Genomic DNA, 57217 nt, shown 5'->3' with positions numbered 1-57217 from the left:
GCAAGGGGGATCGGGTGATGCGTGCCACCAGCGGTTCCGGGCAGGTCAGGCGGATGACCCCGTTCAGCTCACGCGCGGAAGACTGCACGACGCTCTGCAGGGCCAGCATCTGCTGCTCAACCTGCTGCGCATGCGGCAACAGTTGCTGGCCGTAAGCGGTCAGCCGGTAGCCGCTGGGGCGCCGCTCGACCAGGGGCTGGCCAATGCGCTGTTCAAGCCGGGTGATGCGCCGCTGCACGGTGGACTGGTCGGTGTTCAGCGCGCGCCCTGCGGCGGTGGTGCTGCCGTGGCGCGCCACGGCCAGGAAATGCTTGAGGTCATCCCAATCGAACATGTGAGCTCCGCGTCGGTGCGGCCCCATTATGCAGTTCTGCGGCTGGCGCCCAACCGGGGCGCTGCCTAAACTGGCCGCATCTTCCCCTCTGCTGAAAGGCCTTGCCATGAACCCACGCCATGAACCCAAACTGCCCGCCCGCCGGGCCTGCCTGGCCTTGCTGCTGGGCGCTGCCTTCTGCGTGTCGGCGGTTCATGCCCAGGCGCCCGGCCTGGCCGCGCCCCAGCTGGTGCTGAAAGAAAACGTGCTGCAGATGCCCAGAGGCGACACGCAGGAAGTCAGGGTGATGACCGCCGCGTTCAAGCCCGGCGACAGGACGGTTTTCCACACCCATCGCTCCCCGGTGACGGTGTACGTGCTCGAAGGCCAGTTCACGCTGGACCTGGAGGGCAGGGCCCCGGTGGTCCTCAGCGCCGGCCAGGCGTTTGTCGAACCGCCCAACGTGAAAATGACGGGCTACAACAAAAGCGCCACCGACCCGCTGCGGGTGGTCATCTTCTACGTGAGCGACCCCAACACGCCGTTTCTGGACGCTGCGCACTGACGGGCCGCAGCCGCGGCGCGCACCGCGGGGCCTGGCGGCGGTGACGGGCTTCGACTTGGGGTGCAGGGGCTTGCGGACGAAATTTGTGCATCAAATTGGCCTCCAGCCCCTGCGTGGCGGGCGCAAGCAGCTATAAAAACAGGAGCAAAAGAGGCAAACTGATTCAATCGCCGGGGCCATGGCCAGCCGAAGCGCAGGCCGGATCTTCCGCAAAAGAAGCTTTCCTGCAGGAGTTTTTTTTCAGCCTGGGGCAAGATGTCGAAAGTCGGGCCAGCCGTTCGTCGTGCAGGTGAGACCATCAACCACCGACCCAAGGACATCTCCATGCAATACCTCTGCCTTGCTTATTACGACCCCGAAAAAATGGACGCCATGGCGCCCGCCGACATGCAGGCGCTTGTGAGCCAGTGCCCGGTCAAAGATGCCGAACTCGCGCAAACCGGTGGCCTGCTTTGGAGCGCCTCGCTCGAAGGGCCCCAGGCCACCTTTGCGCTGCGCCCGCGCGGCGGCAAGCCCGCCGTGACCGACGGGCCTTATGCCGAAGCCAAGGAACTGGTGGGTGGCGTCATCCTCATCGAAGCGCCCAACAAGGAGGAAGCCATACGCATCGCGTCGCTGCATCCCGCAGCCACGCTGGGTGAGCATATTGGCTGGGGCATCGAAGTGCACCCGATCGGCACCTGTTCAGTAAAAAAGTAGCTCAAGCTTCAGCTTGAAGTTGTGGCACCCGGCAAGTTGGCAGCATGTCGTCCCCGGTCCCGTACGAAAATCATCCCGTGAAAGCCATTTCTTTCATATTCGCCTCTAGATTTTTACGCTAGGATTTCCAAGGACTTGTGATCTTCAGTGAATGAACGGCCGACTACAAATCGCTCGTTGTTTAACGAAGGAGAAATTTGCGAGGTCGCAAATATAAGTTGGTAGTCCACTTCGTAACTTGCACACTCGGTGGCAATAATTTCTTGTAGATGGTAAGCGCGAGCTAACTCCATACCACCATCTTCAATGCCGTCCAACATCAAAAATCTTGGGAATCGCATTGCTGGCAACTTAGTAGACGCACTAAGTAGAGCCAAATGAAATATATGCCTTAGGAAAACAGTGGAACTCTCTGAAAACTTTGCTGAGCCGTCTACGATGACCTGATTGTCAATAAAACTAAACTGCACGTGTTCAGCACTCTTAAATTCCTCTTGTCTTTTGAAGTCTTGTTTTAATAACCGGCTAACCGAGTTGGCGACTGTCAACGCAACGTCTCTTTTGGTTCCGTCTTGAGCATAGCGAAGTGATTCAATCAAGCTATCCAACTCTGACAACTTCTGAAGCAGGGCATCGCGTCGAATTTGCAAGTCCTTTATCGCGCCCGCCAACTTCTGATTTTCATAAAGACCTTTGATCTCTTGATCCAAAGACCCCGTTTCTCTCGACGCAGCCTCAATCGCAGTTTCTAGGTCGCTTGACCAACTCTGCGTTGCCTCCAAATACTTTCCTTCCAGACTCCGGAGTTCTTGACGCACGCTAGGAACACTTGTCCGTAGTAGTCGAAGTTCTGATTCCCTCGCATTGATAAGCGCAGTTGACTCGCGTAGCTGAATGCGGAGTTCGTTGCGCATTCTTAGAATTTGCGTTTCGCCCGATGGGTCGTGTAGCGGACTCTTGCACAAAGCACACTGCTCTGAGGCTGCGCTTGGGGGCTTAACTTCCGCTAAGCAGCATGGACAAAAATTGAAGGCCACTGAGCCAAAATAACTCCTGGTTGTTTCTGACTCATCAAGCCGAAGAAGCCTCGATTCAATTTCTTGAACAAAATTGCGCGAGTCTTGAAGTTCAAATTCCAGTCGCGCGATAGCATCTAACGAGGTCGCGAGCCCCTTTTTGGCGCTGTCCAAAGCTGCGCGCAGTGGGCCTTCATCGCTAGTCCTCTTCTTATCGCGTTCAACAGTGCGTTCCACCTTCATACGAGCCAGTTCCGCTAGAAGAAAAGTCCTTCGACGTTCAGCCTCAAGAATTTGCTGCCCAAAGAACTCCATATTGATGTCTTGCTTGGATTTGGCAAGAACGGTAAATATGCTCTTTAGTTCAGAATCCGCTTGAGATATCTCTTTTTCTAATTCTCGTTTCGAGAGCTGAGCCGAATAGAGCTTATCGTTATAAACGCCAGACAAATAATTTCCAACCGTTTCTCTTGTCAAGGCGTTATCGAATGAGTCAATGCGAAAAATTGGACTGTGCAAGGAAGGTTGATCCGCATACATCACACGTAAGAACTGATGCATCGTGAGATTCGATGCCCCATCTCCTTGCGCTTCAGGTAAATCCAGTGCTACCAGCAGGCTCTGAGTAAAGCTAAGTTTATTTTGACTTCGGCGGAAAGGGTATAGCTCCCAGGCGGTGATCGGAGCTCGCATCGCTTCATCTAATGCTCCCCAAAATATATACATGGGTTGTTGCCGGCTGTCGTTAACGTCGCGTCGCAAGGTTACGCGCCGGCCGTTTAACGAAACCTCCACAATTGAGTAATCACAGAGGAGAGCTTCCTTCTTCCAAGGAATATCCTCTGCACCCAAAGTATGAGCTATGAAATCTAGGGTGGTTGTTTTTCCCGAGCTGTTTTGACCACGAAGAATGTTCAACCCTTTGTGAAATGAAATCGCGAGCGTATTGCGACCGTCCTTGAAAACCGCCAGTTCATTCACGATGAGTGTCGGACTAAGCAGCGTCATATCTATACTCCATAAGGCCTGTGCGTTGCTTTAATCCATTCATTCCGGTCAAAGGAATTTGACTCATTCTGGACACAATGTAGTCAGGGACTGAGCCTTCAAGAAAAACCTCTTCCTGCAATTTTTTATCTAGAGCTTCGGGCAGAGGAGTTTCTGTGCGGACAATAATGCCGTTTTCGAGGCTGGTGGGATCTAGAAACCGCGAAGAAGCTAACAGTCGTGCTGCGGCAAGATGGATGGCTTCCATATCTCGGAAAGTTCGCGACACGCTTACCGGGCCGCGATACTCATTTCGTATCTCTTTGGCTGCTTTTTTTATTCCAACCTGCTCTCGCGGTATTTGGATATCAGATACTTCTGCAGGAAAACATAGATAAAAATCCAGTATTCGAAGCTTTGCAAACTCGAGGGTAGGAACCTTTGCCAGGACCTTCAGCATTCTGAAGACGCAATGGTAGGCATCGAATGCAGGATGGTAGATCAGCATTTGTCCCACCTGATGTGACAATTTCCGCCAAGGAAAAATAGCAGTCCCAGCAGGTCGATATACGACAAACCTAAATCGTTGTCTCCGAGCATGACGTGCGCAGGTTGAAGGACTTTGCTGCTGATAAGTTCGTCTACTTCTTCCCGTGTTTTCCCTGCCTCAACTGCGGGCCGTACATTCAGCGTAAATTCCGCGTGGAGTCGGGTAAGGATATGCGTGAGGATGTCTTGAGCTACTGGAGAGGTTTGCCACTTCATGATCATCTTGCTCGCCTGCTCTTTCCACATGGAGGCATCTGCAAGTAGGTCTTGGCGATTGCTCGCGTTCAATTTTTCCTCTAACCCGCGAACATCAGACCCCGTGGTGGTCGCACAGTAGTGCTGCAGCATGTCAGAAATTTGCGCGGTGTATGGTGCGGCTGCATTGGCGTCCCGAAAGATTTCGTAAAGACGCGTGAGAGGCGTTGATGGAGCAGCGAACTGCTCGATCTTGTTCCCACCAATGATGTCGCGGCCAGCCTTGTTCGCGGTCTGCGTGGTCGACATGTTCACATCAGCGTTTGCTGTTGTCTATCTGGTCGCCACCAACGATGTCCCGCCCGGCTTTGTTATTGTTCTGCGTAACCGTACGTGTAGTGTTGGTAGTCTTCGACTTTCGAGTCACTACTACCTTGATAACCAGGCCAACAGCAGCTAATGCAGCAATAACTGCTAACGCCCATTTCCCTAATTCGGTCCAATCCATTTTTTCCTCCCTTGAGCTTTTAAGCGTCCGTGCCCATTAAGCTGTTGTGCTTGCCATTTAAGCATACGCTGGAAAATTAAGGGTTAGTACCAGATGCTGCTTTTCTTTTGTTATTCGGCTTCAGGGCTTGAAATACTCCTGCACCGTCTCCCAAGCCACCGTCTGCAGGTGCTTCGCGATCGCCGGGTCCAGGCCGGCGGTGTACTTCATTCCCACCGGTGAGGCCTTGAACAACGTCGCATACGTGGTGCACGCGGCCAGGTAGCTGCCGGCCACGCTCGGGTGGCGCAGGTCGGCCACGTACAGATTCAGCTCGGGCATCTTGGCAATCGACTTGCCGAAGGCCAGGCCCGCCGGAATGACCAGCGCGTTGTTGTCGTTGCCGGCCTGGGTGTAGGCCTCGGCCAGTTCTGCCGTCATGGACGGCACGTCCTTGTAAGCCCACGACATGAAGAACACCGGCTTGGCGCCGTGTTTGCGCACCGTGTCGGAATGCTTTTTCGCAAATTCATGGAACAGAGGCTTGAGCTGCGGGTGCAGCGGGCACTGGCTGCAGTCCATCATGATGGCGACGTCGAACAGACGGTCCAGCTTGTTGAAGCTGACGGTGTTGTTGGCGCCAAACGAATACGAGCCGACGGCGTTGGGGCGGAAGTAGCTTTCCACGTCGTGCCAGTTCATGCCCGAGCCGCTGATGGTGGCCGAGCTGGCGCGGTGCTTCAAGCCGGGCTGGCCTTCCCGGATCAGTTGCCCCACGTGGTTGTGCAGGCTGTTGTTGTAATAGAAGAAGCTGTTGCCGATGTAGATGGCCGAGGCTGGTTTGTCGCCGCCGTCCGTCACCTTGGGTTTGGTCTGAGCCAGCGCGCCTGTGGCGGCGCCGAACAGGACGGCCAGGCCGAGGGCAGCGGATAGCAGAGGTTTGAAGAGCGGGGTGGGCAAGAGCTGGCGCATGGTTGTCTCCTTGGTTTTTGTGTCTGGCGAGTCTAGTGGACTTGCGGCGCGGCGTCATGCGCTTTTCTGCGCAGGCCCGGCCCGCTGCAGGCAAGGCCCTTCTGGACGGATACTTGGGTCTGGATTCAATAAAAAAGGAGACCCCATGCACCCCGCCATCCGCCGGCAGACGATTGCCGACCTGCTGCACCGCACCGCCAAACGTTACCCGGGCAAAACCGGCCTGATTTGCGGCAACACCCGCTGGACCTTTGCCGAGTTTGACGCGGTGGTGGACCGCCTGGCCGCCGGGCTGGCTGCCCTGGGTGTGGGCCATGCGAGCCGGGTGGCCGTGCTGGCGCGCAACTCGCACGGGTTTGCGGCCATGCGTTTTGCGCTGGCGCGGTTGGGCGCGGTGCTGGTGCCCATCAATTTCATGCTCAAGGCCGAAGAGGTGGCCTTCATCCTGCGCCATGCGGAGGCGCAGATGCTGGCCACCGACTCGGGCCTGGCCGAGCTGGCCCGCAGCGCCGCGGCGCTGGACACTTCTGTCACGCAGTTTGTCTGGCTGCCTTCGGAAGAGACCACGCCGCCCGTGGCAGGCATGGTCTCGTTCGACGAGCTGGCCGCCACCCGGGGCACGCCGCCCGAGGTGGCGCTGGGCAGCACCGACCTGGCGCAGATTGTCTACACCAGCGGCACCGAGTCCATGCCCAAGGGCGCGATGCTCACGCACGACGCGGTGATCTCGCAGTACGCCAGCTGCGCGGTGGACGCCAGCATTGCCCATGGCGACGTGATGCTGCATGCGCTGCCGCTGTACCACTGCGCGCAGCTCGACGTGTTTTTTGGCCCGGCCATCTACGTGGGTGCCACCAGCATCATCACCGCCAAGCCGACGCCGGACAACCTGTTGCCGCTGATGGCGCAGCACCGCATCGCCTCTTTCTTTGCGCCGCCCACGGTGTGGATTGCGCTGCTGCGCTCACCCCTGTTCGACAGCACCGATCTGTCCAGCCTGCGCAAGGGTTATTACGGCGCGTCCATCATGCCGGTGGAGGTGCTGCGCGAGCTGGCGCGGCGCCTGCCCGATGTCGGCTTCTGGAACCTCTACGGCCAGACCGAGATTGCCCCGCTGGCGACCATGCTGGGCCCCGATGACCAGCTGCGCAAGCCCGGCTCCTGCGGGCGTGCCGTGCTCAATGTGGAAACGCGTGTGGTGGACGACGCCATGCACGACGTGGCAACCGGCGAGGTCGGCGAGATCGTGCATCGCTCGCCGCACCTGATGCTGGGCTACTTTCGCGACGAGGAGAAAACAAAGGCCGTCTTCCAGGGCGGCTGGTTCCATTCGGGTGACCTGGCCACCATTGACGACGAAGGTTTCATCACCGTGGTGGACCGCAAGAAAGACATGATCAAGACCGGCGGCGAAAACGTGGCCAGCCGCGAGGTGGAAGAAATGATCTACCGCCTGGGCGCCGTGTCTGAAGTGGCGGTGGTCGGCGTGCCGCACCCCAAGTGGGTGGAGGCCGTGGTGGCGGTGATTGTGGTCAAGGCCGGCCAGACGCTGACCGAGCAACAGGTGCTGGCGCATTGCAGCGAACACATTGCCAACTTCAAGGCGCCCAAGGCGATTGTGTTCACCGACACACTGCCGAAAAACCCCAGCGGCAAGCTGCTGAAGCGGGATTTGCGGGCGCTGTACCAGGACGTGTTTGCCGGCAGCTGACAGGCATAGAGATAGAGATAGAGATACACAGACACATACAGATATGAATCAACGGAGATAAACATGACAACGACCCCCCCCACCCCTAGCCCCACTGGCCTGCAGCTGCAGTCCCTCGTCAAACCCGAAGGCGTGCTGGAGATCGCGCTGGTCAGCGTGCCCACGCCCACACCTGCTGCTGATGAAGTGGTGGTGCGCATTGAGGCCACGCCCATCAACCCGTCCGACATCGGCCTGCTGTTTGGCGCGGGCGACATTCGCACCGCCACGCTGGCGGGCACGGCCAGCCAGCCGGTGGTGACGATGCAGATTCCCCCGGCGGCCATGAAAGCCATGGCTGGCCGCCTGGGCCAGGCCCTGCCCGTGGGCAACGAAGGCGCGGGTGTGGTGGTAGCGGCCGGTAGTTCGCCCGAAGCGCAGGCGCTGCTGGGCAAAACAGTGGCCACACTGGGCGGCGCCATGTACGCGCAATACCGCTGCGTCAAGGCCGATCAATGCCTGCGGCTGCCCGAAGGCACCACGCCGGCCGAGGGCGCCTCTTGTTTTGTGAACCCGCTGACGGCGCTGGGCATGGTCGAGACCATGCGCCGCGAGGGCCACACGGCCCTGGTGCACACGGCCGCGGCGTCCAACCTGGGGCAGATGCTCAACAAGATCTGCCTGAAGGACGGCATTGGGCTGGTGAACATCGTGCGCAAGCCGGAACAGGCGGCGCTGCTGAAGTCGCTGGGCGCGACCTATGTGTGCGACGCCACGGCGCCCACCTTCCTCGAAGACCTGACGCAGGCCCTGGTGGCCACCGGCGCCACGCTGGCCTTTGACGCCACCGGCGGCGGCAAGCTGGCGGGGCAGATTCTCGGCTGCATGGAGGCCGCGCTGAACCGCACGGCCAAAGAGTACAGCCGCTACGGCTCCACCACCCACAAGCAGGTCTACATCTACGGCGGTCTGGACACCGGCCCCACCGAGTTCAACCGCAACTTCGGCATGGCCTGGGGCATGGGCGGCTGGCTCTTGTTCCCCTTTCTGCAGCGCATCGGCCCGGTGGCCGCACAAACCCTGCGCCAGCGGGTGGCCGACGAGCTGAAAACCACCTTTGCCAGCAGCTACTCAAAAGAGATCTCGCTGGCCGAAGCACTGCAACCCGCAGAAATTGCGGTGTACGGCCAGCGGGCCACGGGCACCAAGTACCTGCTCAACCCGAACAAGGGGCTGGCGGGCTGATCGCAAGGCGGCTTGTTCAAGTGATGCATTCCCGTTCGGGCTGAGCCTGTCGAAGCCCTTCGACAGGCTCAGGGCGAACGGTCGAGGTGCGTGACAGGAGCCCTAATCCGGCGGCGCCGGTTTGGCTGAAAAGCGCAGCACGCCGTCGCGCAGCGGCGAGAACTTCAGCGCCAGCAGGTCCAGCAGGTAGTTCTGGTACATGCGCCACGGCCGGCGCAGACCCTGGCGTGCCAGCAGGTGGGCCGAGCGCTGCACATAACCTGAACTCAGGTCGAGAAAGGGTTGCGTCGGCAGCCGGGCGTCGTCATTGACGGGTACACACATGTCCAGCTGGTGCCGTTCCATCTCATGGAGCAGCCGGCAGACATACCGCGCCACCAGCTCGCACTTGAGCGTCCACGATGCATTGGTGTAGCCGAAGGCCACCGCCAGGTTGGGCACGCCGCTGAACATCGCGCCCCGATAGGCGACGGACTGGGCCAGGTCCACCGCCGCACCGTCCACGGTGAGAGCCGCGCCGCCCAGCACCTTGAGCTCCAGGCCGGTGGCGGTGACGATCACGTCCGCCTCAATTTCCTCGCCGGAGGTCAGGCGCAGGCCCGCCGGCGTGAAGCATTCGACTTGCCCGGTCACGATGTCGGCCTTGCCCTCGCGGATGGCGCGGAAGATGTCTGCGTCGGGCGCGATGCACAGGCGCTGGTCCCACGGGTTGTAGCGGGGTGCCAGATGGCGCTGCACGTCGAAGCCGGGGCCCAGCAGGCGCGCGGCCTGCCGCAGGATCAGGCGCCTGACGGCGGCCGGCCTGCGCCGCGAGAACTGGTAGAACGCGCTGGCCAGCGCAATGTTTTTCCAGCGGATCAGGGGGTGCGAGAGCCGGCTGGGCAACCAGCGCCGCAGCAGCGCACCCATGCCGTCGCGCGACGGCAGGGCAACGATATAGCTGGGCGAACGCTGCAGCATGGTTACGTGGGCCGCCGTGGCTGCCATGTCGGGCACCAGCGTCACTGCGGTGGCGCCGCTGCCGATCACCACCACCTTGCGCTTGCGGTAGTCCAGGTCTGACGGCCAGTGCTGCGGATGCACGATGCGACCGCGAAAGTCGTCCCGACCGGGCCAGGGCGGCGTGTGGCCCTGCTCGTAGTTGTAGTAGCCGCTGCAGAAAAACAGGAAACGGCAGGCAAAGTGCACGTCGCGCGCTGGCTCACCGGGGGTGGTGAGGGTGGCGGTGACATGCCACCGCGCCTGCTGCGAATCCCAGGCGGCACGGGTGACGCGGTGGCCGAAGCGGATGTGCCGGTCCAGGCCTTCCGCGCGCGCGGTGGCGGTCACGTACTCCCGGATGGCCGGTCCCGTCGCGAAGCTGGTGTCACTTTCCCAGGGCCGGAAGCTGTAGCCCAGGGTGAACATGTCGGAGTCGGAGCGCACGCCGGGATAGCGGAACAGGTCCCAGGTACCGCCTATGGCCTGCCGGTTTTCGAGGATCACGTAGCTGCGTGCCGCGCACAAGGTCTGGAGATAGTGTGCTGCGGCAATGCCGGACAGCCCGGCGCCCACGACCACCACGTCGAAGAAAGCGGGATCGGTGGGATCAGTGGGGACGGCTTCCATGGGCGCAGTTTAAGTGACGTCGGGAGAGCGCGAGGGCGGGTGCCATGGCCGCAAAGCCCTCGCGTGCACGCCGATAAGACAGCAGCCAGGCGAAAAAAAACCGGCCCTGAAGCCGGTTTTTTTATCAATGGAGAAGCAGAGCTTAGTAGCCGCCGCGGCCGCCGCCACCGCCGTAGCCGCCGCCGCCACCACCACCGTAGCCGCCACCACCGCCGCCGCCGCCTTCGCGACGACCACCACCGCCGCCGCCGAAGCCGCCGGTACGTGGCTCCATCGGACGGGCCTCATTGACGACCATGTCACGGCCATCAACGGACTTGCCGTTCATGCCGCTGATGGCTGCCTGGGCTTCTGCGTCGCTGGACATTTCCACAAAGCCGAAGCCTTTGGAACGGCCGCTGTCGCGGTCCATCATGACTTTGGCGGAAGTGATCGCGCCAAATTCAGAGAAGTGTTGTTGCAGGGAGTCGTCGTTCACCGAGTAGGAGAGGTTGCCGACGTAAAGTTTCTTGCCCATTTTGGGACCTTTCAAAAAAGCTTGCACGTTTGAATCAAATGAGCGAAGCGGGTATGACGGTTCTGGTTAGAAAACCTGTCAGGAAAACAATGGACGCATGTCCGGGGACAGCGTGTTGTTGAGCCGGTATCGACGTGCCACAAGGCAAGCAGGTACATGGCTCAAGTCAAAAATCGGTCAGGGGGAGGAAGAGACCGGGGTGAAGCTCGCCGCTGGGGGAGTTTGACGACCGGGAGGGCCGGTACTACCGGCCAAAATGGTGCGGGTCGGCATGTGAGGTGCCGCGGACCGTGTCAGACTGGCGCTACTGCAAAGGAAAGCTAAATTGCAGTAACACCGGTATTTTACCCCGGTTTTCGGAAACCAGGTCCCGCGATCCCTTTTGGCCTGTGTGACCGGGCATCGCGGTGCCGACCCTGCAGCCCCTGCCAGCCCGGCGTGAGGCTGTTGTTTTCCAGGAAGCGTTTGGCCTTTTTGAGGGGGTGACAGGCCCCCGTACGTTAGCCACGCGCTCGCTTCGTCACCCCACAAAACCTTTGCGAAACTCCCCCGGGCTTGCGCCCGACCATGTGCGAAATGCCCGGCTAAAACTTTTTTCGTTCAGAAACCCTACCGCTGCCGCCACCTGCTTGACCGGCTTGTCGCTGCGGTTCAGCAGGTCTTTGGCGCGTTCGAAGCGCACCTCGTCCTTGAGCTGCTGCAGGTTGGCGCCTTCTTCCTTCAATTGCCGGTGCAGCGTGCGTGCCGAGATGTTCAGCAGCGCCGCCACGCCGTCGGCGTTGTGGGCCTGGTCCGGGTGGGCGGCCAGCGCTTGCCGCACCTGCTGCACCAGCAGCCGGTCGCGGCGGTATTGCAACACCGTCAGCGGCAGCGCGCGCTGCAGCATCTGCTGCAGGGCTTTTTCGTCGCGGCGCAGGGGCAGGGCCAGGTAACGCGCATCGAAGCGGATCTCTGCCTGTGCGGCATCGAAACGTATCGGTCCGGGAAACATGAGCGCATAGGCATCAGCATGCGGCGGTGCGGCAAACGGGAAGCGCGCGCCCTGCAGCGCAATGCGCGAGTCGATGTACCAGCAGGCCAGACCGTGGATGTTGCGCAGCACGTGCACCAGGCAGAACTCGCGCGCGCCTTGTCCGTGCCGGGCCAGGTCGGTGCGCTCCTCGATCGTGATGGCGGCGCTGTCACCGGTGACGACCAGCTTGAGCGTAATGTCGTCGGCCAGCAGGGCGTGGTGGCGGCACCAGCGTTTGAGCGCCACGCCGAGATCGGGTGCACTCAGCGAGGCCCGGGCCAGCATGCCGTAGCTGCCCCAGGGCAGTTTTCGCGAGAAGGCGCCCAGGGCTTCATCGTCAAGCTCCTGCATCGCCGTACCCGACAACACCTCCATCTGGCGCGCGGTGATGCGGGCCGCTGGCTGCTGCAGTCGGGATGGCGTGATCTGTGCCAGTTTCAAGGCGTTGGTCGGGCTGTGGCCGTAAAGTTCGTACGCTGCCACCATCACCCGTGCAAAGGCCATGGGGGTGGCCGCAGCCGGCGGGGCCGGGGTGGCAGGCGAGGGGTGGGCAGGCATGGACCAAGTTTGGCGCATTCTGGCACGATTTGCAACCTGCATGGCGGCCGTCTGGCGGCTTTTGCGCCTAAGCTGCGGTATTGGCGGTAAGGTGTGGTCTGGCGCCTGGTGGGCTTCGATGCCTAGCCAGGCTCAGCCTGTATGGAAGGCCCATGTAATCCGCACCCAATCGCGCCGTACGACTCGAGGAGACACATGCCAGTTCTGGAAACCAAACTCAACGCCCGTTCTGCCGACTTCCAGGCCAATGCCGCCGCCATGCGCGCGCTGGTGGACGACCTGAAGCTGCAGGTGGCCAAGGCCGCTGCTGGCGGCGGTGAAGCGGCTCGGGCCAAACACGTGGCGCGCGGCAAGCTGCCGCCGCGCGAACGGGTGCAGATGCTGCTGGACCCGGGCACACCTTTCCTGGAGCTGGCGCCGCTGGCGGCGCTGGCCATGTACCCCGACCGCGACGGCAGCGACAGCGCCCCATGCGCAGGTGTGATCACCGGCATTGGCCGCGTCAACGGTGTGGACTGCATGATTGTGTGCAACGACGCGACGGTGAAGGGCGGCACCTACTACCCGATGACCGTCAAGAAACACCTGCGGGCGCAGGAAGTGGCGCAGCAAAACCGGCTGCCCTGCATTTACCTGGTCGATTCGGGCGGCGCCAACCTGCCGAACCAGGACGAGGTGTTTCCTGACCGTGACCATTTCGGCCGCATCTTCTACAACCAGGCCAACATGAGCGCGCAGGGTATTGCGCAGATCGCCGTGGTCATGGGCAGCTGCACCGCCGGCGGCGCTTACGTGCCGGCCATGAGTGACGAAACCATCATCGTGAAAGAGCAGGGCACGATTTTCCTGGGCGGTCCGCCGCTGGTGAAAGCCGCCACCGGCGAGATCGTCACCGCCGAAGACCTGGGCGGCGGCGACGTGCACACCCGGCTGTCGGGCGTGGCCGACTACCTGGCACAGAACGATGCGCATGCACTGGCGCTGGCGCGCTCGGCAGTTGCCAACCTGAACGCAAATTTCAATAGAAAAGTGCCTGAAGTCCTTGCCAGTCGTGCGCCACGCGCTCCTGAATATGCAGCAGACGAGGTCTACGGCGTGGTGCCCACCGACACCCGCAAGCCTTACGACGTGCGCGAGATCATTGCCCGCATCGTCGACGGCAGCGAGTTTGACGAGTTCAAGGCGCGTTTTGGCGCCACGCTGGTCACCGGCTTTGCGCACATCGAGGGCATGCCGGTCGGCATCATCGCCAACAACGGCATCCTGTTCAGCGAGTCGGCGCAAAAGGGCGCGCACTTCATCGAGCTGTGTTGCCAGCGCAAGATCCCGCTGGTGTTTCTGCAGAACATCACCGGCTTCATGGTGGGCCGCAAGTACGAGGCCGAGGGTATTGCGCGCCACGGCGCCAAAATGGTGATGGCTGTGGCCACCGCCCAGGTGCCCAAGTTCACCATCATCATTGGCGGCAGCTTCGGCGCCGGCAACTACGGCATGTGCGGCCGCGCCTACAGCCCGCGCTTTCTGTGGATGTGGCCAAACGCGCGCATCTGCGTCATGGGTGGCGAGCAGGCTTCGTCCGTGCTGGCCAGTGTGCGACGCGACGCGATTGAGGCCAAGGGCGGAACGTGGAGCGCCGAGGAAGAAAAAGCCTTCAAGCAGCCGATGCTGGACCAGTTCGAGCACCAGTCGCACCCGTATTACTCCAGCGCCCGGCTGTGGGATGACGGCGTGATCGACCCGGCCGACACGCGCCGCGTGCTGGCACTGGGCCTGCGCGCCAGCCTGAACGCACCGATCCCCGAGCCGAAGTTCGGCGTTTTCCGCATGTAACGGCTCAGAAAGCACGAATGTCCAACGTTTCCGTCTACGACACGCCCGAATACGAATCCCTGCGCGACCAGATCGCCCGCTTCATCGCCAAAGAAGTCGAGCCGCACGCCGCCGCCTGGGAAGAGCAGGGCTTTGTGCCACGCGATGTTCTCAAGCGCATGGGCGCCGCCGGCCTGTTCGGCCTGATGTACGAAGAAAAATATGGCGGCGCCGATAGCGACGCCATGACCAACCTGGTGTTTGCCGAGGCGCTGTCGCAATCGACTTTTGCCGGCTTCATCATCACCGTGCTGGTGCACACTGACATGGCCAGCCCGCATCTGCACCACGCAGGCAATGCGGCGCAAAAAGACAAATACATGAAGAAGGTGATCGCCGGCGAGCTGATCACGGCCGTCGGCATCACCGAGCCGGGCGCCGGCTCGGACGTGGCGGGCATTCGCAGCACCGCAAAACGTGACGGCGATGACTGGGTGCTCAACGGCACCAAGATGTTCATCACCAACGGCGTTCAGGCCGACCTGTACTTCGTCGCGGCCAAGACCGGCCCGGGCAAGCGCGACATCTCGATGTTCATCGTCGAAAAGGGCACGCCGGGCTTCACCGTTGGCCGCGCACTCAAGAAAACCGGCTGGCTGTCGTCGGACACGGCCGAGCTGATTTTCGACAATGTGCGTATCCCTGCCTGGAATTTGCTCGGTGAAGAGGGCAAGGGCTTTTATTCGGTCATGAAAAACTTCCAGACCGAACGCATCGCGCTGGGCGCGATGGCTATCGGCCATTGCCAGCAGGCGCTCAAGCTCACGCTGGACTATGTGCGCCAGCGCCAGGCTTTCGGCGGCCCGCTGTGGGACCAGCAGGTGATTCGCCAGCGCCTGGCCATGCTGGACGCCAAGACGCGCGCCGCGCGCGCCTTCATGTACCACTGCGCCTGGCGCGTGACCCAGGGCCACGACATCGTGCAGGACGTGTCCATGCTGAAGGCGCTGACCGGCGAGCTGGTCAACGAGGTGGTGCAGACCTGCCAGCAGTTCCACGGCGGCATGGGTTTCATCCGCGAAACCGCGATCGAACGCCTGTGGCGCGATGCACGCGTGCTGGCGATCGGCGGCGGCGCCACCGAAGTGATGCTCGAAGAAGTGGCGAAGCGGTACTGAGGAAGAAACCATGAATCACCTGGAACTGGCCTGCGACGGCGGCGTGGCCACCGTCACCCTCAATCGTCCCGACGTTCGCAACGCGTTCAACGACGAAGTCATCGCCGAGATGACCATGTGTTTCCAGAACCTCGGTGCGCGTGATGACGTGCGCTGCATCGTGCTGGCGGCCAGGGGCACGGCCTTCTGTGCCGGGGCCGACCTGAACTGGATGAAGCGCATGGCAACCTATTCGCGCGACGAAAACCTCGCCGATGCGGGAGCGCTGGCCGAAATGCTGCGTGTGATTTACGCCTGCCCGAAACCGACGATCGCCAAAGTACAGGGCGACGTGTATGCGGGCGGTACCGGCCTGGTCGCGGCCTGTGACATCGCGGTGTCGGTGGAAACGGCCGGTTATTGCCTCAGCGAAGTCAAGCTGGGTCTGATCCCTGCGACGATCAGCCCCTATGTGATTCGCGCCATGGGTGCGCGGGCGTCGCACCGCTACTTTCTGACGGCCGAACGTTTCAGTGCCGCGGAAGCCCTGCGCATCGGGTTTGTGCATGAGGTGGTGACAGCGGACCAGCTTGACGGCAAGGTGGCAGAGCTGGTGAAAACGCTGGTCAACGCCGGCCCGCAGGCGGTTCGCCTTTGCAAAAAGCTGGTGCAGGACGTGGCGGAACAGGCCATCACCCCGGCGCTGGTGCAGATGACGGTGGAAGGCATTGCCGACATCCGCGTCAGCCCGGAAGGCCGCGAAGGTGTGCAGTCCTTTCTGCAAAAACGCAAGCCCAACTGGCTGCCGTCGGCCTGAAACCGCGGCGCACCGAACATGAACCTGAATATCCTGCTTCTTGTTGCCGCGCTGCTGGGCGCCTCGCTGGCCCGGGCGCAGTCCGTCGACCTGGATGCCTCGCTCAACGAGACCGTGGTGCTGATACCCAAAAAAGGCCTGTTCAGCATCACGCTGGAGACCACGCTCTACAAGCCCGATGGCGAAGGCCCGTTCCCGGTGGCCGTGATCAACCATGGCAAGGCTTATGGCGACGCCCGTTTTCAGGGTCGGTACCGGCCGGCGACGGCTGCGCGTTACTTTCTACAGCGCGGCTACGTGGTGGTGGTGCCCATGCGGCAGGGTTTCTCGAAATCCGGCGGCAGCTACATAGGCGGCGGATGCAATGTGGAGAGCAATGGCAAGGTGCAGGCCGAGGATGTCAAAGCCGTGCTCGACCATGTGACCGCCCAAGCCTGGGCCGACAAGGACCGCATCGTGGTGCTGGGTCAATCCCATGGCGGCTGGACCACGCTGGCTTTTGGCCCCCTGAACTACCCCGGGGTGAAGGGCCTGGTCAATTTTGCAGGAGGCTTGCGGCAGGAAGGCTGTAACAGCTGGCAGAAGGCCCTGGCTTCGGGCGCGGCGAGTTATGCCGCTCAGACCCGTTTGCCCTCCTTGTGGTTCTACGGGGACAACGACAGTTATTTCACGACAGACACCTATCGAGCCATGTTTGAGCAATACACGGCGGCCGGCGGACAGGCCCGGCTGGTGGCTTTCGGAACCTTTGGCAGCGATGCGCACAGCATGTTCGGATCGCGCGCCGGGCAGCGGATCTGGCAGCCGGAAGTCTCGCGCCTGCTGGCGTCTGTAGGCCTTCCGAGCGAACCCGTGGGCGCCTTTGCAAAATACGACTCAGCGGGACTGATGCATGTGCCACCCAGAACCGGGTTCGCATCACTTGACGACGAAAGCAAACTTCCTCATGTGCGCGACACAGGGCGAGCAGCCTACAAAACCTACCTGACCAAATTTGTCCCGCGCGCTTTCGCCATAGGGACGGATGGCGCTTGGGGCTGGGCCGACGGCGGCGAAGACCCCTTGCGGCGCGCCGTGGACAACTGCCAGCGCAACAGCAAGGCGCAATGCAAACTTTATTCGGTGGACGACTTCGTCGTCTGGCCCTGAGGAGACGCGCATGCAAGCCATGGACACCGCCCAACTGATGGCGCTTGCCGGCGCGCTCGGCTGGGCCAGCGGCGTGCGGCTGTACCTGGTGGTGCTGCTGACCGGTCTGGCCGGCTTCATGGGCTGGATTCAACTGCCGCAAGGTCTGCACCTGCTGGCGCACCCGGTCGTGCTGGGCGCCAGCGGCTTCATGGTGTTTGTCGAATTTTTTGCCGACAAGATTCCGGGGCTGGATTCGTTGTGGGACGTGGTGCACACCCTGATCCGCATCCCCGCCGGCGCGGCGCTGGCGGCTGGCGTGTTTGGTGCCGACAGCGGGCTGATGGCGCTGCTGGCGGCCCTGGCGGGTGGCACGCTGGCGGCCACCAGCCACGCCGCCAAGGCCACCACCCGCGCCGCCATCAACACTTCGCCCGAGCCTTTCAGCAATGTAGGTGCGTCACTGGTGGAAGACAGCCTGGTGCCTGCGGGTTTGTGGCTGGCGATTGCTCACCCCGTGGTGTTTGTGATTGCGCTGGTTCTGGTGTTGGTTCTCAGCGTGTGGCTGATCCGCACCTGCTGGCATTTTCTGCGGCAACTGTTTGCCAGGGTGGCCCGTATCTTCAGCGGCAAACCGGACAGCGGGCCGACCCCGGCCTTCAACCTGAAATCTCCTTTTTCAAAAAAGAACGACTGACATGTTTAAAAAAATACTGATCGCCAACAGGGGTGACCAGCCGCAGGGCGGCGCAGCAGCGAAGCTACATCGCATGGCACGCAAAGCGTGCGCAGGCGATTTCACCGCGGAGAACCAGAATGTTTAAGAAAATACTGATCGCGAACCGCGGTGAAATCGCCTGCCGTGTTGCGGCAACAGCACGCCGCATGGCCATCCAGACCGTGGCCGTGTATTCGGACGCTGACGCTGGCGCCAGACATGTCAGCGCGTGCGACGAGGCCATCCACATCGGTGGCAGCGCACCCAAGGACAGCTACCTGCGCTGGGAAAAGATCATCGCTGCGGCGAAAGCCACCGGCGCGGAAGCGATCCATCCGGGTTACGGCTTCCTCAGCGAAAACGAGGAATTTGCCCAGGCCTGCGGCGACGCCGGCCTGGTCTTCATCGGCCCGCCGGCCTCCGCCATCAAGGCCATGGGCCTGAAAGCCGAGTCCAAACAGCTGATGGAGAAAGCCGGTGTGCCGCTGGTACCCGGTTACCACGGCAGCGACCAGGACCCGGCGTTGCTCAAGCGTGAGGCCGACCGCATTGGTTACCCGGTGCTGATCAAGGCCAGCGCCGGCGGCGGCGGCAAGGGCATGCGTGCAGTCGAGAAGTCGGAAGACTTCGAGGCCGCGCTGGCCTCCTGCAAGCGCGAAGCCATCAACAGCTTCGGCGACGATGCGGTGCTGGTGGAAAAATATGCGCTGCGCCCGCGCCACATCGAGATCCAGGTGTTTGGCGACACCCACGGCAACTATGTCTACCTGTTCGAGCGCGACTGCTCGGTACAGCGCCGGCACCAGAAAGTGCTGGAAGAAGCACCAGCGCCCGGCATGACCGAAGCCATGCGCCGCGAGATGGGCGAGGCCGCAGTGGCTGCGGCGAGGGCGGTCAACTACGTCGGCGCCGGCACAGTGGAGTTCATCGTGGAGCAGCGCCCGGACGGCACGATGAACTTCTTCTTCATGGAAATGAACACCCGCCTGCAGGTGGAGCACCCGGTGACCGAAGCCATCACGGGGCTGGACCTGGTGGAGTGGCAGCTGCGCGTGGCTTCGGGCGAGAAACTGCCGCTGGCGCAGGACCAGCTGCGCATCCACGGCCATGCGATCGAGGCGCGTATCTGCGCCGAAAGTCCTGACAACAACTTCCTGCCCGCCACCGGCACACTGCATGTGTATGGTCTGCCGCCCTCGGTCTCCTTCGAGCGTGGCCTGGTGCGTGTGGATGCCGGCGTGCGCGAAGGGGATGCGATCTCGCCGTATTACGACTCGATGATCGCCAAGCTGATCGTGCATGGTGACAACCGTGAGCAGGCGCTGGCACGTCTGGACGAAGCGCTGGCGCAGTTGCACATCGTGGGCCTGAGCACCAATGTGCAGTTTTTGCGCCATGTGGTGCAAAGCCGCTCGTTTGCCCAGGCCGATCTGGACACCGCGCTGATTCCGCGCGAAGAGGCAGTGCTGTTCAACCAGGAAAAGATTGGGCTGCCCCTGGCAGTCGCCGCCGCCGTGGCACTGAGCCTGCTGGAGGAAAAAGCGCAGGAAACGGACGACCCTTTCAGCAAGCGTGACGGCTGGCGTTCGCACGGGGTGGCGCTGCGGCGCTTTGAATTCGAGTTCCATGGCGAGCCGGCGCAGGCGGCGCTGACCTATTTGCATGATGGCGGGCTGCGCCTGGCGGTCGGCGAGGTGGACGAGGTGCTGGTGTTTGCCGGCAGCGGCGGCGCGGTGGACATTCGTTTTGGCGAGCAGCGGCTCAGTGCACGCCTCTATCGCCGCGGCGAAACCGTGCATGTGTTCGCCCGGCAGGGCGCCACGCAGATCACGGTGATCGACCAGCTTGCGCATGCCGGCGAAGCCCATGGCGAAGCCGGGCGCCTGACCGCACCCATGCCGGGCAAGGTCGTGTCGTTTGCGGTGAAGGCGGGCGACAAGGTGAGCAAGGGCCAGGCGCTGGCGGTGATGGAGGCCATGAAGATGGAGCACACCATTGCCGCGCCGGCCGACGGAGTGGTGCAGGAGGTGTTGTACGCCCCCGGCGACCAGGTCACCGAGGGGGCAGAGCTGCTCAAGATGGTGGCCTAAAGATGATGGCCCCCGCGCTTGTCACTGCGTGTACTTCGCTGCCCCCCGAGGGGGCTGAACTTCGCTTGGGGCGGCCCGGCGCTTCGTTCATGGCCACCGCGCCTGTTGCCGACACAGCACGCACCCGCGGCACAATCACGACATGAGAATTTCCTTTTGTTGTACCGATACCAAGGCCGAGCCCTGGCTGGCCGGTTTGCGCGCCGCCTTTCCGGCCGATCACGTTGAACAGTGGGCGCCGGGCGCTGTGCCGGCGGACTATGCCGTCGTCTGGGCGCCACCCCAGCAGTTTCTCGACGAGCAGTCGCAGCTCAAGGCCCTGTTCAATATCGGGGCGGGTGTGGATGCGCTGATGAAGCTGCGTCTGCCGCCCCAGACGGCCGTGGTGCGGCTGGACGATGCCGGCATGTCGGTGCAGATGGCCGAATACGTGTGCCATGCAGTGATCCGGCATTTCCGCGAGTTCGATGGCTACGAGGCGGATGTCAAACAAGGCACCTGGTCCTACCGCAAACCACGGCTGCGCAGGGATTTCCCGGTCGGCGTCATGGGCCTGGGCGTGCTCGGCGAACGCGTGGCCAGGGCGCTGGCGCAGTTTGACTACCCGGTGCTCGGCTGGAGCCGGTCCGCCAAAGCGATAACAGGCGTGCAGTGTTTCTCGGGGCAGGCCGGGCTGGATGATTTCCTGTCCGGCACGCGCGTGCTGGTGTGCCTGCTGCCGCTGACCCCCGATACGCAGAACATCATGAACCGGCAAACCCTGTCCAGGTTGCGACCCGGCGGCTATGTGGTCAACGTGGCGCGCGGAACGCACCTGGTGGACGAGGATCTGATCGCGCTGCTCGACAGCGGCCATCTGGCTGGCGCCACGCTGGACGTTTTTCGCACCGAACCTTTGCCGCCCGCGCATCCCTTCTGGAAACACCCCCTCATCACTGTCACGCCGCACACCTCGGCCAGGACACTGCGCGAGGAAAGCATTGCGCAGATTGCGGGCAAGATCGCGGCGCTACAGGCGGGGCAGCCGATAACCAGCCTTGCCGGTGTGGTTGACCCAAAAAAAGGATACTGATCCCATGAACCTCCCATCCAAAGTCAAAATCGTCGATGTGGGCCCGCGCGACGGGCTGCAGAACGAAAAAACGCAGGTGCCCGCCGCCGTCAAGATCGAGCTGGTGCACCGTCTGCAGGACGCCGGCCTCACCGAAATCGAGGTCACCAGTTTTGTGTCGCCCAAATGGGTGCCGCAAATGGCCGATGCGGCTGAGGTCATGGCCGGCATCACGCGCAAACCCGGTGTGCGGTATTCGGTGCTGACGCCCAACATGAAGGGTTTTGAGGCCGCCCTGTTGTCCAGACCCGATGAAATCGTGGTGTTTGCCGCTGCCAGCGAGGCCTTCAGCCAGCGCAACATCAACTGCTCGATTGCCGAGAGTATTGAGCGATTCCGTCCTGTGGCCGAAGCGGCGCGCGCGAACAACATTTATGTGCGCGGCGCGATCTCCTGCGCTGTCGGCTGCCCCTACGAAGGCGAGATCGCACCGGAGCGTGTGGCCATGGTGGCGCGCCTGCTGAAGGAAATCGGCGTTCAGCACATCGGTGTGGCCGACACGATTGGGGTGGGCACCCCGGTCAAGGTCGAGCGCGCCATGGAAGCCGCGTTGCAGCACTACGGCGTTGACGACATTTCCGGACACTTTCACGACACCTACGGCCAGGCGCTGGGCAACACCCTGGTCAGCCTGCAGATGGGCATCTGGCAATACGACACCTCGTCGGCCGGCCTGGGCGGCTGCCCGTATGCCAAAGGCGCGACCGGCAACGTGGCGACGGAAGACGTGGTGTACATGCTGCAGGGCATGGGCATAGATACCGGCATCGACCTCGACAAGCTGATTGATGCTGGCAAGTTCATCAGCGACTACCTGGATCGCAAGCCCAACTCGCGCGCCGCCACGGCACTCCTCAACAAGAGGGCAGGCTGATGAGCGCGGCACGCAGCGAACGTGGAGGCCTGTAAAGTGTGTGGTTCCGAATTGAAGGTGTTGCCGGAAGGCGTGCAGCGCGTCGCCGCGGAACTGCAGGCCAAGGGCCACCCGCACATGCCGGTGATGCTGGACGACGCGGCGCGCACCGCGCAGCAGGCGGCCGATGCCCTGGGCATCGCGCTGGGCCAGATCGCCAAAAGCATCATCTTTCGCCGCAAGTCCGACGATGCGGCGGTGCTGGTCATCACCGCCGGCGACCAGCGTGTCGACGAGCGCAAGGTCGAAGCCCTGGTCTGTCCCGATGGCAAACGGCTGGGCCGCGCGGATGCAGAGTTCGTCAAGACCCGCACCGGTTTTTCGATAGGCGGCGTTTCGCCGCTGTCGCATGCGACGCCGCCGGTCACGCTGATCGACCAGAGCCTGTTTCGTTTTGAAGAGGTCTGGGCGGCGGCCGGCCACCCGCATGGCGTGTTCAGACTGAGCCCGCAGGATCTCGTCGCCCTCACCGGCGCGCCCGTGGCCGACGTGGCGGTGGACCCGGTGCAGGAACAGGTTGCGCAACAACGCGCTATTTTTCTGGTAGCAGCCCGCGCCCGTGAAATAAGGGGTGAGACCGAAAACCTTCCTTCGCCTTGCATCTCGGTGTGCCGCATGGACGCGGTCAGCGGCTGGTGTGAGGGGTGCTTTCGCACCCGCGACGAAATTGCCGGCTGGAGCGGGGCGACGGATGCCGGCAAGCGCGCGGTCTGGACCCTGATCGAGCAGCGCATGGCTGCGTTGCAGGCCTGACGGATCCCGTCCTCCCTACCTCCATCCCGGCGCGCGTGCCATGAAACACATCACCTTCTACCTCGACTTCATCTCGCCCTATGCCTGGCTGGCCTTCGAGAAGCTGCCGGAGGCCCTGAAGGGGCTCAGCTACAGCGTGACCTACAAGCCGCTGCTGTTTGCCGGCCTGCTCAAACACCACGGCCAGCTCGGCCCCGCAGAAATCCCCGGCAAACGTGAGTGGACTTACCGCCAGGTGTCGTGGCTGGCCCACCAGCACGGCATCAAGCTGCAACTGCCGGCCAGTCACCCCTTCAACCCGCTGGGCTTGCTGCGCCTGGCCGTGGCCTGCGATGCACACGGCACGCCCAACCGGTATGTTTGCGAAGCCCTGTTCCGCCATGTGTGGCAGACCGGCCTGGAGGCGGCTGATCCGCAGCGGCTCGCTGCACTGGCGGCCTCACTGGCGCCGCAACGTGCCCTCGATGGTGCAGACGTGAAGGCCCAGTTGCAGGCGCACAGCGACGAGGCCATCGCGCAGGGTGTGTTTGGTGTGCCCGCGTTCGCGGTGGACGGCAGGCTGTTCTGGGGTCTGGATGCGCTGCCGATGCTGCGCGCTTTTCTGCTCGGCGACGCCTGGTTTGACGGGACTGACTGGGACGCGGCCAGTCAGCTTGCGACGGGTGCCCTGCGCCCGAAATAGCTGCTTACCCGGCATTCTCCGCATACCGAAAATTCGCCCGGGGGTTTTCCCTTGACTTGTCAGTGGTCGATAAGTTTGGCGCAAGCTCCTGTTGGTTTCGCGTCAGAGCAGGGTCAGTGTCTCCAAAAATAATCTCCACAACCCTCATGTCGGGGGCATTCAATCATTGGAGACAACATCATGGCAACTGCAGCCGCCCCCAGGCCGATGAGCGCCGAGGAGAAGAAAGTCATCTTCGCCTCGTCACTCGGTACTGTTTTCGAGTGGTATGACTTTTACCTCTACGGTTCATTGGCAGCCATCATTGCCAAGCAGTTCTTCAGCGGACTCGATGAAGGCTCGGCCTTCATTTTTGCCCTGCTTGCGTTTGCTGCCGGTTTCATCGTGCGTCCATTCGGCGCGCTGGTGTTCGGGCGTCTCGGCGACATGATTGGTCGCAAATACACCTTTCTGATCACCATCCTGATCATGGGCCTGTCGACCTTCATCGTCGGCCTCCTGCCCAACTACGCGACCATCGGCGTTGCGGCGCCCGTGATCCTGATTGCGCTGCGCATGCTGCAGGGCCTGGCGCTTGGCGGTGAATACGGCGGTGCCGCCGTGTATGTGGCAGAACACTCGCCGCACGGCAAGCGCGGCGCCTATACCTCGTGGATCCAGACCACGGCCACGCTGGGCCTGTTCCTGTCGCTGATGGTGATTCTCGGCACGCGTACAGTGCTCGGCGAGGCGACCTTTGCCGACTGGGGCTGGCGCGTTCCTTTCCTGGTGTCCATCCTGCTGCTGGGTGTTTCCGTCTGGATTCGCCTGAGCATGAACGAGTCGCCGGCCTTCACCAAAATGAAGGCCGAGGGCAAGACCTCCAAGGCACCCCTGTCGGAATCTTTCGGCCAGTGGAAAAACCTGAAGATTGTCATCCTGGCGCTGATCGGCTTGACCGCCGGCCAGGCCGTGGTCTGGTATTCGGGCCAGTTCTATGCACTGTTCTTCCTGACGCAATCGCTCAAGGTGGATGGCGCCACTGCCAACATTTTTGTCGCTGTTTCGCTGCTGATCGGCACGCCTTTCTTCGTTGTGTTCGGCTCCCTGTCAGACAAGATTGGCCGCAAGCCCATCATCCTGGCCGGTTGCCTGCTGGCCGCGCTGACCTACTTCCCGGTGTTTACCGCGCTGACCAAAGCTGCCAACCCTGAGCTTGCTGCCGCGCAGGCCAAAAACAAGGTCGTGGTGACCGCTGACGCCAGCGAATGTTCGTTCCAGTTCAACCCGACCGGCACGGCGAAGTTCACCAGCTCCTGCGACATCGCCAAGCAGGTCCTCGCCGGGGCATCGGTGAGTTATGAGAACGCACCTGGTACCGCTGGCGTACCCGCCACCATCAAGATTGGCGAAACCGTCATCTCCAGCTATTCCTCCAAAGGCCTGCCGGCGGACGAAGCCAAGAAAAAGGACGCGGCTTTCAAGAAGCTGGTTGCCGACGACCTGAAGGCTGCCGGTTACCCGACCAAGGCCGATCCGGCCAAGGTGGACAAGTTCATGGTGATCGCCATTCTGACTTACCTGGTGTTGCTGGTGACCATGGTTTATGGCCCGATCGCAGCCATGCTGGTGGAACTGTTCCCCACGCGCATCCGCTATACCTCCATGAGCCTGCCGTACCACATCGGCAACGGCTGGTTTGGCGGCTTGCTGCCCACCACGGCTTTTGCCATCGTGGCGCAGACCGGCAACATGTACAACGGCTTGTGGTATCCGATCATCATTGCCGGCATGACCGTCGTGATTGGCACCTTGTTCATCAAGGAAACCAAGGACGTCGACATCTATGCTGACGACTGATCGCCGGTAACAACAGCCTGGAGGTTATGTCCGGTGACCGGGCAGCACCACCGAACAAGTTTTCTGAAAACCCCCGCATCGCCGGGGGTTTTTTTTCTGGAGAAATGACATGTGGAAAATTGCACTCGCCTTTGTGGCCTTTGCCGGGCTGGCGATCTTCATCCTGAGCAAGGGCGGAGACATTGACATGGGGGGCGAAAAGCATGGCGCCGAGGCCACGCAGGAAGCCCCGCCGCCGGCATCGGCTGCTTCAGCCGCCGCATCTGCCGCACCCGCCCCTGCGCGGTAGCCCGACCTCTGCACCGGAGCAGCGCCATGATTTATGCCAAGACCGAGGCCGGGCAGCAGGCCTTCAAAGACCGGTCCTTGCTCACGCCGAGACAGCGCTCGGCCTTCATCCTGTTTGACGGCAAACGTTCCCTTCCGCAGGTGCTGGAGGCGACCGCTGGCCTGGGTGTCACATCGACGGAGCTGGTGCAGCTCGTGGAGCTGGGATTTCTCGCGCCCAGCCAGCAGTCAGTCGAAGAGGCTGCAGCAGTGACCGCGCATGCGGCCGCCCTGGTGACCCGCCAGGAGGCCAGCGATGCCGGCAATGACCGCTACAAGAAGGCCTACCCCCTCGCAGCTCAGTTGACGGGTGCGCTGGGGCTCAGGGGGTTCAGGTTGAACCTGGCCGTCGAAGGCGCGGCAGATGTCGAGGCCCTGCTCGCCTTGTTTCCCAAAATCAAGGAGGCCGTCGGGCCCGGCAAGTGCCGTGAGCTGGAACAGGCCCTCAAGGGCTGAGGGCCCCCGGGAGTTTCTAGCGCCTGAATTTCCCGTCCGTGCCGATGATGGACAGATCGGCGAAATCGAGTCCGGTGTGGTCCTCGGTGGAGTAGTTCACTTCCAGCCCGCCGATATCGAACTTGCGTATGCCTTCCAGGGCAGCCTGGATTTTTTCGCGCGTGGGTTTGGCGCCGGCGCGTCGCAAACCTTCGACAAGAACCTTGGCAGCCGCAAAGCCTTCGAGCATGGCCGGACTGATATCGCCCACCCCCTTGGCCTTGGCCATCTCCTGGGCTTCCTTGACCATGCCGTAGGCGATGGAGCGTTCATAAGGAAAGACCTGGGTCACGATCACGCCGCGCGCATTGTCGCCCAGGCTTTTGATGAAGCCGCTCGATGCATTGTTGGACAGTGTCACGATCTGCGCGGCCGAGCCGGCGGCGCGAAAAGCCTTCATGCCGTCGACCACCGCCTGGCCGGATGCCACCATGATGATGGCCTGTGCATTGGACTGGACAAGCTTGGGCACGATCGGCCCGAAGTCGGGCTTGCTGCGGTTGAATTTTTCCAGCAGCGCCGGCTGCAGTTTGGCGGCAGTGAAACCTTTTTGTGCGCCCGCCACGCCGTCGGCGCCGAAGCTGTCGTCGGCATAAACCACGCCGATGCGCGTGATGCCCATCGAGTTCAGGTGGCTGACCGCTTTTTCGGCTTCACGCTGGTAGGTAGCGCGCACGTTGAACACATGTTTCTTGACTGGCTGGTGCAGCACCATCGCGCCGGTGGACGGACCGACCAGCGGTACGCCGTATTTGTCGAGCAGGGGAAGCATGGCTTCGGTGTGGGGCGTGCCACGGGTCAGGAACAGCGCCAGGACATTATTTTCTTCAATCAGCTTGCGGGCGTTTTCGCCGGCCAGCTTGGGATCGAACTTGTCGTCGAGCGAGATGAGTTCAATCTTCTGTCCGTTGACACCCCCCTTGGCGTTGACGGCATCAATATAAAGTTTGGCACCTTCGGTGGTTTCCTTCACGCCAGCGCCCACGGGGCCGGTAAAGCCTGCGGTTTGCCCGATCAGGATTTGTGCCTGGCTGGCGTGGCTCACGGCCGCGAGCAAAAGGGCGGCGCACCAGAAATTCAGCGTTTTCATGTCATATCTCCTTGGGCGGTCGAGTTTACGCTGTCGATGTGATGAATTCCGTGTGGAAACTACGGGCGGGATAACCAGCAGACGGGCGGGCGCACTGGGCCGGCGGGCGGCATAACCCTACGCCGCTGATTCGCACGGGCGCTGCCTAGAATGTTTGACCTACAAGGAAAGCCTCCCACCCATGACCCAGGGAACCATCCGCATTCGCGGCGCGCGACAGCACAACCTCAAAAACATTGATCTGGATATCCGCACGGGGGAAATGACGGTGGTCACCGGCCCCAGTGGGTCCGGCAAGTCCTCGCTGGTGTTTGACACACTGTTTGCCGAAGGCCAGCGCCGTTATGTGGAAACCTTTTCGGCCTATGCACGGCAGTTCCTGGACCGCATGGACAAACCGGCGGTGGACAAGGTCGAAGGGGTGCCACCGGCGATTGCCATCGACCAGACCAATCCGGTGCGCAGTTCGCGATCCACCGTGGGCACGATGACCGAACTCAACGACCATTTAAAACTTTTGTATGCACGCGCGGCGCAGCTATTCGACAAAAAGACCGCGCAGGCGGTGCGCCACGACACGCCGGAGTCGATTTACACGGAACTGATGGGGCGTACGGCAGCAGGTGACCCCAGGGTGGTGATGACTTTCCCGGTGGAACTGCCCGGCAATACCAGCGCCGAGGAAGTGTCGCAGTGGCTGTCGGCCAGCGGTTTCACGCGTGTGCATGCAGAACGCGAGGTGGCGACGCCCGCCGGTCCGCACAAACTGCTGGATGTGGTGGCTGACCGGTTCAGGCTGCATGCTGCTGAAAAGTCGCGTGTGGTGGAGGCCATCGAGCTGGCACTCAAACGCGGCGGCCGCCTCAATGTGTATGTTCAAGCGGCAGAGGAAGGAGGCGCCGAACAGATGTGGCGGTTTTCCACCGGCCTGCATTGCCCCGACAGCGACCTGCGCTACAGCGAGCCGACTCCTTCGCTGTTCTCCTTCAACTCGGCCATGGGCGCCTGCGACACCTGCCGCGGTTTCGGCCGCGTGATCGGTGTCGACTATGGCCTGGTGATCCCAAACGACAAGCTGACCCTCCGATCGGGCGCGATCAAGACCATGCAGACGCCTGCCTGGAAAGAAGCGCAGGACGACCTGATGCGCCATGCCGAGACGGCCGGCATCCCGCGTGACACGCCCTGGTACAAACTCACACCCGAGCAGCAGGCCTGGGTCATCAACGGCTCGCCGAACTGGAACGGGAAGTGGAACCAGCACTGGTTCGGCATCAAGCGCTTTTTTGCCTACCTGGAAAGCAAAGCCTATAAGATGCACATCCGGGTGCTGCTGTCCAAGTACCGCAGTTACACCCCCTGCGAAACCTGCGGCGGCGCACGGCTGAAGCTCGAGGCGCTGCTGTGGCGCCTGGGCTCCAAGGCGGATGCCGATGCGGCGCTGCCGCCGGCCAAACGTTTCATGCCGGTCGGTGTGGACTGGACCCGCGCTCAGCTCGAGGCCCTGCCGGGTCTGAGCCTGCACGACCTGATGCAGCTGCCGATCGACCGGCTGCGCGAATTTTTCAACGGGCTGGCCCCGACCGCACTGCAGGACGGCAGCGCGCCGGATGCCGAGTTCAAAGCGCTCAAGTCGCTGTTCGAGGAAATCCACACCCGGCTCAAATACCTCAGCGACGTTGGCATCGGTTACCTGACGCTGGACCGGCAAAGCCGAACCCTGTCGGGCGGCGAGGTGCAGCGCATCAACCTGACGACGGCGCTGGGCACCTCGCTGGTCAACACCCTGTTTGTGCTGGACGAGCCGTCGATCGGCCTGCACCCGCGCGACATGAACCGCATCACCCAGGCCATGCATCGTCTGCGCGATGCCGGCAACACGCTGGTAGTGGTCGAGCACGACCCTGCCGTGATGATGGCCGCCGACCGCATGATCGACATGGGGCCCGGTCCGGGCGAGAAGGGTGGCCAGATCGTGTTTGACGGCACGCCGGAAGACCTCAAGCACGCTGACACCCTGACGGGCGCCTACCTCGGTTCGCGCAAGCAGGTCGGCATGGGTTTCAAGCGGCCGGTCACCGACAACACGCCGCGCCTGATCCTGGAGGGTGCGCGCGACCATAACCTGAAGAACCTCACGGTGGAATTTCCGCTGCAGCGCCTGGTCTGCGTGACTGGCGTCAGCGGCTCGGGCAAATCGACCTTGATGCAGGACATCCTGGCGCCGGCACTGCTGCGCCAGTTCGGCAAGGCCACGGAAACGCCCGGCCAACACGACCGGCTGATGGGCGCCGACTACCTGACTGATGTGGTGTTTGTCGACCAGTCGCCCATCGGCAAGACCGCGCGTTCCAACCCCGCCAGCTATGTCGGCGCCTGGGACGCGGTGCGCGAACTGTTTGCGCAGGCGCCGCTGGCGCGCCAGCGCAGCTACACCGCGTCCAAGTTCAGCTTCAACAACGGCGACGGGCGCTGCCCGACTTGCGGCGGCTCGGGTTTTGAACATGTGGAGATGCAGTTCCTGAGCGACGTGTACTTGCGCTGCCCCGACTGCGACGGCAAGCGTTACCGGGCCGAGATCCTGGAAGTGACAATTGAACGCAAGGCGATTGGCGACGTACGCGCACGTCTGATGAATGTGTCCGATGTGCTGGACCTGACGGTCAGCGAAGCCTGCGCGCTGTTTGCGCAGGACCGCGAGGTGATACGCGCGCTTCAGCCGATTGTCGATGTGGGCCTGGAATACGTGAAACTGGGCCAGCCGGTGCCGACGCTTTCGGGCGGCGAGGCGCAGCGCCTCAAGCTGGCCGGCTTCCTGGCTGGCGCGTCGAAAACGGCGAGCGCCAGCCGCCAGCCGCTGGCGCTGAAAAACATCAACCGCGGCACACTGTTCCTGTTCGACGAGCCAACCACCGGCCTGCACTTCGACGACATTGCCAAACTCATGCGTGCGCTGCGCAAGCTGCTGGACGTCGGCCACTCGCTGATCATCATCGAGCACAACCTTGACGTGATCCGCTCGGCTGACTGGCTGATCGACCTCGGCCCCGAGGGCGGCGAAGCCGGCGGCCTGCTGGTGGCCCAGGGGACGCCCGAGGAAGTGCGCCAGCACCCGACCTCGCACACCGCGCTGGCACTGCGTGAGTACGAAGCGGCCATGGGCCAGGTGCATGGCGTCGAGGAAGCCCGTGCCAAGGTCTGGACGACAAAACCGGCGTTTTCCAACCTGATCCAGATCGTCAACGCCAAAGAGCACAACCTCAAGAGCCTGTCGGTCAACATTCCTCGCGGCCAGTTCAATGTGGTCACCGGCGTGTCGGGCTCCGGAAAGTCCACGCTGGCGTTCGACATTTTGTTCAACGAGGGTCAGCGGCGGTACCTGGAATCGCTCAACGCCTACGCGCGCAGCATCGTGCAGCCGGCGGGCCGGCCCGAGGTTGATGCGGTTTACGGCATTCCGCCGACGGTGGCGATCGAGCAGCGGCTCTCGCGCGGCGGGCGCAAGTCCACCGTGGGCACGACCACCGAGGTCTGGCACTTCCTGCGACTGCTCTACGTCAAGCTCGGCATCCAGCACTGCACCAAAGACGGGGCGGCGGTGATGCCGCAAAGTGCGGAAAGCATTGCCGCGCAACTGCTCAAGGCGCACCGCGGCCAGCACATCGGGCTGCTGGCGCCGCTGGTGATCAACCGCAAGGGCGTCTACACCGAACTGGCCGACTGGGCGCGGCCACGCGGCTACACCCATTTGCGCGTGGACGGCGAATTTCTGCCGACCACCGGTTTTCCGCGCATCGACCGCTTCAAGGAACACACGGTGGAGCTGCCGATTGCCGACATCCACGTGACTCCCGCCAACGAGGCCGCCTTGCGTCAGGCACTGGCCACGGCGCTGGAGCACGGCAAGGGCGTGGTGCATGTGCTGGCGCCGCTGGACGGACTGCGCGGCGCGATGGTTGCGGGTACATCGACCCGGCAGATCGGCACGCTGCAGGCTTCGTCCACCAAGCGGGCCTGCCCGGTCTGCGCCACTTCGTATCCGGAGCTGGACCCGCGCCTGTTCAGCTACAACAGCAAACACGGCTGGTGCCCGGACTGCGTTGGCACCGGCGTCAGGCTGACGAAGGAGCAACGCAAGGTCTTCGACGATTCGGTGCGTGACGATGACAACAAGGGCCGCGAGCAGAGTTTTGTCGAAGCGGATGTGGATGAGGTGCTGGACGCTGTCTGCCCGACCTGCGCCGGCTCCCGCCTGAACGCGCAGGCGCGCGCGGTGAAGTTTGCGGGGGTGGGCATTGCCGATATCGCCGCGCTGTCGGTCACGGACGTGCGCGCCTGGGTCGAAAAACTGGCACTGCTTGGCCGCGAAGCCGGCATTGCCCGCGACCTGATTCCCGAGATCAGGAGCCGGCTCGAGTTCCTGGAAGACGTGGGCCTGGGTTATCTGACGCTGGACCGCGGCGCCCCGACGCTGTCAGGTGGCGAGGCCCAGCGTATCCGGCTCGCAGCGCAGCTGGGCTCCAACCTGCAGGGCGTCTGTTATGTGCTGGACGAGCCGACCATCGGTCTGCACCCGCGCGACAACCAGATTCTGCTGCGCGCTTTAGGCAAACTCAGCGAACGTGGCAATACCCTGGTGGTGGTTGAGCATGACGAAGACACGATTCGCCGCGCCGACAATATCATCGACATCGGGCCCGGCGCCGGCAAGCGCGGCGGACAGCTCGTGGGGCAGGGCACGGCGGCGCACCTGGCGACCTTGCCCGATTCGCTGACCGGGCGTTACCTGGCCAATCCGCTGATTCACCCGCTGCAGACACGGCGCGAGACGCGCAGCGGGGCTGCACCCGCCGAGGTGTTGGCCCTGCCCGTCGCTGCCGGCGCCAAGCCGGTCGGCAAGCAGAAGGCCGCGGCGCTGAAGGCCCAGGCGCTGAAAGCCGCGGCTGCCAGCGCCAGCGCGCTGCACAATGCCGCGCCGGCGGCAGCCAGTCCTTACACTTCCTGGCTCACCGTGGTCGGGGCCGACCTGCACAACCTCAAGAATGTCTCGGTCAAGGTCCCGCTGTACCGGCTGGTGGCGGTGACCGGGGTCTCGGGTTCGGGCAAATCGACCCTGGCGCGTGATGTGCTGCTGGCCAATGTGCAGGCCGGCGTGGCGCTACGTTCGACCCGCGCGGGGCGTGAAGCGGACGATGCCGGCAAACACCCCGCCTGGACCGGCTGCGAAGCCATCGAGGGGTATGCCGCGGTGGACCGCGTGCTTGAAGTCGACCAGACGCCGATCGGCAAGACGCCGCGCTCCTGCCCGGCCACCTACATCGGTTTCTGGGACACGGTGCGCAAGCTGTTCGCCGACACGCTGGAAGCCAAGGCGCGCGGTTACGGCGCCGGGCGTTTCAGTTTCAACACCGGCGAAGGCCGCTGCCCGACCTGCGAAGGTGCTGGCGTGCGCACCATCGGCATGAGTTTTCTGCCCGACGTGAAGGTGCTCTGCGAGACCTGCCACGGCGCCCGTTTCAACCCCGAAACCCAGGCCGTGACCTGGCGCGGCAAAAACATCGGCGACGTGTTGACTATGGAGGTCGATGAAGCCGTGACGTTTTTTGCCTCCATGCCGGCCATCGCCCACCCCCTGCAACTGCTGAAAGACGTGGGCCTGGGTTACCTGACGCTGGGACAACCGTCGCCAACGCTGTCCGGTGGCGAGGCGCAGCGCATCAAGCTGGTGACCGAGTTGTCCCGGGTTCGCGACGACATCACCCGGCGCGGCCAGAAGGCGCCGCACACGCTGTACGTGCTGGACGAACCGACCGTGGGCCTGCACATGGCCGATGTCGAGAAACTGATCCATGTGTTGCACCGGCTGGTCAATGGTGGGCACAGCGTGGTGGTGATCGAACACGACCTCGATGTGATCGCCGAGGCCGACTGGGTCATCGACCTGGGCCCGGACGGCGGCAACGCTGGCGGCCAGGTGGTCGCGGCCACGACGCCGGAGCAGGTCGTCGGTCTGGGCACGGCAACCGGGAAGGCGCTGGCAGCGGTACTGGCCCGTTAGGGGGAAAGACCCGCAAAACCGTCGGGCTACAGGGCGAGGGCACGAACAAAGAATGTTGCGGCTATAAAATTACCGAACAGTAATATCTTTACTGTTCGTTCCAATTTGACGACAAACCCCATGATCCTGAACTCCCTGAACCGCCGCATGTCCTGTTTTTCGCTCTCGGCCCTGCTGCTGGCCCTCGCCATGCCGGTTGCCGCGCAGAGTGTGGCCTCGCCGACGGACGAGGCAGAAGCCGTTTTTCATCCCTGGGAGGTGCCATCGCCGCGCGGCGCTGAAACCTACTTCACCAATCTGCAGGATGGCGGCACCTATGAAGCACCATTTGTTGCGCGGTTTGGCCTGTCCATGCGCGGGCTGGTGCCTGCGGGCAAAACCGCCGGGCGTGCCGGCCACCACCATTTGCTGGTGAACCAGGACTTGCCGCTCGACTTCAAGAAACCGCTGCCTTTCACAGACCAGTACATCCACTTCGGCAAGGGGCAGATGGAAATGCCTGTCAACCTGCCACCCGGCAAATACCAGTTCCGCTTGCTGCTGGCTGACCAGGGACACATCCCGTATTTTGTGTACAGCAAGCCACTTCATCTGACCGTCAGCAAGCAGAACAAGGTTGTGACAGCGGCGGCAGTGCAGGGGCCGCCACGTGTGGAACTGCTCAGTCCGGCTGACCGTGAAACCGTCAAGGGCCCGTTCCGGGTCCAGTTCCATGCCAGCGGCTACAACGTGTCGCACGCAGCCTCCAAAGTCGCGGACACCGGGCATTTCAGGCTGACCATGGAGCGTGCCGGGCGCAAGCCGGAGGTGCTCAACTTCACCGGCGGACAGACAGAAACCTGGCTCAACCCACCCGCGGGCGACTACATCGCACGGCTGGAAATGGTCAGCAATGCGGCAGATGGCAAGGTGCTCAGCGCGGCCAGGCCATCGGCGCTGTCGGTCGCTGCGCGCTGAATCGGGATTGTTGGTGATGTAGCGCTGCTGGTGGCCGGCCCGGCTTCCAGGCGGCGGATGTTGGCCACGTCCACCGGTTGGGCGGCCCCGGACATCCGCCCCGAGAGCAGGTCGACGTCAGATGGCGAGATACTGGTGACGCAACTCGACGTTGTCGATCACCTCGCGCGCGGAGCCGTCAAAAACAATTTCCCCCATGTCCAGGATCAGGGCGCGATCCGACAGGTGCAGGGCAGCAATGGCGTTTTGTTCGACGATCACGATGGTAAAGCCCAGCGCCTTGACTTCCTCAAGGATTTTTTCGATCTCGTGCACGATGACAGGGGCCAGACCTTCGTAGGGCTCGTCGAGCAGCAGCAGTTTCACGTCGCGCGCCAGCGCGCGCGCCACGGCCAGCATTTGCTGCTCCCCGCCTGACAGCGTCACCGCTTCCTGCTTGCGACGCTCCGCCAGTCGCGGAAAATGACCGTAGATCCGCTCAAGTGACCATCCCACGGGCTTTTCGATCTGCGCCAGTTGAAGGTTTTCCTCTACCGTCAGGCCGGCGATGATGCGACGGTCCTCCGGCACCAGACCCACGCCCAGTCGCGCGGCCTGCCAGGCGCTCTTGAGGTGCAGGGGTTGTCCGGCGAGCCAGATCTCGCCACTGTTGAGTTGTGGGTCGTCGAGCCGCGCGATGGCGCGCATGGTGGATGTCTTGCCGGCGCCATTGCGGCCGAGCAGGGCGACGATTTCACCTTCGGCGATATCAAAGCTCACGCCCTGCACGACATAACTCTGGCCGTAATAGGCATGAATATTTCGGCACGAAAAATAAGCCGGGGGCGCGTTTGCCGCACGAACTGCTTCATGCCGGGACGCTAGGGTGGTTTCAATCACAGATGGGCTCCTCCGAGGTAGGCTTCCTGCACACGCGGATCGCCCTTGATGGCGGCCGGCTCGCCCTCGGCGATAACCGTGCCCTGTGCCATCACGCTGATACGGCTGGCCAGTGAGAACACGACATGCATGTCGTGCTCGATGATGATTTTCGTGACACGGCCGGCGCCGATGCGATGCAGAAGATCGATTGTGTTGTTGGTGTCGGCGCGTGACATGCCGGCGGTGGGTTCGTCGAGCAGCAACAACTTGGGATCCTGCACCAGGCACATGGCAAGTTCAAGTCGGCGTTTGTCGCCCCGCGACAGCGTGCTGGCAATCGTATGCCGCTGGGAGACCAGGCCCACCTCATGGAGCAGATGCTCGGCGCGCTCGCGCACCGCATGGTGGCTGTCCGTGCGCGACCAGGCGTTCACGGCAAAAGCGCCATCGCGCCGCGCAAACGTCGGGATCAGCACATTCTCGATCAGACTCAGGTCGCCAAATATTTCGGGGGTCTGGAACACGCGGACCACACCCGCCTGGTTGATCTCGTGCGGCTTCAGCCCGATCAGCGAACGTCCGTCGAAAGCCACAGATCCGGTGTCGGGCGTCAGCCGCCCCACCAGACAATTGAGGAGGGTGGACTTGCCGGCACCGTTCGGACCGATGATGGCATGCACGCTGCCTTCCTCTACGGCGAGGTTGACGTCGTTGAGGGCCTTCAGCCCCGAGAAATTCTTGCTGACGCCTTGAATGTGAAGTATGGCCATGGGGTTGAGTTTCAGTCAGCGGTCGCACCGGCAACGCCGGTGGCGGGAACGATGGCCGGGGATGGCCCACCGGGTGGATGGGAGGGCGCCGGGGCCGCATTGGGGGCGGTTCCGGTTTTCGAGGCACCTGGGCCCTGCGGGCGGCGTCGTGTGACCAGCGCGGTCAGGCGGCTGATGCCCTCGATCACGCCACCGGGCAGGAAAATGACCAGAACCATGAACACCAGCCCCAGGGTCAGGTTCCAGCCGCTGCCGACGAACAGGCCGACGATGCTGACCACCACGTTCTCCAGCCCATCGGGTAAAAAGCCGAAGAAGCCATGCAGCGTCTGGGCACTGAACGACGAGAAGATGTTCTCCAGGTACTTGATGATGACCGTGCCGATCACGGGCCCGAGCAAGGTGCCTGCGCCTCCCAGGATAGTCATCAGCACAACCTCACCCGATGCCGTCCATTGCATGCGTTCGGCGCCGGCCAGCGGATCGGTCACTGCGAGCAGGGCCCCGGCCAGCCCGGCGAACAGTCCGGAGATCACGAACGCGGCAAGTGCATACGGGCGTGTGTTGACCCCCGTGTACTTGAGGCGATTCTGGTTTGACTTGACCGCCTTGAGCATGAGTCCGAACGGCGAGCGTGTGATACGCATCGAGATATAGAAACCGATGATCAGCAGTACCGCGCAGAAGTAAAAGCCCGTATAGCCCGCCATGTGAATGCCAAACAGCTCCGGGGTCGGAATGCCGGACCCCGCAGAGCCGAACATGTGGTCAAGAATGCGTGGATCCTGGCGCTCGACTTTCAGCCCGGTTTCGCCGTTGGTGATCGGTGTCAGGACGGAATAGGCCAGGCTGTAGGCCATTTGCGCAAACGCCAGGGTGAGAATGGAAAAGTAGATGCCCGAGCGGCGCAAACAAAGGTAACCGATGACAAGAGCGAACACACCTGCCGTCAAAACGGACAGGGCGATCGCCGGCAGAACGTTCATGCTCAGCAGCTTGAACGACCAGACCGCGGTGTACGAGCCGACGCCCAGAAACGCCGCATGCCCGAACGAGAGATAACCGGTCAGCCCGAACAGCAGGTTGAAACCGATGGCGAAGATGCCATAAATGGCAAAGCGCTGTAACAGGTCGGGGTAACCCGCCCCCAGCGGTGCCAGCCACCAGGGCATGGCAAGCACGGCGGCGCTGAATGCGAGGAACAGAAAAAGGTCTTTGCGGGCGGTGGTTTTTATCATGGCTCAGTCTTCCATCACGCCTTTGAGACCAAACAGGCCCCGCGGACGCACTAGCAGGATGATGACGGCGACCAGGTAGATGATGATCTGGTCGATGCCCGGCAGGAGACTCGTGACTTCGTTCATCGACGCAAGCGACTGCAGGACTCCGAGCAGGAAGCCGGCTGCCACAGCCCCGGGGAGCGAGCCCATGCCGCCGACAACCACAACGACGAATGAAAGCACCAGAAATTCCATGCCCATGTGGTAGTCGGGCGGAAGGATGGGTGTGTACATGGCGCCGGCGAGGCCTGCGACCACTACCGCGAGGCCAAACACGACGGTGAAACGGCGCCCGATATCGATGCCGAACAGGCCGACGGTCTCGCGGTCCTGCATGCCGGCACGCACCACCATGCCGAAGGTCGTAAACCGCAGGAACGCAAACACCAGGCCGATGATCAGGCTCGCGAACAGGAAATAAACCAGCCGCCACCACGGATAACTGATGCTGTCGCTGAAGCCGAAATAAAGGCCGATATTCGCCGTGCCGGAGACAATCTCGGGCGCCGATGTCGGGATCGGATTGGCGCCGAAATATGCCTTGATCAATTCCTGCAGCACGATGGCCAACCCGAAAGTGACCAGTATCTGGTCCGCATGGGTGCGGCGATAGAAGTGGCGAATCAGGCCGCGCTCCATCACCACGCCGAGCAGGAGCATCACCGGTATGGTCAGGAGAATCGACAGTGGCACCGCATAGTCGATCATTGTCAGGCCGGTGTCTCCGAACCAGGTCTGGAGATAGGGGATTTCCTTGTAGCTATCGAAGAACGTAATGCTTTCGTCCTTCACCCGCTGGGAAATTGTCAGCAACCTGTGCATGCTGACGGCGCAAAAGCCGCCCATCATGAAGAGGGCGCCGTGTGCGAAGTTGACGACACCCAGGGTGCCGAAAATCAGGGTCAAGCCGAGCGCAATCAGCGCGTAGGCGCCGCCCTTGTCCAGGCCATTCAACAGTTGGAGGATGATTGCATCCATGGGTGTAATTTCTGGAACCGGTGGGGTGAATTGATGAAATCTGCGCAGACCGGCCCCTGCGCCTCCGAGGCCGGTCTGCGCTACAGGGGTGTGCTGGTGCGCCGACTCAGCTTGTCACTTCGTACGGGCCGAGCGCGCCGCCGAGTATCGACGGTGCATATTCCACCTGTTTCCGCGGCACGACCTGCACGATCTCCATCAGGTCAAACTTGTTGTCCGGTTTTTGTTTGCCGCGCACCACCAGCACGTCCTTGAGGCATTGGTGGTCTTCGGCGCGGTATTCGGTGGCCCCGTTGCCCATGCCGTCGAATTTGAAACCCTCGAGTTTTTTGATGACTTCGGGCGGATAAAAAGTACCGGCCATCTCGCATGCGTTGGCATACAGCAGCGCTTGGACGTAACAGGTGTGTGCGGCCTGCGACGGAGGAGAGCCATATTCGTCGCCGAACGATTTGACAAATGCCTTGGTTCCGGCATCGGGGAGTTTCCAGTCCCAGTTCGCGGTGCCGAGGATGCCTTTCACGGCATCACCCGCACCCTGCGCCATCAGCTCGGAAAACAGTGGCACGACGATTTCGAACTTCTTGCCGTTGACGGTTTTGTTGCGCAGTCCGAACTGCACCGCCTGGGTCAACGAGTTGACCATGTCCTTGCCGTAGTGGTTCAGGATCAGCACGTCGGCGCCCGAATTGAGCACGGGAGTGATGTACTGCGAGAAGTCGGCTGCGCCCAGCGGTGTACGCACGGCAGCCACGGTCTTCCAGCCCAGTGCCTCGGTGGATTCCTTCATGGACTCTTCCTGGGTCCAGCCCCAGGTGTAGTCGGCCGTCAGGTGGTAGGCCTTGCGGTCCTTTCCCATTTCCTTGCCAAGCACCGGCCCGAGTGCGGCGCCCGACATCTTCGCGTTGAAGAAGTGGCGAAAACCGTAGCGCCGGCGATCCTTGCCGGTGGTGTCGTTCGAGTGAGTCAGGCCGTCCATGTAGATCACGCCCATCTCCTGCCCCAGGGACTGCAGCGCCACGGCGACCGCCGATGACGAGCAGCCAGAGAACATGATCACGCCGTCTTTTTCAATCATCCGCTTGGCCGTGGCGCGCGCCGCATCGGCTTTGGTCTGGGTGTCGCCTGTGACATACACGACCTTCCTGCCGAGCACACCGTTGCCCTTGAGACTCGTCGGCTTCATGGTCTTGAGCATGCCGCCATCGCCCTCGCCGTTCAGGTGTTTGACCGCAAGCTTGAAGGCCTTCAACTCGTCAGCGCCCTCGTCAGCATAGGGGCCGGTTTGCGGCACTGTCCAGCCGAAGGTCACGGTTTTGGAGTTACCCGGGTCGTTGCGGAATTTGTTGGCGGCCCAGGCCTTGGGGATAAACAGGGAGGGGGCGGCCACGCCGGCGCTGAGTGCGGCAATGCGCTTGAGGGCGGTACGTCGTAAATCGTTGGTCATGCTTGATGTCTCCGTCGGTTGGGTTGAACGATCCGATTACCGGAGGTCGCAAAGCGGCCAGAGGTGATCTGGCGCAAGCGTAAGCATTGGTTGTCAATCAAACAATAAGTAATTGACAACAAAGAGAAATCTTGTAAATAATTAATTTTCTAATGAGTCAGTCTGTAAAGAATTCACCTTGCAGTGCAGCAAAGCGAGGGTTTGTAGGGAGACACCGTGGCACTTCTGCTGGCTGGTTCGAGAATCCGCGAACGGCGTAAATCGAAGGGCATGACGCAGGCCGGTCTGGCCGCTCAGCTCGGTATCTCCGCGTCTTACCTGAACCTGATCGAAGCCAACCGGCGCAACATCGGGGGCGCCCTGCTGAAACGGGTTTCAGATGCGCTGGGCGTGCCGATCGATGCGTTTGACGGTGCGGCACAACGCCGGCTGGTGGATGACGTGGCATTGATCGCTTCTGACCCGGTCGTGGCGCCACTGGCCCTGGCGCCTTCATCTGCCGCCGCGCTCGTATCGTCACCCTATTCCGGCTGGGCGCGCGCGCTGGTCAGCCTGCACCGCGCGTATCTGGATCGTGACGAAGCCGTCAGCGCGCTGTCCGACCGCCTGAATCAGGACCCGGTGCTGGGCGAAGCGGTTCACAACATGCTGACCCACATCACGGCCATTCGCTCGGCCTCCGAGATTCTCGAAAGCGACAGGGGGCTGGACGATGCACAGCGGCAACGCTTCGTGGAAATCATCGCCAGCGACAGCCGCCGGCTGTCCGATGTGTCCTGGGCGCTCGCTGGCCTGTTCACCAAATCGCAGCCCATGCATTGGCCGATCACACCGGGCGAACAGATCGATGACTTTCTGGCCGAAAACGACAATTATTTTCCGGCGCTCGAAGAGGCCGCTGTGGCATTGCGGGATGCTGTTGGCCTGCACGGCGGCGATATCGGGTCGGCACTGCTTGACTATCTGGCGCGCGTGCATGGCGTCACGCTGCGCGTTGCCATGCCCGGTGCCGGCGCGCCGGCACAGACGTCCTCGCCCTATGACCCGGTCTCGCGCACCCTGACCCTGTCAGAACGGGCCGCGGAATCGACCCGGCGTTTCAGGCTGGCGCAGCTGTGCGCCGAGCTGGACGCCGGCGACGCCATCAGTGCCCAAATTGAAGCATCGGCCTGCCTTGCATCGGCGGAGGCCAGGTTGGGCAGTGCGCGCGTACTGGCTTCATACATCGCGGGCGCGATGCTGATGCCTTATGGGGATTTCCGTGCCGCCGCCGTCGCGTTGCGTTACGACATCGACCGTCTCGGAGACATGTTCCGTACCAGTTTCGAGCAGGTCTGCCACCGCCTGGTGACCTTGCGCCGGCCCGGTGTCGAAGGTGTCCGATTCGGTTTCATGCGCTGCGACCCCGCCGGGCGTATCCGCAAACGACTGGTGCTGCCGCAATGGCCGCAGCCCCGTCATGGTCCGGCCTGTCCGCTGTGGGCGGTCTACGAAGCTTTTCGGACGCCCCGCACCACCGTTCGCCAGCTTGCCGAGTTTCCGCGCGGCGACCGCTATCTGCTGATCGCCCGCGCGGTCGAGAAGCAGCAGGCTGTATACGCCATGCCGCCCCACTTCATGTCCGTGATGCTGGTGTGCCACGCGCTGTTTGCCGACCAGATGGTGTACGGCGAAGGGCTCGACATGTCTGCCGGCGCCCCGGCTGTGCCAGTGGGTCCGGCGTGCCGGGTCTGCGTGCGCCAGAACTGCAGCTACCGGCAGGAGGACGCCATCGTCGGCTTGCCTAACCAATCCCTGCCCATAGGGTAAGTTCGCTGCCGCGTGCGGGTGTGCAAGGCTAGACTGCCTGCAGCGCTCGCTGGATCAAAGCAGCCGCCGCCGCAGACCACCTTGTGCATGGTGTGGTGGCGAAGACGACCAAGGAAACATATGGCTGGGCGGATACTGATCGTGGAAGATGAAGCCAACATCGTGGAATCGGTGAGCTTTATCCTGCGCCGCGAAGGGCACCAGGTCTCCAGCGTGGGCGACGGCGAAACCGCGTTGGCACGCCTGCGCAGTTCCAGTCCGCCAGCGCTCGTGATCCTGGATGTCATGTTGCCGCGGCGCAATGGCTTCGAAGTGCTCAAGGCGGTCAAGTCCGACGCCCGCCTCAGCGCGATCCGGGTCATCATGCTGACCGCCACGGCCCAGGCGCATGACCGAGCCCGCGCCGAGGAGGCCGGCGCCGACGCCTACATCACCAAACCGTTTTCCAACCGCGACCTGGTCGAGCAGGTCAAACGCCTGTGCGGCACCTGAGCCATGGACGGCACGCCCTCGCATAGAGCACAAAGCGCGGCGGTGCTGTTGCCGGCATTGGGGCTCTTTCTTCTGTTCCCGCCGTTCATCACCCTGTTCACGGGGCCACTGCGCCCTTTCGGTATTCCATTGATCGTGGTGTATATCTTTGGCGTGTGGCTCGCCATTGTGCTGGTGACGGTCTTGCTGGTGCGCCGTCTGGAACCACCCACCGCGCCGGCTGCACCAGACGAGGACGCCACAGACCAAGCCTGATGCTTTCCGCGAACCTTCCCCTCGTTGTTGCGCTTGTCTATGTCACCTTTCTTTTCGGTGTGGCATTCATCAGCGACCGGCGCGCGCGGCGGGGCCAGCTGGGGTGGCTGCGTTCGCCGGTTACCTACACGCTCTCGATTTCGATTTACTGCACCTCCTGGACGTTTTACGGCGCTGTCGGGTCCGCCGCGCGCAACGGTCTCGAATACCTGACGATTTACCTGGGGCCGACGCTGGTTTTTGCAGGGTGGTGGTTCTTCCTGCGCAAGCTGGTGCGCATCGGGCAGATTCACCGGATCACCTCGATCGCGGACATGATCTCCTCGCGCTACGGCAAAAGTCCCGCCATCGCCGCGCTCGTGACGCTGATTGCAGCGGCGGCCACCACGCCTTACATCGCGCTTCAACTCAAGGCCCTGACCACCAGCTTCCAGATATTCAGCCGCACCGGCCCGGACGCGCTGAGCGGCATTCCGATCGGTCAGCCCAACTTCCAGCTCGCGTTCTGGATCGCGGCGGGCATGGCGGCCTTCACCATCCTGTTTGGGACGCGCAACATTGATGCCAACGAACGCCATCACGGCGTGGTGGCCGCGATCGCCGTGGAAGCCGTCGTGAAGCTGGTGGCGTTGCTGGGCGTTGGCCTGTTTGTGGTGTTCGGCATTGCAGACGGGCCGCGTGAAATTTTTGACCGCATGCCGCAAGACCTGCTGCGCACCAGCGAGGTCTTCGGGCCGCGCTGGATCACGCTGATTTTTCTGGCCGGTGCGGCAGTCATCTGCCTGCCGCGGCAGTTCCAGATGACCGTGGTGGAGATCGGCGACGAGCGCCATCTGCAGACGGCTGCCTGGCTGTTCCCCCTGTATCTCATGCTGATCAGCCTGTTCGTGATACCCATCACCATCGCGGGGCTCAGCTACCTGCCCCAGGGCGCAAACCCCGACATGTTCGTGTTGACACTGCCGATGTGGGCCGGCCAGGGCAATGTCGCGCTGCTGGCTTTTCTCGGCGGCTTTTCGTCGGCCACCTCGATGGTGATCGTGGGGTGTATTGCACTTTCGACCATGATCTCCAACCACATTGTGCTGCCCATTGCGATGCGTTTGCCGTGGGTTTCGCTCAACGCCAGCGGGGACGTGCGGCGGTTTTTGCTTGTCACGCGGCGCACCAGTATCTGTATTGTTCTGCTTCTCGCCTTTCTTTATTTTCGCCTGTCCGGCCGGCTGGACGCGCTTGCGTCCATCGGGCTGGTCGCCTTTGCAGGCGCGGCGCAATTGCTGCCTTGTCTGGTGGGCGGGCTGTTCTGGCGCCGGGCGACGGGCCGCGGCGCTCTGGCCGGGCTGATTGCCGGCGCCGCCTTCTGGGCGTATACGCTGTTGTTGCCCGGCTTCCGGGGTGACCTGTTCCTGAGCACCGCCGATATCAACTTCGGCCTGTGGGGTTCGTCCTTGCTCCGCCCGCATGCCCTGTTCGGCCTGGAGGGCCTTGATCCGCTGGTGCATTCGGTTTTCTGGAGCATGTCCGCCAACATCCTGACATTTGTTTTTGTGTCGCTTTTCAGCGAACCCAAACCGCTGGAGCACCTGCAGGGTGCCTTGTTCGTCGATGTCTTTCATCACCGGGCGGCAGACACCTCCCGTATCGTCAGCCGCTCGGCCTCGGCCCATGATCTCAATGTGCTGGCCCAGCGGGTGATCGGGGCGGAGGAGGCGCAGCGCCTGTTCGCCGACGGCAACCGCCTGGCACAGCGGGACCCGCACGACCTGATCGCCGGTGACGCCCTGATCACCGAGCTGGAGCGCAAGCTGGCCGGCAGCGTGGGCGCAGCGAGTGCGCGTGCCATGGTGTCCCAGGTTGTGACCGGTGAGACCATCAGCCTTTCGGAATTGCTGAAGATTGCCGATGAAACACAGCGCATTCGCGACTACAGCCACCGCCTGGAGGAGCAGTCCCAACAACTGGCTGCGAGCGCGGAAGAACTGCGGTCCGCCAACCATCGGCTGACGCTGCTCGACGGGCAGAAAGACGACTTTCTGAGCAAGGTCAGTCATGAGGTTCGCACCCCCATGACTTCGATCCGCTCATTCTCCGAAATCCTGCTGGACACGCCCGACATCCCCGCGCAGGACGCCAGGCGCTACATGAACATCATCCACGCGGAGAGCATCCGCCTGACCCGCTTGCTGGACGGCATTCTTGATCTCAGCGCGCTGGAAGGCGGCGAGGATCACTGGTCGCTGGATATCGTCGATCCCCAGGTCGCTCTGGATAATGCCATGCGGGTGTGTGAGGGGCTGGCCGCCGCGGCGGGCGTGGCGCTGGTGTACGACAACCTGGCCGGTGGGGCGCTGGTGCGTGCCGACAATGACAGGCTTGGCCAGGTGTTCATCAACCTGATCGCCAACGCGATCAAGTACAACACCAACCCCCAGCCGCAGGTACGTATTTCAGCCTGCATCACTGACGGGTGTTACCAGGTGCTGGTCCAGGACAATGGCCCCGGCATCCACCCCGACGAGCGCGAGCGTATTTTCAGCAAATTTTCACGCGGCTGGCTGCATGCCCATTCAGCCGCGCACGGCGCCGGCCTTGGCCTGGCAATCAGTTGGCAGATCATGCGCCGCCTGAACGGCACACTGGTACTGGTGGACGACATGCATCCCGGAGCCTGCTTTCGTGTGCGGCTGGGTCTCTGCGCTTTGTGATGTGGCAGCGGCGCAGCCCTGCGCGATGTGAGTACTGAGCTTGATATCAATTCGATAGCAAACTGCTCATAGGGGGTAAGGGCTGGAGGCCCTGGAGCAGGCTAGTTGACCGCAAGCAGCGCCGCCGCCACTTCGGCAAAACCGGCCCCGCGTTCACCCTGGGTGATGTAGCGCGGTTTGTGGCTCAGCTCGGCTTCAAAGCGGCGGATGTTGGCCACGCCCACCGAGTGCGCGAAGGCCTCGAACATGAGCTGGTCGTTGGTCGAGTCGCCGACATACACCCAGTTCGCCATTTCCGCGTCAAGGTTGCGCCCGAACAGCTCGCGCACGATCCAGCGCGCGCCTTCGAGCTTGTTGTGCGCGCCGAACCAGCCGTTGATGTGGATGGAACTGACCGTCGCGTTCATGCCTTCGCTTTGCATGATCTGCACCGCCTGCGCGATCGCGGCCGGCGGAAGGTGCACAAACTCGCTGTGGTCGATCGCGATGTCGGTTTCGCGCCCCGGACTGTCCTGCGAGATCACCGCGCCGGGCACCTCGCGCGTCACGCGGGCCGCCACCTGCAACATGCGGGCATAGTTGATGAGCCGTGTTTCTTCGTCCTGCTGGTATCTTTTTGATAGCTGCTCGCGCCCTCCAGACGAGGGCTGCACCCTGATTTGACTTGAAAGCAGCGCCACCGCACCGTTTTCCGCAACGATGGCATCCACCGGCCAGGCGAGTGCAAAAGGTTCGCTCCAGCCCACCGGGCGGCCGGTGATGGGAATCACATGCAGGCCGGCAGCCTTCAGGTCCGCCAGCGCCCGCAGCGCATCGGGCGTGATCGCGCCTTCGGTGGTCAGGGTGTCGTCGATGTCGGTGAAAACGCCGGTGATGGCGCGGCGCTCGGCGGCCGGCCAGTTGCTCAGTTCTTGCATGGTGAAATTTTCGCACGGACCATAGCCCCCACGCTCCCCACTGCGTGTGGTCGCTGCCCCCGGGGGGGGCGCTGCGCCTTGCGGCCGGCAAAGCCGGACCGCGGCCCCTGCTTGCGAAGAGATGCCTTCGCGGTGGCCATTTACCCGCTCGTCCTGAGCTTGGGGAGAGGTGGCCCCCAGTTGGCAAGCGGCCCACGGCTTGTTTCGGTATAATTCAGGCTTCCTGAGGAGCGTTGCAACCCACGGCATGTGGTCTAGGCTCAGGATATTCATCTGCAACCACGCTCACCCGCATGTGCTTTCAAGCCGGGTGAGTTGACCAACCCACCCTCGACCTGACGCCTTGTGGCCGTGGCTATTTTGCCCAGTTGGACTCTTGATTTTGGAGATACCCCATGAACGCCGTATTGAAACCCGCCCAGACCGCTCCTGACTACGTGATTGCCGACATTTCGCTTGCCGCCTGGGGCCGCAAGGAACTGAAAATTGCCGAGACCGAAATGCCCGGCCTGATGGCGATTCGCGAGGAATTCGCGAAAGCCCAGCCGCTCAAGGGCGCGCGCATCACCGGTTCGCTGCACATGACCATCCAGACCGGCGTGCTGATCGAAACCCTGCAGGCCCTGGGCGCTGACGTGCGCTGGGCTTCCTGCAACATCTTCTCCACGCAGGACCATGCCGCTGCCGCGATTGCCGCCGCCGGCACACCGGTGTTCGCCATCAAGGGCGAAACCCTGGCCGACTACTGGGACTACACCCACCGCATCTTCGAATTCAGCGGCGCCAAAGGCACGCCTGAAGAAGGCCCGAACATGATCCTGGACGACGGCGGCGACGCCACGTTGCTGATGCACCTGGGCACCAAGGCCGAGAAAGACGCCAGCCTGATCTCCAAGCCCACCAGCGAAGAGGAAATCTGCCTGTTCAACGCGATCAAGGCCAAGCTCGCGATCGACCCGACCTGGTACAGCCGTCGCCTGCCCCACATCATCGGCGTGACGGAAGAAACCACCACCGGCGTGCTGCGGTTGAACGAGATGTCGGCCAAGGGCACGCTGGCCCTGCGCGCCATCAACGTCAATGATTCGGTGACCAAGTCCAAGTTCGACAACCTCTATGGCTGCCGCGAATCCCTGGTTGACGCGATCAAGCGTGCCACCGACGTGATGATTGCCGGCAAGGTCGCCTGCGTGGCCGGTTACGGCGACGTGGGCAAGGGCTCCGCCCAGGCCCTGCGCGCGCTGTCCGCGCAAGTCTGGGTCACCGAGATCGACCCGATCAACGCCCTGCAGGCCGCGATGGAAGGCTACAAGGTCGTGACCATGGAATACGCTGCCGACAAGGCCGACATCTTCGTGTCCGCCACCGGCAACAAGAACGTGATCACCTACGAACACATGGCGGCCATGAAGGACCAGGCCATCGTCTGCAACATCGGCCACTTCGACAACGAGATCGACGTCGCTGCGCTGGAAAAATGCACCTGGGAAGAGATCAAGCCGCAGGTCGACCACGTGATCTTCCCGGACGGCAAACGCATCATCCTGCTGGCCAAGGGCCGCCTGGTGAACCTCGGCTGCGGCACCGGCCACCCGAGCTTTGTGATGTCGTCCAGCTTTGCCAACCAGACCATTGCGCAAATCGAACTGTTCACCAAACAGGCCGACTACGAAGTGGGCAAGGTCTATGTGCTGCCGAAACACCTCGACGAAAAAGTCGCCCGTCTGCACCTGAAGAAAGTCGGCGCGATGCTGACCGAACTGAGCGACGAGCAGGCGGCCTACATCGGCGTGTCCAAGGCCGGCCCGTACAAGGCCAACACCTACCGCTACTGATTGGGCTACTGCGCGCCCGTGATCCTGTGTTGCGGGGCCCGTCTGCGAATCCTCACGTACCTGAAGTACGTTCCGGTTCGCAGCCACCCGCGCCTTGGCTGACGGGCGCTCGCTGCGCCCCTGAAGTTTCCAGGATTTAAAACCATGCGCGCTGACCTCTTTCTCGTTGACAACGGCTTTGCCGCCACCCGGTCCCAGGCCCAGCGCCTGATCGCTTCGGGCGTTCTGTGGCGCGCCGAGGAAAGCGCGCCCTGGAAAAAGGTCGCCAAAAACGGTGACGAGATTCCGGAGGGTGCCGAGCTGCAGATTCCCGACACCACCGAATCCAAATACATCTCGCGTGGCGGGCTCAAGCTCGAGGGGGCGCTCAAGAGCACCGGCCTCAGCGTGGCCGGCCTGCGTTGCCTGGACGTCGGACAATCCACCGGCGGTTTCACCGACTGCCTGTTGCAGCACGGTGCCGTGCAAGTGGTGGGTGTGGACGTGGGCCATGGCCAGTTGCACCCCAGCCTGCGCGAGGACGCCCGTGTGGTGTGTATTGAAGGTCTCAACGCCCGTTCCATGACTGCTATTGATTTGGTAGCTGGTTCCGTCCATGCGACGGGCGCTGAGGGCGAATTTGACGATGAAAACTTCGACGATGAAGAGAGGGAGCCCGTTGAGGCCAACTTTGACTTCCTGACCGGCGACCTGTCTTTCATCTCCCTCACGCTGGTGCTGCCGGCCGTGGTGCGCCTGCTGAAAGCCGGCGGCCATCTGCTGATGCTGGTCAAACCCCAGTTCGAACTGCAGCCCGGCCAGATCGGCAAGGGCGGCATTGTGCGCGACGCCGAGCATTTTGAATTTGTCGAAAAGCGTCTGCGTGATGCCTGCGCTGCGCTGGGTCTGGACGTGAAGGCCTGGCTGGCCTCGCCGATCGAAGGCGGGGACGGCAACCGTGAGTTCTTCATTCACGCTGTCAAGGGCCACAACAACATCGGTGAAGACCAGCCGCTGCCGGCGCCGCCCCCGCGCAAGGCCGTCAAACGCACACCGCGCGCCGAACTGCGCGCGCTGCATGAAGCGCATGAGGACTCGGAGGAAGCCCACGCGGGCCAGCACGGCCCGGCGCGCGGAAAACGCCGCACCAAACCCGACGAAGAATGATCAGACAGACAGACAGACAGAGACAACTGCGATGAACCTGCCCATCAGTTTTGAATTTTTTCCGCCCAAGACGCCCGAGGGTGCCGACAAGCTGCGCCTGACGCGCCAGGCGCTGTACACGCACCAGCCCGAGTTCTGCTCGGTCACCTTTGGCGCCGGTGGTTCCACCCAGGAAGGCACCTTTGGCACGGTCGGCGAAATCCTGAAGGAAGGCGTGGCGGCCGCCTGCCACTTCTCGTGTGTCGGTGCGACCAAGGCCACGGTGCGTCAGCAACTCGCCGCCCTGCAGGCCATGGGCGTCAAGCGCCTGGTGGCGCTGCGCGGCGATTTGCCCAGCGGTTACGGCATCGGTGGCGAGTTCCATTACGCCAGCGACCTGGTGGCGTTCATCCGCGACTTCACCGGCGATGCCTTTCACATCGAGGTGGCGGCCTACCCCGAGATTCACCCGCAGGCCAAGTCGGCCGATGCCGATTTGCAGGCCTTTGCAGCCAAGGTCCAGGCCGGCGCCAATTCGGCCATCACCCAGTATTTTTTCAATGCGGAGGCCTACTTCCGCTTTGTCGAGGACACCCGCCGGCTGGGTGTGGACGTACCCGTGGTGCCCGGCATCATGCCGATCACCAGCTCGACCCAGCTCATGCGGTTTTCCGATGCCTGCGGTGCCGAGATTCCGCGCTGGATCCGCCTGCGCCTGCAGGGCTTCGGCGACGACACCGCGTCCATCAAGAGCTTTGGTCTCGATGTGATCACCGCCCTGTGTGACCAGCTGCGCACCGCGGGTGTGCCGGGCATTCATTTTTATACGATGAACCAGGCCGCGGCGACCACAGAGATCATCCGCCGCTTGCAGCCGGTTTGAAGAAATCCCTGTTTTGGCCGGTCTGCTGAAGCTGCGCATCATCCGGCAGGCCACGGCCCTTGGCTTGCTGGCCCTGCTGGCGGCCTGCACGACTACAACGCCACCGTCACCCGGCCGCTCGGCGCCTGACCCTGTGCCGATAGCCACGCCGGCGCCCATGCCCGCCAGCCCCGAGGCCGTGGGCACGCCGACGGAGGATGCCCCACGACTGTCCCCAGGTCCCTCCAGCGATCTGTCGCGGCCGGCACTGCTCGACGGTGAGCCCGCGCGCGAGTTCGAGCGTGGCGCCGCGTCGTGGTACGGCCCGGGTTTTCATGGCCGGTTGACGGCCAGCGGCGAACGTTATGACATGAACGCCTTTACGGCCGCTCACCGCACCTTGCCGTTTGGCACCATGGTGCGGGTGCACAGCCTGGTCAATGGTCGCGAGGTGGATCTGCGCATCACCGATCGCGGCCCCTTCAGCCGCAACCGCATCATCGACGTGAGCCGCGCCGCCGCGGCGGAACTCGGCATGTTGGGCCTGGGCTTCAAGGAAGTGGTGTTGCTGGTTCCCGATTCCACACCGGCCGTGGCCGTCGCGCCGCCGCCACCGGTCAGAAAATCCCGGCGCAGCGCCAGACGCACGCCAGTGCCCAGGGTGCGCTGAACGCGGTCATCACGCTTGTCCGCGGACCCTATGTCGGACTTCGGCCAAAGAAAATGCCCGCCCCGCGTGCGCGGAAGCGGAGCCCCGCTGAAATAGTCGCTCAATGTTCGCCGGGAACGCGTTCATCCATCAAATCGGCCTCCAGCCCTTATGGGAAGAGCAAAAGCAGCTCCTGAAACCATAGCACCCGTGCCGCCTCATGAACCATGGCGAATGGCAAGAGCCGGGCATTTACATCTGGTTTCTCCGTTTCCTGTCGAAAAGGACTCGCCCCGATCGTCGTTCAGATGAAATGCCTGAAAAGGCCCTTGTTCAATCCACCTCAAAGGAAAACTGCATGACCGCCTCAAACAAGAACCCTCCCATGATGCCCGCTTCCGACCGCGAACTGGTCTTGACCCGCCTGATCGCCGCGCCGCGTGAAAAACTGTTCCAGGCCTGGACCCGGCCCGAGCTGGTGGTGCAATGGTTTGCGCCCCGGCCCTGGAGCATCTCGCGCGCCGAGATGGATGTGCGGCCCGGTGGCTCCAGCCTGGTCGTGATGCGCAGCCCCGAAGGCCAGGAGTTCCCCAGCCGCGGCATCTACCTTGACGTGGTGGAGAACGAGCGCCTCGTGTTCACCGACGCCTACACCGATGCCTGGACGCCATCGGAGAAGCCCTTCATGACAGGGGTACTGACTTTTGAAAACGAAGGCGGAAAAACCCGCTACACCGCCCGCGTACTGCACTGGAGCGTTGCCGACCGCGAGGCGCACGAAAAAATGGGCTTCCACCAGGGCTGGGGCCAGTGTGCCGACCAGCTTGCCGAACTGGTGGGCGCGCCCAAGCCCTTGCCGTGAAAATGCCTGCTGTTGTCATGCGTCACCGGAGGAAACATGAAACTTCGCCAACTGGTTCTGCTGCCCATCGTCCTGACGGTGCTGCCCCTCGCCTTGATGGCGCAGGAAAAGGTGAGCGGGCCAAAAGAGCGTGGCAACCATTTCAACGATCCCTTTCTGCAGGTGACGTCTGCCATGCCCGGCTGCCCGGTGCCCGAAGGCCCGATGTTCACGCCGGACCAGGTGCGGGCAGAGGCGCATGTGCGCGCCCAGCATGGCAACAGCTGCTTCCGCTCGGGCCGCTGCCGGCTGCCCAACTCCTACCTCTACGACCGGGAGATCATTCCCCGCATGGTCAGCTACCTGCAGAAGGACGGGCGCTTCAACAACACCAGCGTCTGGGTGCTCGGGGAGCGGCGGCTGGTGACGCTGATGGGTTGCGTGCAGACGCAGGAACAGGCCAGAGCCATGGAGCAGTCCGCCCTGCTGGTCGATGACGTGATGGGGGTGATCAATTATTTGAGCGTGGGCATCTCGGCCAAGCCTCCATACAGCACCGCGCCCGTGGCGCCCGGGCCGGCCAGGTGAGTGCGGGCCATGAGCACCGCAAAAAACCTTGGCGCGCTGGTGCGGTGAAAAGCGTTCGATCTGTTTTTTCAGGGGCGGTGCTTCCCTGAGCCTGAGGGTTGATCAAGGGAAAGACGCTTCCCAAGGAGGGGCGCACGAGAGGGTGCTTGCCGCAAGCGTGGCCGCGCCTGTCGCGCCTGTCGCGCCGGGAGAGCCGTTGCGGTCCTGATCTGCTATGTTATTGATAGCTGCCTGCGCCCGCTGTTAAAGGGCGCAAGGCACTTTTTGCGTGAAAATTTCGCCCTGCTCATGACTTGCGCAGAGGGCTGACGGCGATGCCAATACCTGGTCGCCAGCAGAAAAATCCTTAACTTACTAGAATTTCAGTAATTTCTGAAAATTCAACAGGCCGCTTCCATGAACCTTGCTCCCCTGACCCAGCGTTTTGTCCTTCACTTCGGCGAAATGGGCAGCCGCTGGGGCATCAACCGCACCGTGGGGCAGATTTATGCCTTGCTGTATGTCTCGCCGCGCGCGCTCAATGCCGACGACATTGGCGAGGCGCTGGCGTTTTCGCGCTCCAACGTCAGCATGGGGCTCAAGGAACTGCAGTCGTGGAACCTGGTGCGGCTGCAGCACCTGCCCAATGACAGGCGCGAGTATTTCCAGGCGCCCGAAGACGTGTGGGCCATTTTCCGCACGCTGGCCGAGGAGCGGCGCAAGCGCGAGATTGACCCCACGCTGTCCATGCTGCGCGACGCGCTGATGGAGCAGCCTTCGGCCAGTGACGACATTCACGCCCAGGCGCGCATGAAGCAGATGCACGATTTGATCGAGCTCATGACCGGCTGGCTGGCCGACGTGCAGAAGATGGATTCGGCCACGCTGGTCAGCCTGATGAAGATGGGCGCCAAAGTGCAGAAGCTGCTGGAGGTCAAGGACAAGGTCACCAGCACGGTGAAGGCCGGCTTGACAGGCCGCGCCGCAGCGCCCAAGCTGGTCGCACCGCCGGCCGCTGTGACTGAAGAAAACAACCGGAGCTGATGATGGACGGACTCGACGCATTCCTGCTGGCGCGCATTCAATTTGCGGCCAACATCACCTTTCACATCCTGTTCCCGACGATCAGCATCTCGCTGGCCTGGGTGCTGCTGTTTTTCAAGCTGCGCTTCGTCAAGACCGGCCAGCAGCACTGGATGGATGCCTACCAGTTCTGGGTGAAGATTTTTGCGCTGACCTTTGCGCTGGGCGTGGTCAGCGGCATCACCATGAGTTTCCAGTTCGGCACCAACTGGCCCGGCTACATGGAAAAGGTCGGCAACATCGCCGGGCCTCTGCTCGCCTACGAAGTGCTGACGGCTTTCTTCCTGGAGGCGACCATGCTGGGCGTGATGCTGTTCGGTCGCGAACGTGTGAGCGAAACCCTGCACACCGTAGCCACGCTGCTGGTGGCCGGCGGCACCACACTCTCGGCGTTCTGGATCCTGGCGCTGAACTCCTGGATGCAGACCCCGGCCGGCTTTGAAATGATCAATGGCCAGGCGCATGTGACCAGCTGGTTCGAGGTGATCTTCAACCCCTCGTTTCCCTACCGCCTGGTGCACATGCTGCTGGCCTCCGGCCTGACGGTGGCGTTTCTGGTGGCCGGCATTTCGGCCTACCGCTGGCTGCGAAATGACCGCGGCGCCGAGGTCATGGCCAGCCTGAAAACCGGCGTCTACCTGGCCGCCTTCCTGATTCCGCTGCAGATCGTCGCCGGCGACTTCCACGGGCTGAACACGCTGGAACACCAGCCGGCCAAACTGGCGGCCATGGAAGGCATCTGGAAAACCGAAAAGGGCGTACCGGCGGTCCTGTTTGCCTTGCCCGACGAAAAGGCGAAGGAGAACCGCTACGAAATCGCCATCCCGAAACTGGCCTCGCTGTACCTGACGCATTCGCTCGATGGCGAGGTCAAGGGCCTGGACCAGTTTGAAGGCAAACACCCGCCGGTGGCGCCGGTGTTCTGGGCCTTCCGCATCATGGTGGGCATGGGGCTGTTGATGCTGGCCGTGAGCTGGGCCGCTACCTGGCAACTTGCACCGTGGAAGAAGGGGACGGAGCGCAACCTGCGGCCCTGGCATGCGAAGCTGCTGGTGGCCATGACTTTTGCCGGCTGGGTGGCGCTGATCGCCGGCTGGTACGTGACCGAAATTGGCCGCCAGCCCTGGCTGGTGACCGGTGTGTTGACGGCGGCCGACGCCGCGTCCAAAGTGCCGGCACCGCGCATTGCCCTTACCCTGTCCCTCTACCTCACGCTGTATGCGGCGCTGATCGTGGCCTACATCTCGGTGGTGTTTTATCTCGCGCGCCACAGGAAACATGCGGACAAGCCGTTTGGCACCGGCCTGGAAGACACGCCCAACCCCGTGACCTACCCACAACAGGAAGGAGCTCCCCGTGCTTGAACTTGCACCCGACCTGACGCAGGCCGCGGGCTGGATGCCCATTGTTTTCCTGGTGGTCATGGGCCTGGCGATGCTGGCCTATGTGATCCTGGACGGTTACGACCTGGGCGTAGGCGTGTTGATGCGCCGCGCCAGCGACGACGACAAGGACACCATGATTGCCAGCATCGGCCCCTTCTGGGACGCCAATGAAACCTGGCTGGTGCTGGGCGTCGGCATCTTGCTCACCGTGTTCCCGCTGGCGCACGGTGTCATTCTGGGGGCGCTGTATCTGCCGGTGGCCTTCATGCTGATCGGGCTGACCTTGCGCGGTGTGGCCTTTGACTTTCGCGTGAAGGCACGCGCCGCGCACAAGCCGCTGTGGAACCGCCTGTTCTACACCGGCTCGCTGCTGGCCAGCTGGGCCCAGGGCTACATGCTGGGCTCGCTGATCACCGGTTTTGCCGACACCTGGTGGACCCTGGTGTTCAATGCCGTGATTGGTGCGGCGTTGGTGGCCGCCTACTGCCTGCTGGGCGCCGGCTGGCTCATCATCAAGTCAGAAGGCGCGCTGCAGCTGCAGGCGGTGCGCTGGGCGCGTGCCAGCCTGCTGTTCACCATGGCCGGGGTGGCCGCCATCTCGATCGCCACGCCGCTGGTCAGCCAGCGCATTTTCGAAAAGTGGTTTTCGTTTCCGAACATCGTGCTGCTGCTGCCGATTCCGGTGGCCACGGCCGTGCTGTTTGCCGTCATCTGGCGCAGCCTGCAGCGCCTGCCGGTGCGGCTGGGCCAGGGCAACGAATACGGGGCCTGGGTACCGTTTGGTGCCACCGTCGGAATCTTTCTGCTGGCGTTTTACGGGCTGGCCTACAGCCTGTTTCCGTGGCTGGTCATCGACCGCATCACCATCTGGCAGGCGGCGACGGCGCCCGAAGCCATGGGGGTCATTCTGGTGGGTGCGTTGGTCGTGTTGCCCATGATCGTCGGCTACACGGTGTTTGCCTACCGCGTCTTCTGGGGGAAAAGCACGGCGCTGAAGTATTGATTGAACAGCGGCCGAAGCAGCGATAAAATCGCCGAACTTTGTTGCGCCGCCACCCATTCCCATGAGATTGCATAGCAAATACAACGCGACCCTGCATTCAGCCGGCGGTCTGACCGACGAGCAGCGCCAGACAGCCGAACAGAAATTTCTGGAAGTACTGGAGCACGCGCTGGGCGGCGCATCCGCCGTGCGTGGCGCGTACGTGGAATGGACGGCGGTGCGTTCGATGCGGGCCGAAAATCCTGGGGGGTGCCGATCCAGCGAAGAACTCCAGGCGATTGCCCGCTGGGAGCAGGCTGCCGAACACGCCACGCGCGCTGTTTTCCGGCAGATGCAGATCGCCGCGCAGAATGCGTTTTTCGAGCTGGAAGTCTGGAATTCACGCACGCACTGACGGCATCCCTGGGATTTCCTGTCAAGCAGGGGCCGCGGATCTGGCTCTGCCAGTCCGCAGGCGCAGCGCCCCCCTCGGGGCTGGAGCCTGCGGCTCCAAACCTGCCCGTGCAGGTTTGAACAGGCGACAGAAGCGAAGCCTCTGGCAAGCGGCGGCCTGCAAGGTGCAGAGAGCTACACGCAGTGAGCGAACGTGGGGGCCCTAGTCACCTTTCGTCATAGCTGACGGTCACGTGTTCGCTCAAGGGCCGCGCCTGGCAACTCAGCACAAAACCTTTTTGTACTTCCCAGTCTTCCAGCGTGAAGTTTTTCTCCATGGCGACCTGGCCTTCGAGCACCTTGGCGCGGCAGGTGCAGCAGACGCCGCCCTTGCAGCTGTAAGGCAGGTCCAGGCCGGCGGCCAGTGCCACGTCCAGCACGCGTTCATGCGCAAACATGCGCAGCTCGTGCGCCTTGCCGTCAAGCTGTACTGACAGACGGATGGTGCCGAGGGAGTCCTCGTTCTTCAAGCCTTTTTGACCTTCAGCCCCCGTCCCTTCTGCGCCAACAGCTCCTGATTTCATAGCGTTGGGGGGTGGTGCCGAACTGGTGAAACGTTCGGCGTGGATGCGTTCCTTCGGCACACCGGCCGCCAGCAGGGCCTGCAGGCAGCCTTCAATCATGGCTTCCGGGCCGCAGACAAAGGTTTCGTCAATGCTGGCTGGCGGGATCAGGGTGGCCAGCAGTTCGCTGACCTTGGCCGCGTCCAGCCGGCCGTTGAACAACGGAACATCCTGCGACTGGCGCGAGAGCAGGTGCACCAGGCTCAGGCGGGACGGATGACGGTCCTTGAGGTCCTGCAGTGCTTCATTGAACAGAATGCTGCCGGTGCGCTGGTTGCAGTACACCAGCGTGAAGCTGGACGCCGGCTCGCCGGCCAGCGTGCTGGCGATGATGGACAGCAGCGGCGTGATGCCCGAGCCGGCCGCCCAGCCGACGCGGTGCACCGCACCGCTCAGGCGCGGCGTGAAGCGGCCGTCCGGCGGCATCACCTCCAGGGTGTCGCCGGGTTGCAGCTGCGTGGCCCAGTTGGAAAAGACGCCGCCCTGGACCGGCTTGATGCCCACCTCGATGTCGTTTTCTGCGGCCAGGCGCTGCGTGCTGCTGCAGATGGAGTAGCTGCGGCGCACCGGCTCGCCGTCTATCGTGGCCTTGAGTGTGAGGAATTGGCCCGGCGTGAAGCCATACAGGCTTCGCAGTTCGGGCGGAATCGCAAAACTGATGGCCACAGCGCCGGCCGCTTCGGGGGTGACACGTTTGATGACGAGCGAATGGAAGTGGGGAACGGACATGGGGTGAGTCTCAGTAACAGGAACCGCCGCGTGGCGCAGGGAGCGATCGTGGGGCTTTTTCCCTTTTCAAGCAGGGGCTGCGGGTCTGGCTTTGCCAGCCCGCAGGCGCAGCGGCCCCCTCGGGGGGAAGCGCAGCACACGAAGTGACAGGCGTGGGGGCCATTCAATAACTTTTGAAGTAGTCGAAGGGTTCCAGACAGTCCAGGCACTTGTACAACGCCTTGCAGGCGGTGGCGCCGAAGTGCGAAGTCTCGGTGGTGTTGACCGAGCCG

50 protein-coding genes, 1 pseudogene and 1 riboswitch (1 of these 52 cut by a window edge) are annotated in these 57217 nt (G+C 62.6%); of the genes and pseudogenes, 33 read left to right on the top strand and 18 right to left on the bottom strand.

All coding sequences use genetic code 11. From position 1 onward, the window contains the following. Positions 1-334: the start of a LysR family transcriptional regulator gene (locus PSV33_RS18530; RefSeq protein ID WP_300564040.1), read on the bottom strand. It extends 560 nt beyond the left edge of the window; only the first 334 of its 894 coding nucleotides appear in the window; it begins with the start codon at positions 332-334; its stop codon lies beyond the left edge, outside the window. A gap of 106 nt (positions 335-440) precedes the next feature. On the opposite strand from PSV33_RS18530, the gene PSV33_RS18525 reads away from it, so the two are divergent. Together PSV33_RS18525 and PSV33_RS18520 are read left to right on the top strand one after the other, a co-directional pair. Further along, positions 441-878 carry a cupin domain-containing protein gene (locus PSV33_RS18525; RefSeq protein ID WP_300564038.1) on the top strand — a complete coding sequence of 146 codons (438 nt, stop codon included), beginning with the start codon at positions 441-443 and terminating at the stop codon, positions 876-878. A 324-nt stretch (positions 879-1202) separates the two neighbouring features. Continuing rightward, positions 1203-1577, top strand: a complete 375-nt coding sequence (locus PSV33_RS18520; RefSeq protein WP_300564036.1) for a YciI family protein — start codon at positions 1203-1205, stop codon at positions 1575-1577. A 113-nt stretch (positions 1578-1690) separates the two neighbouring features. Here the strand turns inward: PSV33_RS18520 and PSV33_RS18515 are convergent, their stop codons facing one another. From PSV33_RS18515 to PSV33_RS18495, 5 genes are all read right to left on the bottom strand, one after another. Continuing rightward, on the bottom strand, positions 1691-3601 hold the full coding sequence (locus PSV33_RS18515; RefSeq protein ID WP_300564034.1) for an AAA family ATPase: 1911 nt from the start codon (positions 3599-3601) through the stop codon (positions 1691-1693). Further along, positions 3588-4088, bottom strand: a complete 501-nt coding sequence (locus PSV33_RS18510; RefSeq protein WP_300564032.1) for an ABC-three component system middle component 5 — start codon at positions 4086-4088, stop codon at positions 3588-3590. The genes PSV33_RS18515 and PSV33_RS18510 overlap by 14 nt, the downstream gene beginning before the upstream one ends. Beyond that, positions 4082-4633, bottom strand: a complete 552-nt coding sequence (locus PSV33_RS18505; RefSeq protein ID WP_366945611.1) for an ABC-three component system protein — start codon at positions 4631-4633, stop codon at positions 4082-4084. The genes PSV33_RS18510 and PSV33_RS18505 overlap by 7 nt, the downstream gene beginning before the upstream one ends. A gap of 7 nt (positions 4634-4640) precedes the next feature. Beyond that, positions 4641-4832, bottom strand: coding sequence for a hypothetical protein (locus tag PSV33_RS18500; protein ID WP_300564028.1), 192 nt, complete (start codon positions 4830-4832; stop codon positions 4641-4643). A gap of 120 nt (positions 4833-4952) precedes the next feature. After that, positions 4953-5783, bottom strand: coding sequence for a hypothetical protein (locus PSV33_RS18495; protein WP_300564026.1), 831 nt, complete (start codon positions 5781-5783; stop codon positions 4953-4955). Positions 5784-5928: 145 nt separating this feature from the next. Here PSV33_RS18495 and PSV33_RS18490 point away from each other — a divergent pair, with 145 nt between their 5' ends. Together PSV33_RS18490 and PSV33_RS18485 are read left to right on the top strand one after the other, a co-directional pair. Then, positions 5929-7494 (top strand): acyl-CoA synthetase, encoded by a 1566-nt coding sequence (locus tag PSV33_RS18490; protein WP_300564024.1) that lies wholly within the window; start codon positions 5929-5931, stop codon positions 7492-7494. 63 nt (positions 7495-7557) lie between these two features. Further along, positions 7558-8718, top strand: a complete 1161-nt coding sequence (locus PSV33_RS18485) for a zinc-binding dehydrogenase (protein ID WP_300564022.1) — start codon at positions 7558-7560, stop codon at positions 8716-8718. Positions 8719-8820: 102 nt separating this feature from the next. Here PSV33_RS18485 and PSV33_RS18480 read toward each other — a convergent pair whose 3' ends face one another. From PSV33_RS18480 to PSV33_RS18470, 3 genes are all read right to left on the bottom strand, one after another. Next, the gene (locus tag PSV33_RS18480; protein WP_300564020.1) at positions 8821-10326 is read right to left on the bottom strand and encodes an NAD(P)/FAD-dependent oxidoreductase; all 1506 of its coding nucleotides are present in this window, start codon (positions 10324-10326) and stop codon (positions 8821-8823) included. Between the two features lie 142 nt (positions 10327-10468). After that, positions 10469-10843 carry an RNA-binding protein gene (locus PSV33_RS18475; RefSeq protein ID WP_096667408.1) on the bottom strand — a complete coding sequence of 125 codons (375 nt, stop codon included), beginning with the start codon at positions 10841-10843 and terminating at the stop codon, positions 10469-10471. Between the two features lie 520 nt (positions 10844-11363). Next, entirely contained in the window at positions 11364-12413 is a 1050-nt protein-coding gene (locus PSV33_RS18470; protein ID WP_300564016.1) for an AraC family transcriptional regulator, read from the bottom strand. 195 nt (positions 12414-12608) lie between these two features. On the opposite strand from PSV33_RS18470, the gene PSV33_RS18465 reads away from it, so the two are divergent. From PSV33_RS18465 to PSV33_RS18405, 13 genes are all read left to right on the top strand, one after another. After that, positions 12609-14243 carry a carboxyl transferase domain-containing protein gene (locus PSV33_RS18465; protein WP_300564014.1) on the top strand — a complete coding sequence of 545 codons (1635 nt, stop codon included), beginning with the start codon at positions 12609-12611 and terminating at the stop codon, positions 14241-14243. 17 nt (positions 14244-14260) lie between these two features. Next, a complete protein-coding gene (locus tag PSV33_RS18460; protein WP_300564012.1) occupies positions 14261-15400 on the top strand; it encodes an acyl-CoA dehydrogenase family protein in 1140 nt (379 codons plus the stop codon). 10 nt (positions 15401-15410) lie between these two features. After that, entirely contained in the window at positions 15411-16196 is a 786-nt protein-coding gene (locus tag PSV33_RS18455) for an enoyl-CoA hydratase/isomerase family protein (RefSeq protein ID WP_300564010.1), read from the top strand. Positions 16197-16214: 18 nt separating this feature from the next. Continuing rightward, positions 16215-17345, top strand: coding sequence for a CocE/NonD family hydrolase (locus tag PSV33_RS18450; RefSeq protein ID WP_300564009.1), 1131 nt, complete (start codon positions 16215-16217; stop codon positions 17343-17345). Between the two features lie 10 nt (positions 17346-17355). Further along, positions 17356-18021: a DUF4126 domain-containing protein gene (locus tag PSV33_RS18445; protein WP_300564007.1), complete on the top strand. Its 666-nt coding sequence runs from the start codon at positions 17356-17358 to the stop codon at positions 18019-18021. A gap of 119 nt (positions 18022-18140) precedes the next feature. Further along, a complete protein-coding gene (locus PSV33_RS18440; protein WP_300564005.1) occupies positions 18141-20132 on the top strand; it encodes an acetyl/propionyl/methylcrotonyl-CoA carboxylase subunit alpha in 1992 nt (663 codons plus the stop codon). A 142-nt stretch (positions 20133-20274) separates the two neighbouring features. After that, positions 20275-21204, top strand: a complete 930-nt coding sequence (locus PSV33_RS18435; RefSeq protein ID WP_300564003.1) for a glyoxylate/hydroxypyruvate reductase A — start codon at positions 20275-20277, stop codon at positions 21202-21204. A 4-nt stretch (positions 21205-21208) separates the two neighbouring features. Further along, positions 21209-22117, top strand: a complete 909-nt coding sequence (locus PSV33_RS18430) for a hydroxymethylglutaryl-CoA lyase (RefSeq protein ID WP_300564001.1) — start codon at positions 21209-21211, stop codon at positions 22115-22117. Between the two features lie 36 nt (positions 22118-22153). Beyond that, positions 22154-22909: a YbaK/EbsC family protein gene (locus PSV33_RS18425; protein WP_300563999.1), complete on the top strand. Its 756-nt coding sequence runs from the start codon at positions 22154-22156 to the stop codon at positions 22907-22909. 40 nt (positions 22910-22949) lie between these two features. Continuing rightward, on the top strand, positions 22950-23591 hold the full coding sequence (locus PSV33_RS18420; protein ID WP_300563997.1) for a 2-hydroxychromene-2-carboxylate isomerase: 642 nt from the start codon (positions 22950-22952) through the stop codon (positions 23589-23591). A 180-nt stretch (positions 23592-23771) separates the two neighbouring features. After that, positions 23772-25430, top strand: coding sequence for an MFS transporter (locus PSV33_RS18415; RefSeq protein ID WP_300563995.1), 1659 nt, complete (start codon positions 23772-23774; stop codon positions 25428-25430). 109 nt (positions 25431-25539) lie between these two features. Further along, positions 25540-25719 (top strand): hypothetical protein, encoded by a 180-nt coding sequence (locus tag PSV33_RS18410; RefSeq protein WP_300563993.1) that lies wholly within the window; start codon positions 25540-25542, stop codon positions 25717-25719. A gap of 26 nt (positions 25720-25745) precedes the next feature. Continuing rightward, positions 25746-26213, top strand: coding sequence for a hypothetical protein (locus PSV33_RS18405; RefSeq protein WP_300563991.1), 468 nt, complete (start codon positions 25746-25748; stop codon positions 26211-26213). Between the two features lie 16 nt (positions 26214-26229). Here PSV33_RS18405 and PSV33_RS18400 read toward each other — a convergent pair whose 3' ends face one another. Beyond that, positions 26230-27342, bottom strand: a complete 1113-nt coding sequence (locus tag PSV33_RS18400) for an ABC transporter substrate-binding protein (protein ID WP_300563989.1) — start codon at positions 27340-27342, stop codon at positions 26230-26232. Between the two features lie 181 nt (positions 27343-27523). Between PSV33_RS18400 and uvrA the strand changes: the two genes are divergently transcribed. After that, positions 27524-33400, top strand: a complete 5877-nt coding sequence (gene uvrA, locus PSV33_RS18395) for an excinuclease ABC subunit UvrA (protein WP_300563988.1) — start codon at positions 27524-27526, stop codon at positions 33398-33400. A 120-nt stretch (positions 33401-33520) separates the two neighbouring features. Then, positions 33521-34357, top strand: a complete 837-nt coding sequence (locus tag PSV33_RS18390; protein WP_300563987.1) for a DUF4399 domain-containing protein — start codon at positions 33521-33523, stop codon at positions 34355-34357. A 117-nt stretch (positions 34358-34474) separates the two neighbouring features. Here the strand turns inward: PSV33_RS18390 and PSV33_RS18385 are convergent, their stop codons facing one another. The 5 genes from PSV33_RS18385 to PSV33_RS18365 form a co-directional block, all read right to left on the bottom strand. Then, positions 34475-35236, bottom strand: a complete 762-nt coding sequence (locus PSV33_RS18385) for an ABC transporter ATP-binding protein (RefSeq protein ID WP_300563986.1) — start codon at positions 35234-35236, stop codon at positions 34475-34477. Then, complete coding sequence (locus PSV33_RS18380; protein ID WP_300563985.1) at positions 35233-35988, bottom strand: ABC transporter ATP-binding protein; 756 nt, start codon at positions 35986-35988, stop codon at positions 35233-35235. Before PSV33_RS18380 ends, PSV33_RS18385 begins: the two co-directional genes overlap by 4 nt. An 11-nt stretch (positions 35989-35999) precedes the next feature. Beyond that, complete coding sequence (locus PSV33_RS18375) at positions 36000-37226, bottom strand: branched-chain amino acid ABC transporter permease (RefSeq protein WP_300563983.1); 1227 nt, start codon at positions 37224-37226, stop codon at positions 36000-36002. A gap of 3 nt (positions 37227-37229) precedes the next feature. Continuing rightward, complete coding sequence (locus PSV33_RS18370) at positions 37230-38246, bottom strand: branched-chain amino acid ABC transporter permease (RefSeq protein WP_300563981.1); 1017 nt, start codon at positions 38244-38246, stop codon at positions 37230-37232. A gap of 106 nt (positions 38247-38352) precedes the next feature. Next, complete coding sequence (locus PSV33_RS18365; protein ID WP_300563979.1) at positions 38353-39693, bottom strand: substrate-binding protein; 1341 nt, start codon at positions 39691-39693, stop codon at positions 38353-38355. A gap of 216 nt (positions 39694-39909) precedes the next feature. Here PSV33_RS18365 and PSV33_RS18360 point away from each other — a divergent pair, with 216 nt between their 5' ends. The 4 genes from PSV33_RS18360 (at position 39910) to PSV33_RS18345 (ending at position 44954) form a co-directional block, all read left to right on the top strand. Continuing rightward, complete coding sequence (locus PSV33_RS18360; protein WP_300563977.1) at positions 39910-41502, top strand: short-chain fatty acyl-CoA regulator family protein; 1593 nt, start codon at positions 39910-39912, stop codon at positions 41500-41502. 141 nt (positions 41503-41643) lie between these two features. After that, entirely contained in the window at positions 41644-41994 is a 351-nt protein-coding gene (locus PSV33_RS18355) for a response regulator (RefSeq protein WP_300563975.1), read from the top strand. Between the two features lie 3 nt (positions 41995-41997). Next, on the top strand, positions 41998-42249 hold the full coding sequence (locus PSV33_RS18350) for a hypothetical protein (protein WP_300563973.1): 252 nt from the start codon (positions 41998-42000) through the stop codon (positions 42247-42249). Next, the gene (locus tag PSV33_RS18345) at positions 42249-44954 is read left to right on the top strand and encodes a sensor histidine kinase (protein WP_300563971.1); all 2706 of its coding nucleotides are present in this window, start codon (positions 42249-42251) and stop codon (positions 44952-44954) included. The genes PSV33_RS18350 and PSV33_RS18345 overlap by 1 nt, the downstream gene beginning before the upstream one ends. A gap of 101 nt (positions 44955-45055) precedes the next feature. On the opposite strand, the gene PSV33_RS18340 is transcribed toward PSV33_RS18345, so the two are convergent. Then, positions 45056-45871, bottom strand: a complete 816-nt coding sequence (locus PSV33_RS18340; protein ID WP_300563969.1) for an HAD-IIB family hydrolase — start codon at positions 45869-45871, stop codon at positions 45056-45058. Positions 45872-46090: 219 nt separating this feature from the next. Then, positions 46091-46165, top strand: a riboswitch (S-adenosyl-L-homocysteine riboswitch). Between the two features lie 101 nt (positions 46166-46266). Here PSV33_RS18340 and ahcY point away from each other — a divergent pair. From ahcY to PSV33_RS18290, 10 genes are all read left to right on the top strand, one after another. After that, complete coding sequence (gene ahcY, locus PSV33_RS18335) at positions 46267-47706, top strand: adenosylhomocysteinase (protein WP_300563967.1); 1440 nt, start codon at positions 46267-46269, stop codon at positions 47704-47706. Positions 47707-47850: 144 nt separating this feature from the next. Beyond that, positions 47851-48852 carry a TlyA family RNA methyltransferase gene (locus PSV33_RS18330; RefSeq protein WP_300563965.1) on the top strand — a complete coding sequence of 334 codons (1002 nt, stop codon included), beginning with the start codon at positions 47851-47853 and terminating at the stop codon, positions 48850-48852. A 31-nt stretch (positions 48853-48883) separates the two neighbouring features. Next, the gene (gene metF, locus PSV33_RS18325) at positions 48884-49714 is read left to right on the top strand and encodes a methylenetetrahydrofolate reductase [NAD(P)H] (protein WP_300563963.1); all 831 of its coding nucleotides are present in this window, start codon (positions 48884-48886) and stop codon (positions 49712-49714) included. Positions 49715-49727: 13 nt separating this feature from the next. Further along, positions 49728-50363 carry a septal ring lytic transglycosylase RlpA family protein gene (locus PSV33_RS18320; RefSeq protein ID WP_300563961.1) on the top strand — a complete coding sequence of 212 codons (636 nt, stop codon included), beginning with the start codon at positions 49728-49730 and terminating at the stop codon, positions 50361-50363. Between the two features lie 337 nt (positions 50364-50700). Continuing rightward, on the top strand, positions 50701-51204 hold the full coding sequence (locus PSV33_RS18315) for an SRPBCC family protein (RefSeq protein WP_300563959.1): 504 nt from the start codon (positions 50701-50703) through the stop codon (positions 51202-51204). A 36-nt stretch (positions 51205-51240) separates the two neighbouring features. Continuing rightward, positions 51241-51771 carry a BON domain-containing protein gene (locus PSV33_RS18310; protein WP_366945610.1) on the top strand — a complete coding sequence of 177 codons (531 nt, stop codon included), beginning with the start codon at positions 51241-51243 and terminating at the stop codon, positions 51769-51771. 396 nt (positions 51772-52167) lie between these two features. Next, a complete protein-coding gene (locus PSV33_RS18305; RefSeq protein WP_300563957.1) occupies positions 52168-52794 on the top strand; it encodes a GbsR/MarR family transcriptional regulator in 627 nt (208 codons plus the stop codon). After that, positions 52794-54197 carry a cytochrome ubiquinol oxidase subunit I gene (locus tag PSV33_RS18300; RefSeq protein ID WP_300563955.1) on the top strand — a complete coding sequence of 468 codons (1404 nt, stop codon included), beginning with the start codon at positions 52794-52796 and terminating at the stop codon, positions 54195-54197. Before PSV33_RS18305 ends, PSV33_RS18300 begins: the two co-directional genes overlap by 1 nt. Then, positions 54190-55221 carry a cytochrome d ubiquinol oxidase subunit II gene (locus PSV33_RS18295; RefSeq protein ID WP_300563953.1) on the top strand — a complete coding sequence of 344 codons (1032 nt, stop codon included), beginning with the start codon at positions 54190-54192 and terminating at the stop codon, positions 55219-55221. The genes PSV33_RS18300 and PSV33_RS18295 overlap by 8 nt, the downstream gene beginning before the upstream one ends. Before the next feature lie 61 nt (positions 55222-55282). Further along, positions 55283-55615: a hypothetical protein gene (locus PSV33_RS18290; RefSeq protein WP_300563951.1), complete on the top strand. Its 333-nt coding sequence runs from the start codon at positions 55283-55285 to the stop codon at positions 55613-55615. 205 nt (positions 55616-55820) lie between these two features. Here PSV33_RS18290 and PSV33_RS18285 read toward each other — a convergent pair whose 3' ends face one another. Next, the gene (locus tag PSV33_RS18285) at positions 55821-56945 is read right to left on the bottom strand and encodes a 2Fe-2S iron-sulfur cluster-binding protein (protein WP_300563950.1); all 1125 of its coding nucleotides are present in this window, start codon (positions 56943-56945) and stop codon (positions 55821-55823) included. Between the two features lie 163 nt (positions 56946-57108). Further along, a pseudogene (locus tag PSV33_RS18280) lies at positions 57109-57217 on the bottom strand (phenylacetate-CoA oxygenase subunit PaaJ); the annotation flags it as partial.

It is taken from the genome of Polaromonas sp., assembly GCF_029945895.1.
Classification (GTDB): domain Bacteria; phylum Pseudomonadota; class Gammaproteobacteria; order Burkholderiales; family Burkholderiaceae_C; genus Polaromonas.
This window is presented reverse-complemented; position numbering and strand designations above follow the sequence as displayed.

Excerpts from the sequence above, each read along its gene's own strand:
- PSV33_RS18525 (WP_300564038.1), top strand. The coding sequence starts at position 441 with ATGAACCCACGCCATGAACCCAAACTGCCCGCCCGCCGGGCCTGCCTG.
- PSV33_RS18520 (WP_300564036.1), top strand. The coding sequence starts at position 1,203 with ATGCAATACCTCTGCCTTGCTTATTACGACCCCGAAAAAATGGACGCC.
- PSV33_RS18515 (WP_300564034.1), bottom strand. The coding sequence starts at position 3,601 with ATGACGCTGCTTAGTCCGACACTCATCGTGAATGAACTGGCGGTTTTC.
- PSV33_RS18510 (WP_300564032.1), bottom strand. The coding sequence starts at position 4,088 with ATGCTGATCTACCATCCTGCATTCGATGCCTACCATTGCGTCTTCAGA.
- PSV33_RS18505 (WP_366945611.1), bottom strand. The coding sequence starts at position 4,633 with ATGTCGACCACGCAGACCGCGAACAAGGCTGGCCGCGACATCATTGGT.
- PSV33_RS18500 (WP_300564028.1), bottom strand. The coding sequence starts at position 4,832 with ATGGATTGGACCGAATTAGGGAAATGGGCGTTAGCAGTTATTGCTGCA.
- PSV33_RS18495 (WP_300564026.1), bottom strand. The coding sequence starts at position 5,783 with ATGCGCCAGCTCTTGCCCACCCCGCTCTTCAAACCTCTGCTATCCGCT.
- PSV33_RS18490 (WP_300564024.1), top strand. The coding sequence starts at position 5,929 with ATGCACCCCGCCATCCGCCGGCAGACGATTGCCGACCTGCTGCACCGC.
- PSV33_RS18485 (WP_300564022.1), top strand. The coding sequence starts at position 7,558 with ATGACAACGACCCCCCCCACCCCTAGCCCCACTGGCCTGCAGCTGCAG.
- PSV33_RS18480 (WP_300564020.1), bottom strand. The coding sequence starts at position 10,326 with ATGGAAGCCGTCCCCACTGATCCCACCGATCCCGCTTTCTTCGACGTG.
- PSV33_RS18475 (WP_096667408.1), bottom strand. The coding sequence starts at position 10,843 with ATGGGCAAGAAACTTTACGTCGGCAACCTCTCCTACTCGGTGAACGAC.
- PSV33_RS18470 (WP_300564016.1), bottom strand. The coding sequence starts at position 12,413 with ATGCCTGCCCACCCCTCGCCTGCCACCCCGGCCCCGCCGGCTGCGGCC.
- PSV33_RS18465 (WP_300564014.1), top strand. The coding sequence starts at position 12,609 with ATGCCAGTTCTGGAAACCAAACTCAACGCCCGTTCTGCCGACTTCCAG.
- PSV33_RS18460 (WP_300564012.1), top strand. The coding sequence starts at position 14,261 with ATGTCCAACGTTTCCGTCTACGACACGCCCGAATACGAATCCCTGCGC.
- PSV33_RS18455 (WP_300564010.1), top strand. The coding sequence starts at position 15,411 with ATGAATCACCTGGAACTGGCCTGCGACGGCGGCGTGGCCACCGTCACC.
- PSV33_RS18450 (WP_300564009.1), top strand. The coding sequence starts at position 16,215 with ATGAACCTGAATATCCTGCTTCTTGTTGCCGCGCTGCTGGGCGCCTCG.
- PSV33_RS18445 (WP_300564007.1), top strand. The coding sequence starts at position 17,356 with ATGCAAGCCATGGACACCGCCCAACTGATGGCGCTTGCCGGCGCGCTC.
- PSV33_RS18440 (WP_300564005.1), top strand. The coding sequence starts at position 18,141 with ATGTTTAAGAAAATACTGATCGCGAACCGCGGTGAAATCGCCTGCCGT.
- PSV33_RS18435 (WP_300564003.1), top strand. The coding sequence starts at position 20,275 with ATGAGAATTTCCTTTTGTTGTACCGATACCAAGGCCGAGCCCTGGCTG.
- PSV33_RS18430 (WP_300564001.1), top strand. The coding sequence starts at position 21,209 with ATGAACCTCCCATCCAAAGTCAAAATCGTCGATGTGGGCCCGCGCGAC.
- PSV33_RS18420 (WP_300563997.1), top strand. The coding sequence starts at position 22,950 with ATGAAACACATCACCTTCTACCTCGACTTCATCTCGCCCTATGCCTGG.
- PSV33_RS18415 (WP_300563995.1), top strand. The coding sequence starts at position 23,772 with ATGGCAACTGCAGCCGCCCCCAGGCCGATGAGCGCCGAGGAGAAGAAA.
- PSV33_RS18410 (WP_300563993.1), top strand. The coding sequence starts at position 25,540 with ATGTGGAAAATTGCACTCGCCTTTGTGGCCTTTGCCGGGCTGGCGATC.
- PSV33_RS18405 (WP_300563991.1), top strand. The coding sequence starts at position 25,746 with ATGATTTATGCCAAGACCGAGGCCGGGCAGCAGGCCTTCAAAGACCGG.
- PSV33_RS18400 (WP_300563989.1), bottom strand. The coding sequence starts at position 27,342 with ATGAAAACGCTGAATTTCTGGTGCGCCGCCCTTTTGCTCGCGGCCGTG.
- uvrA (WP_300563988.1), top strand. The coding sequence starts at position 27,524 with ATGACCCAGGGAACCATCCGCATTCGCGGCGCGCGACAGCACAACCTC.
- PSV33_RS18390 (WP_300563987.1), top strand. The coding sequence starts at position 33,521 with ATGATCCTGAACTCCCTGAACCGCCGCATGTCCTGTTTTTCGCTCTCG.
- PSV33_RS18380 (WP_300563985.1), bottom strand. The coding sequence starts at position 35,988 with ATGGCCATACTTCACATTCAAGGCGTCAGCAAGAATTTCTCGGGGCTG.
- PSV33_RS18375 (WP_300563983.1), bottom strand. The coding sequence starts at position 37,226 with ATGATAAAAACCACCGCCCGCAAAGACCTTTTTCTGTTCCTCGCATTC.
- PSV33_RS18370 (WP_300563981.1), bottom strand. The coding sequence starts at position 38,246 with ATGGATGCAATCATCCTCCAACTGTTGAATGGCCTGGACAAGGGCGGC.
- PSV33_RS18365 (WP_300563979.1), bottom strand. The coding sequence starts at position 39,693 with ATGACCAACGATTTACGACGTACCGCCCTCAAGCGCATTGCCGCACTC.
- PSV33_RS18350 (WP_300563973.1), top strand. The coding sequence starts at position 41,998 with ATGGACGGCACGCCCTCGCATAGAGCACAAAGCGCGGCGGTGCTGTTG.
- PSV33_RS18345 (WP_300563971.1), top strand. The coding sequence starts at position 42,249 with ATGCTTTCCGCGAACCTTCCCCTCGTTGTTGCGCTTGTCTATGTCACC.
- PSV33_RS18340 (WP_300563969.1), bottom strand. The coding sequence starts at position 45,871 with ATGCAAGAACTGAGCAACTGGCCGGCCGCCGAGCGCCGCGCCATCACC.
- ahcY (WP_300563967.1), top strand. The coding sequence starts at position 46,267 with ATGAACGCCGTATTGAAACCCGCCCAGACCGCTCCTGACTACGTGATT.
- PSV33_RS18330 (WP_300563965.1), top strand. The coding sequence starts at position 47,851 with ATGCGCGCTGACCTCTTTCTCGTTGACAACGGCTTTGCCGCCACCCGG.
- metF (WP_300563963.1), top strand. The coding sequence starts at position 48,884 with ATGAACCTGCCCATCAGTTTTGAATTTTTTCCGCCCAAGACGCCCGAG.
- PSV33_RS18315 (WP_300563959.1), top strand. The coding sequence starts at position 50,701 with ATGACCGCCTCAAACAAGAACCCTCCCATGATGCCCGCTTCCGACCGC.
- PSV33_RS18310 (WP_366945610.1), top strand. The coding sequence starts at position 51,241 with ATGAAACTTCGCCAACTGGTTCTGCTGCCCATCGTCCTGACGGTGCTG.
- PSV33_RS18305 (WP_300563957.1), top strand. The coding sequence starts at position 52,168 with ATGAACCTTGCTCCCCTGACCCAGCGTTTTGTCCTTCACTTCGGCGAA.
- PSV33_RS18300 (WP_300563955.1), top strand. The coding sequence starts at position 52,794 with ATGATGGACGGACTCGACGCATTCCTGCTGGCGCGCATTCAATTTGCG.
- PSV33_RS18290 (WP_300563951.1), top strand. The coding sequence starts at position 55,283 with ATGAGATTGCATAGCAAATACAACGCGACCCTGCATTCAGCCGGCGGT.
- PSV33_RS18285 (WP_300563950.1), bottom strand. The coding sequence starts at position 56,945 with ATGTCCGTTCCCCACTTCCATTCGCTCGTCATCAAACGTGTCACCCCC.